The following is a 56,618-nucleotide window of genomic DNA, read 5'->3' on the forward strand; positions in this document are numbered from 1 at the left end:
TCATTCGCACCCGACACGTTCGACGAATACGCCCGCAGATCATCAGGACACGCCGACGACACCCCACCAGCGGCACCCGGAGCCGGCTCAGACCACGGAGTCGTCACCGGATCATGAGGCTCCGGCAACGGCACCTGGTCCGGACCCGCAGGCGGCTGATCTGTCCCCCAGAAACCATCCCACAGGCCCTTCAAGAATGACTCCCGGTCCTGCCTGTCCGCCCACTCCTTCGCCTCCTTGCGGCGCTGCCTCTCGGCCGTTGCGGCCTCCTTCAGCTTCTGCACCTCGGCAGCCAGGTCATCCAGGGCCGAGGCAATGTTCGTGCAATCCGTCGACGCCGCCTTCGCATTCGACTCGAACACATCCGCGTAATGACCCTTGAAATCAGTCAACGCGGTCGTCGCCCACGACGACCGCGAGGTCGCCTGAGTCTTCAGCGTGCTCGACAGTGTTGTCGCAGCAGACTTCAACGTGTCAGCCGCACCATCATCAAACGCAACCGGCTCGTCATACGCACCAAGCTTGTCCGAATACTCAGCCATCAGATGTCCTCATGTCGCTGGTGGGGGGGTGGTGGGATGCCATGAGGCGCAGTCGAGGCCATGGCCACCAGCTCAAGCCAGGCCGGACGCAGTCAAGAAATAGTGGAAATGGAAGAAGGAGGGGAAGAAAAGAGATGAGGGGTACCGCCCCGGATCCCCGGGACGGCACCCCTCATGCGTGTCAGGCAGCGCCGCCGGCGCTGAAGATGTCCTGCGAGATCTGCATCGTCTGCCGCTGAAGCTCGTTGAGCTTCTCGACCATCTGGTCCAGCGCGGTTCGGGTGGCAGGCCAGGTATCGCCGCTGAACTTGTCGGCCAGCGGGCCGTCCCAGTTGCTCTTGTCGCACAGGATCTCGCCCTGAGTCTTCAGGTTGTTCAGCTGATCCATCAGGCCACCGTTAGTGGTGCTCTCGATCTGCTTGATCGCGTTCTGAGCCGCTTCCGTCGAAAGTACACGACCGCTCATCATGCCTCCATCTCAATAGGGGTGAACAGGACACCCCGGTGTGGGGCATCACCTCAACCGAGGCTAGTCCCAGCTGCCGCACAGGGGCCACCCAGCTCCTCATCATGCGGACAGACTCTGACACCATGCGACCACGACCAACTGGCGCCATGATTTCTGCTTAGAGACGACGAATCACCTAGCCACACTGTGATTCACTCCACCGGGCGGCTGCCCCTGACACTCAGCCCACCCCCGTCGTGTCCCCTCCATCTCAGGGTTCAATCGGGGTGCCCTGTTCAGTCGTGCGAGGAGTAGTTCGGGGCCTCGACGGTCATCTGGATGTCGTGCGGGTGGCTCTCGCGCAGGCCGGCCGAGGTGATCCGCACGAAACGGCCCCGCTCCTGCAGCTCGGGGATCGTGCGGGCACCCGAGTAGAACATGGCCTGGTGCACACCACCGATGAGCTGGTAGACCACCGCGCCCAGCGGGCCACGGTAGGGCACCTGCCCCTCGATGCCCTCGGGCACGATCTTGTCGTTGCTCGTCACGTCGGCCTGGAAGTAGCGGTCCTTCGAGTAGCTCATCTTGCGGCCACGGGTGGCCATCGCCCCCAACGAACCCATGCCCCGGTACTCCTTGAACTGCTTGCCGTTGATGAAGACCAGCTCACCCGGGCTCTCGTCGCAGCCGGCCAGCAGCGAACCCAGCATCACCGTGTCTGCGCCCGCCACGAACGCCTTCGCGACGTCACCGGAGTACTGCAGGCCACCATCCCCGATGACCGGGACACCGTACTGGCGGCAGGCCCGGGCAGCCTCGGCGATGGCCGTGACCTGCGGGACACCGACGCCGGCGACCACCCGGGTGGTGCAGATCGAACCGGGCCCCACACCCACCTTGACCGCATCGGCACCCGCCTCGCACAGCGCCTTCGCCGCCTCGAACGTGGCGACGTTGCCGCCGATGACGTCGACGCCCTCAGCGGCCGGGTCGGCCTTGAGGCGCGCGATCATGTCCATCTCTGCCCTGGAGTGGCCGTGGGCGGTGTCGACGACGAGCACGTCGACGCCCTCCTCGATGAGCGCCATCGCCCGCTCGTAGGCATCACCGTAGAAACCGATCGACGCCCCCACCCGCAGACGCCCCTGCGCGTCCTTGCTCGCCAGCGGGAACTGGTCGGACTTCACGAAGTCCTTCAACGTGATGAGACCCTTGAGCCGGCCCGCGGCGTCGATGAGCGGCAGCTTCTCGATCTTGTTCTTGGCCAGCAGCGCCAGCGCATCATCGGGGGCGATGCCCTCGGGCGCCGTGACGAGCGGCATCGGGGTCATCACCTCACGCACCGGACGTGAGGCGTCGGACTGGAACCGCATGTCCCGGTTCGTGATGATGCCCAGCAGCCGCATGTCCTCGTCGACCACCGGCACCCCGCTGATGTGGAACTGGCCGCACAACTCGTCCACGTCCGCCAGCGTCGCATCCGGGCCGATCGTGATCGGCTCGATGACCATGCCGGCCTCCGAACGCTTCACCCGGTCGACCATGCCGGCCTGCTCCTCGACCGACAGATTGCGGTGGATGACACCCAGCCCGCCCTCGCGGGCCATGGCGATCGCCATCCGCTCCTCGGTGACGGTGTCCATCGCGGCCGACAACAACGGCACCTGCAAGGTGATGCGCCTGGTCAGACGCGAACTCGTGTCGACCTCGGAGGGGATCACGTCGGTCTGGCGAGGAATGAGCAGGACGTCGTCGAAGGTCAACGCCAAGGGCGCGACCTCGCCCGCCGCGCGCTCCGCCTCAAGCCTGCTCCCCCGCTCCGACACCATGTGATGACCTCTCTCCTCGACGGTGGGCCCAGTCTAGTGCCTGCCCGCAGGACGAAACCTTTCCACCGAACGGGCTCCTGGTCCTTCCTCACACCACGTGGATGCCATTCGGACCCCTGGCCGTTCAGGCCTCCTCCCCCGTCGGCTCGACGCGTGCCCCAGTCGCCCGGACTCGGCGCGGTGTGGCGGGACGGCGGCACCCAGGATCGCGGTCCGCCGGTGCGTTCCACGCCCCGGGCTCAGCCCGCCCGGGCCCCGGCCCGAGTCCTCGGAGTGGACACGTTCTCGCGGCTCGGGCCCGGCGCCCAGCAGCCTCGGCCGGTCCCAGACGCAGTGGGGGCGGGCAGGACCCTGAGGTCCTGCCCGCCCCCACTGAGCGTCGGAGTCGTCCGGCTTACTTGTCGTCCTCGTCGTCGGGTTTGTTCACCACGAGGGTCTCGGTGGTGAGCAGCAGACCCGCGATGGAGGCGGCGTTGGCCAGTGCCGAGCGCGTGACCTTCACCGGGTCGATGACGCCCTGGTCGATGAGATTGCCGTACTCGCCGGTCTTGGCGTTGTAGCCCTCGTTGACACCCATCTCGGCGATCCGCGAGACGATGACGTAGCCCTGCTCGCCGCCGTTCTCGGCGATCCAGCGGGTCGGCTCGATGACGGCCCGCTGCACGATCTTGGCGCCGGCCTTCTCGTCGCCGGACAGGTCCAGCGCGTCGACGGCCGAGGCCGCGTGGATGAGGGCGGCGCCGCCGCCGGCGACGATGCCCTCCTCGATCGCGGCGCGGGTGGCGGACACGGCGTCCTCGATGCGGTGCTTCTTCTCGTTGAGCTCCACCTCGGTGGCGGCACCGACCTGGATGACGCAGACGCCGCCGGCCAGCTTCGCGACCCGCTCGTTGAGCTTCTCGCGGTCCCAGTCGGAGTCGGTGCGCTCGATCTCGGCGTGCAGCTGCTTGACGCGCGCCTCGACGGCGTCGGCCTCGCCGGCGCCCTCGACGATGGTGGTGTTGTCCTTGGTGACGACCACGCGGCGGGCGCGGCCGAGCACGTCGAGGCCGACCTCGTTGAGCTTGAGGCCGACGGTCTCGGACACGACCTGGCCGCCGGTGAGGATGGCGATGTCCTCGAGGATCGCCTTGCGGCGGTCACCGAAGGCGGGCGCCTTGACGGCCACGGAGGTGAAGGTGCCGCGGATCTTGTTCACCACGAGGGTCGACAGCGCCTCGCCGTCGACGTCCTCGGCGATGACGACCAGCTGGCCCTTCGCGGCGATGACCTTCTCGAGCAGCGGCAACAGGTCGTTCATCGACGAGATCTTGCCGTCGTTGATAAGGATGTAGGGGTTGTCGAGGACAGCCTCCATCCGGTCCTGGTCGGTGACGAAGTACGGGGAGATGTAGCCCTTGTCGAACTGCATGCCCTCGGTGAACTCGAGCTCGGTGCCCAGGGTCTGGGACTCCTCGACGGTGATGACGCCGTCCTTGCCCACCTTGTCGAAGGCCTCGGCGATGATCTGGCCGATCTCCTCCTCGCGGGAGCTGATGGTGGCGACGTTGGCCATGTCCTCGGTGGTCTGCACCTCGCGTGCCGCCTCGTGGAGCGCGTCGGTGATGGCGGCAACGGCCTTGTCGATGCCGCGCTTGAGGCCGATCGGGTTGGTGCCGGCGGCCACGGCGCGCAGGCCCTCGTGGACGAGCGCCTGGGCGAGGACGGTGGCGGTGGTGGTGCCGTCACCGGCGATGTCGTTGGTCTTGGTGGCGACTTCCTTGGCGAGCTGGGCGCCGAGGTTCTCGTAGGGGTCCTCGAGTTCGACCTCCTTGGCGACGGTCACGCCGTCGTTGGTGATCGTCGGGGGGCCCCACGACTTGTCGAGGACGACGTAGCGGCCCTTGGGGCCGAGTGTCACCTTGACGGTGTTGGCGAGGATGTCGACACCGCGCTCGAGGGAGCGGCGGGCCTCCTCGTCGAACTGAAGCTGCTTTGCCATGAGTACGGGCCCGCCTTACTTCTCGACGACCGCGAGGATGTCGCGGGCATTGAGCAGGAGGTAGTCCTTGCCGTCGTACTTGACCTCGGTGCCGCCGTACTTGCTGAAGATGATGACGTCACCCTCGGCGACGTCCATGGGGACGCGAGCGCCCTTGTCGTCGATGCGGCCCGGGCCGGCGGCGATGACCTTGCCCTCCTGCGGCTTCTCCTTTGCGGTGTCGGGGATCACCAGGCCGGAGGCGGTGGTGGTCTCGGCTTCCAGCGGCAGAACGAGGACGCGGTCCTCGAGCGGCTTGATCGTGGTGGCCACGTCAAACCCCTTTCTCACTAGTCAGCGCCATGCGGCGCGAATTCCTGTCAGTGGTGGATTGACCAGGAGGACGTCGTCGCGGTGCCATCCCCTGGGCTGGCACTCCCCTGCCGGGAGCGCCAGAACCAAAGCTATACCTGCTTTAGCACTCGATCAAACCGAGTGCCAGAGCGGTCCGGGGTCACGACTCGGTGATGAGGCCCTTGGCCACGAGCCACTCGTAGGCCACGTCGGCGGGCTCGCGGCCATCGACGTCCACCTGGGCGTTCATGGCGATGAGCTCCTCGTCGGTGAGCAGTTCGGTGACGGCGCCGAACAACCGGTCGTAGGCCTCGGTGTGCTGTGCGTAGGTGTCCTGTCGGATGATCATCGACACGTTGTAGTTCGGCAGGAACTCCAGGTCGTCCTCGAGGACCACCAGGTCGAGCGACTTGATGCGTCCGTCGGTGGTGAAGATCTCACCGAAGGTGCACACCCCCTCGGCCGTCGCCGAGTAGATGGCGCCGACGTCCATGAGCATGCGCCGGGACGAGCCCAGGTCAATGCCGTAGGTCCGGGCCAGCGGCTCGAACCCGTCGTTGCGGTTGTTGAACTCGGTGTCCAGGCAGAAGCTCAGCTCCGAGGGGTCGAGCCCGGCCAGGTCGGAGAGCTTGGTGATGCCCAGGCGCTTCCGGGTGCTCTGGGTGATGGCGATGCCGTAGGTGTTGTTCGCCGGTGTCGGCGGCAGCCACACCAGGCCGTTGAGCAGGTCCTCGTCGCGCACGGCCTCGTACTGGGCCTGCTCGCCGGGGACGGGATCGGTGTGGCCGAGATAGCTGATCCAGCCGGTTCCGCTGTAGTCCCACAGCATCTCGATCTGGCCGCTCAGCAGCGCCTGACGCGAGGACGAGGAGCCGGGGATACCGGTGAGGTCCGACACGTCGGCCCCGGCCGACCGGAGCAGGATGACGGCGATCTTGCCGAGCACGAGCTGCTCGGTGAAGGCCTTGGAACCCGCCTTGACGCTCACGCCGCTCAGGTCGATGCCGGCGAGCTCGCCGGCGAGCTCGCCGGTGCGGGTGAAACCGCCGGAGGTGCCCAGCCCGCAGGCACTGAGCACGATGGCCAGGGCGAGGGCGGGCACGGCGAGCAGGGCCCGGAGCCGGCCGGCCAGGTTCTTCACGTGCTCCATCTCACAGCCCCTTCGGTGCGACGACCATCTCCATGACCTGCCCGAGCCATTCGACGAGCAGGGCGAGCAGCGCCACGATCACGGCACCGGAGATGAGGATGCGGAATCGGAACAGGGAGATGCCGGTCTGGATGAGGGCACCCAGGCCACCGGCGTTGATGAAGGTGGCAAAACTGGCGGTGCCGACGAGCAGCACCAGCGCGGTGCGGATGCCCGCGAGGATGACCTTCGAGGCCAGTGGCAGCTCGATGCGCAGCAGCACGCCCAGCGACGAGATGCCCATGCCCCGGCCGGCCTCCACCAGGGCCGGGTCGACCCCCTGCAGCCCGGTGATCGTATTGGCGAGCACCGGGAGGAAGGCGTAGATGCTCAGCGCGACGACGGCGGTCGGCGTGCCGAAGCCCATGGCCATGGCGAGCAGGACGACCAGTCCGATGACCGGCGCGGACTGGCCGGCGTTGGCGACGGCGAGCACGGCGGGTGTGACGCGGCGGATACCGGGCCTGGTCAGAGCGATGCCCAGCGGCACGCCCACGACGAGGACGACGGCGGCGCAGATGAGGGTGAGCACCACGTGCTCGCCGAGCAGGGTGCCGACGGTCCCCCACGCCAGCTGGCGGGACTCGATGTCGTCGAGGTCGGCGGTGGCGCGCCAGAGCACCCAGATCAGGGCCCCGGCGACGACGATGACGGGGATGCCCCAGAACAGCTGGCGTTCGTTCCTGTCCATGCTCATGGGCGCTCCTGCCCCTGGGACGGTCCGGCGGGTCTGTGTCCCGAGGCCCGGCCGGCCTCATGGTCCCTGACCGCCTCGGGCGCGGCATTGACGCGGCGCACGTGCGCGGTCACCTCGTTGAAGGTGGCGATGCCGAGGAAGTGCTCGTTCTCGTCGACGATGATGGCGCCCTCGTGCAGCGAGGTGACCAGGGCGTCGAGCACCGTGTCGAGGCTGGAGTCCTTGCTGAGCAGGATGGGCTGGCGGCCGGGCCGGGCGCGCACGACAGGGCCGCGCAGGTTGACCGTCCAGTACCAGTCAACGATGGCGTCGTCGGCGTCCAGGACGATGACCTGATCCGTGTCGTTCCGGCGCGCCCGCTCCAGCACCTCGGGGACCGGGTCACCGACGTGGACGAGGACGGCCGGTTCCAGCCGGATCGAGGAGACCTTCTCCAGGGCCAGCTGCTTGAGGGCCGAGCCGGCACCGGTGAAGTCCGCGACGAAGTCGCTGGCGGGGTTGGCGAGGATCTCCGAGGCGGTGTCGTACTGGGCGATGCGCCCGTTCTCGGCCATGACGCAGATCCGGTCGCCGAGTTTGATGGCCTCGTCGATGTCGTGGGTGACGCACACGATCGTCTTGTGCAGCTTGGACTGCACGTCCAGCAGTTCGTCCTGCAGACGCGAACGGGTGATCGGGTCGACCGCGCCGAAGGGCTCGTCCATGAGCAGGACGGGCGGGTCGGCGGCCAGTCCCCGGGCCACGCCGACGCGCTGCTGCTGGCCGCCGGACAGCTCCCTGGGGTAGCGGTCCCGATAGGCGGACGGGTCGAGACCGACCAGTTCGAGCAGTTCGTCGGTGCGCCGCCTGATGCGTTTCCTGTCCCACTTCAGCAGATGGGGGACGACCGCGATGTTGGCTGCGACGGTCATGTGCGGGAACAGTCCGCCGCCCTGGATGACGTAGCCGATGCGACGGCGCAGGGTGTCGGGGTCGAGTTCGCGGGTGTCCTGGCCGTCGATGGTGATCGTGCCGCTGGTGGGTTCGATGAGGCGGTTGATCATCTTGAGGCTCGTCGTCTTGCCGCAGCCGGACGGGCCGACGAAGGTGACGAACTCGCCCGCGTCGATGGTCAGGCTGAGGTGGTCGACGGCCGGCTCGGTCTGGCCCGGGTACCGCTTGACGACGTCGGTGAAGACGATCTCGCTGCCCCTGGTGTTGTCGGTACTGGCTGTGCTCATGCGCGGATTCCCTTCGAGATGGTGACCCGCCCGAGCAGGGCGAGCACGGCGTCGGCGATGAGTGCGACGACCACGACGCCGACGGTGCCGACCAGGGCGTAGTTGAGTGCGTTCCTGCCACCGATCTGGGTCAGCCCGGTGAAGATGTACGAGCCGAGCCCGGGGCCGAGCACGTAGGCCGCGATGGCCGCCACGCCCATCGACATCTGCGTCGAGACGCGCAGACCGGTGAGGATGACGGGCCAGGCCAGCGGCAGCTGCACCCGCAGGAAGACCGCGAGCGGCTTCATGCCCATGCCGCGGGCCGACTCGATGAGTGCCGAGTCGACGCCCAGAAGTCCCACCACGGCGTTGCGCAGGATGGGCAACGTCGCGTAGAAGGTGACGACGGCCACCGAGGTGACGGTGCCGATGCCGAACAGCGGGATGAACAGGCCCAGCAGCGCGAAGGACGGGATCGTCAGACCGATGGTCGAGATGGCGTTGGCGACCGGTTCGAGCCGCGGCACGCTCGTGACGACGACGGCCAGGACGATGGCGATGACGGCGGCGAGCAGCACGGACTGGACGACGAGGCTGGCGTGCTGGTACATGCGGAACGCGATGTCGGCCCAGCGCGAGGCGATGAAGGCTCCCATGGTTCTCCTGATCGGTCAGCGTCCAAGGGGGACGCACCGGACAAAGAACTGTTGAACCCACAATAGACGACGAAATTTTTCGACGGACACACGCAGTCAATTCACTTCACCACTAAAATTTGTGCCCGCCACCGGGCGGACCGTCCGGCACCGCAGCGGCGGACGGGGCCGGGCGGCCCGGAGATCCGGGCCGCGGCCCGTCGTGCTCAGGCCAGGACCGTCCAGCTGGCGCCGGTCGGGTGGCCGTTCTCGTAGGGGATGACGGCGTGGAACTGCGGCACCTGCGGGTCGAAGACGAGCGGCACGAAGTAGCGGTCGCCCTCCCACATCTCCAGCCGGCCGAGCTCGTCGATGCGTTCCCAGGTGAGCGGGCCCTCCTCGTTCGCCGCCGGCACCTCGCCGTGCCAGCGGTGGACGAGGAAGACGAAACCGAACTGGTCCGAGCCGTCCGGGTTGAAGCCGGGCCAGCTGACGGTGCCGGCCAGCCTCATGTCGTCGACCTCGATGCCGGCCTCCTCCCGCAGCTCGCGCTTCATGCCGGCTGCCACGTCCTCGTCGCGTTCCACCTTGCCGCCCAGGCCGTTGTACTTGCCGAGCTGGTCGTCGTCGGGACGGGCGACGCGGTGCACCATGAGCACCCGCTCGCCGTCGGGGTGCAGGACGAAGGCCAGGGTGGTCAGCTGCGGGCAGATCACGGGAGCCACCGCCTGTCAACGGGTGCGGCCGGCGCCACGGCGCACGGCCAGGCCGGTGAGCAGGCTCTGGGCGGCCAGGGACGCGCCGACTCCCTCGCCGGCGCGCAGCCGCAGGTCGAGCAGCGGCTCCAGGCCCAGTTCGGTGAGCACCGCCTGGTGGCAGGACTCGCGGCTGACCTGCCCGGCGACCAGGTAGGACTGGACGGCCGGGTTCACCTCGACGGCCGCCAGGGCGGCGACCGAGGTGGCCAGGCCGTCCAGCACGACCATCGCACCGGCCTCGGCGGCACCGACCGTCACCCCGGCGAGCACCGCGAACTCCGGGCCGCCGACCTCGGTGAGGGCGCGGGCCGGGTCGGTGCGCAGCGCCTGCGGATCAACGCGTCCGAACACGGCGCGCAGCACCTCGGCCTTGTGGTCGATCATCGCCGCGTCCGAGCCGGCCCCGATGCCGACGGCCTGCTCGGGGCCGATGCCGGTGAGCGCGCAGGCCAGGGCCGAGGCGATCGTCGTATTGGCCACGCCGATCTCGCCGAGCACGACGAGCCCCCGGGCGGCGGCACGCCGGCCCAGTTCTCGCCCGGCCGCGATGAGCCGAGCAGTGTCCTCGCCGGTCATGGCCGGGGCGGTCACCAGGTCGCCGCGGGGGCCGGCCGGGCGCAGCTGTTCGACGCCGGCCAGGGGTTCGCCCGCGACACCCGCGTCGACGAGGATCGTGTCCAGGCCGGCGCCGGCCGCGGTGACGACGCCGACAGCGCGGCCGGCGGCCGCGGCGTCCATGACCTCGCGGGTCACCGACTGGTCGAAGGCCGAGACCCGGTGCTCGATGATCGGGTGGTCGGCGGCGGCGAGGACGAGGGTGCCGCCGGTGACGTCCTCACCGGTGACGGCGACCATCCGGTCGAGCGCCTGGTCGAGCTTGCCCAGTGAGCCGGGCGGGGTGAGCAGGTCGTCGGCCCGGTCGCGGGCCGCCACGACGTGGCGCTGGTCGGGGGCGGCGATCTCGCTCCACAGCGGCGAGGACGGGTCGGGTTCGGGCACCGCGGCGGGCGGCGCGGCCTCGGGGGCCGGCGCGGCGCCGGGCAGCCCGCTCACCGGCGGCTGTGGGGCGTTCTCGGGCCAGCGGTCGGCCATGATCACCTCGTCCAGGGGCAGCTTGTGCGACCAGGCGCGCCGCTCCAGCCCGGGGAAGGGCGGGCGTTCGTCGGGCCAGCCCAGGCACAGCCAGCCGAGGGTCTCGACGCCGGCGGGCAGGTGCAGCAGACCGGCGAGCTCGGTGGGGCGCATGAGTGTCACCCAGCCCATGCCGAGGCCGGCGACGCGGGCGGTCAGCCACATGTTCTCGATGGCGGCGGCGCAGCTCCACAGGTCGGCGTCGTGGAAGGTGTTGCGGCCGAGCACGCCCGAGGCGGGGGTGCGCCGGTCGCAGGCCACGACGATGCCGAGCGGGGCCTCCCGGATGCCCTCCAGCTGCAGGTCGAGCAGCCGGGACTTCCGTTCGGGCGTCAGGCCGTCGGCCTGGCGCAGCCGTTCGCGGTCGGCCATGAGGGCGGCGCGCTCACGGGTGCGGCGGTCGCGCACGACGATGAACCGCCACGGCTGGGACTGGCCGACGCTGGGGCCGCCGTGGCCCGCCTCGATGACGGCGCGGACGAGTTCGTCGGCCACGTCGTCGGGCCGGTAGCGGCGGATGTCGCGGCGGGCGCCGATGACCCGGTCCAGGGCGGCGCGGGTGGCGTCGTCGAACGCCCAGCCGGTGACGTCGTCGTCGCGTTCGGCCGAGCTCGTCGCGTCGCCGATCAGCGGCACCGGGCGGCGCCAGATGTGACCGGAGGGCTCAGTGGTGTGTGCACTCATGGGGCCAACGGTATCGGTGAACCGCCAGGGGCATGACCCGGCGGCCCCGGTAGCCGGACGCACGCCCCGCGGGCCGTCGGGCCCGGCCTGCGGCGGCGGGTCAGTCGCGGACGACGACGTTTCCGACCGGCAGCCCCGAGTCGGCGCCGATGCCCAGGCCGGACGGTTCCAGGCCGGCCTTGACGACCTGGGCGCCGAGCACGGCGATCATGGCGCCGTTGTCGGTGCACAGCCCCGGTCGGGGGCGGCGCAGCTCGATGCCCGCCGCCGCGGTGCGCTCGCCGAGCAGCCCGCGCAGCCGCGAGTTCGCCGCCACTCCTCCGCCGATGATCATGTGCTCGATGCCGTGGTACCGGGCGGCGTCGACGGCCTTGGCGGAGATGACGTCGGCGACGGCCTCCTGGAACGAGGCGGCCACGTCGGCTACCGGGATCTGGCCTCCTTCGAGGCGGCGTGTCTCGACCCAGCGGGCGACGGCCGTCTTGAGGCCCGAGAAGGAGTAGTCGAAGCGGTGCCGCGCCATGTCGTGGGGCGCGGTGAGGCCGCGCGGGAAACGAATGGCCCGCGGGTCGCCGCCCCGGGCGGCCTCGTCGATGGCCGGCCCGCCGGGGTAGGGCAGGTCGAGCAGGCGCGCGACCTTGTCGTAGGCCTCGCCGGCGGCGTCGTCGATCGTCGTGCCGATCTCTGCGACGTCGCTGGTGATGTCCCCCACCCTGAGCAGCTGGGTGTGGCCGCCCGAGACGAGCAGCGCGAGGGTGGGCCGGGCCAGGGGGCGGGCCGGTTCGCCGTCGGGGTGGTCGAGCAGGTCGACGGCGACATGGCCGACGAGGTGGTTGAGCCCGTACAACGGTTTGCCGAGGACCGCGGCGAGGCTCTTCGCCGCGGCCAGCCCGACGACGAGGGAGCCCATGAGGCCGGGACCGGCGGTGACGGCGACGGCGTCGAGCTCGGACAGGTCGACGCCTGCCGTCCCGACCGCGCGGCGCAGCGTGGGGCCGATGGCCTCCAGGTGGGCGCGCGAGGCGACCTCGGGCACGACGCCGCCGAAGCGGGCGTGCAGTTCCATGGAGCTGGCGACCTCGTTGGCGAGCAGTTGCTCGCCGCGCACGATGCCCACCGAGGTCTCGTCGCAGCTGGACTCGATACCCAGCACGAGCGGTTCGCTCATGGCCGTCCTCCTTCCGCCGCGCCGGGGCGGTTCGTGTCCGGTGGGGTGACCACGGCCTGCATGAGGAGGGCGTCGGCACCCGGACCGTAGTAGTTCGCGCGCACGCCGGTGCGGGTGAAACCGGCCCGCTCGTAGAGGGCCAGCGCCGGTGTGTTGTCGTGGCGCACCTCGAGCAGCATCCGGCGGGCCCCTGCCACGGCCGCCGCGGCGAGCAGCCGGGCGAGCAGGCCGGTGGCCAGGCCCCGGCCGCGGTGGGCCGGGGCGACGACGATGCGCAGCAGTTCGGCGTCCTCGTGGAGCACGCCGATGAGGCCGGCGGCGACCAGCCGGCCGCCGGAGCGCAGCCCCAGGCACTGGTTGGCGGGGCGGCTCAACTCGCTCGTCCACGACTGTGCGCCCCAGCGCTCGCGCGGGGGGAAACCGGAGTCCTCCAGCACGAGCAGCTCGGGCAGCTGGCCGGCGTCGAGGGTCTCGGCGGGCGCCGCCCGGCCCACGGCGGTGCTCACCGTGCCGCCCCGGGGCGCAGGCGGTGGCGGCGGCCGGTGAGCGCCGACTTGCGGGCGCTGGGCGGTGCGGCGTCGGGTGTGCGCAGGTACAGCGGTTCCAGGCCGGCGTCGGGCAGCTCGTGCAGGTGGGCGGCGAGGAAGCCGGCGTCGAGCCCCAGCGGCGCGTCGGCCGGGTGGCGGGCGGTGAGCAGCTCCGGGTAGGCCAGGACGCCGGGTCCGGCGGTGGGCAGCTCGGGAAGGGCGGCCGGGGCGCTCACCTGCGGTTGGCCGACGCGCCGGCCGTCCCGGTAGGTGGCCCAGTAGAGCTCCTTGCGGCGGGCGTCCGAGGTGACGACGACGTCCCGCGGGGAGCCGGAGGCGGCCCACTGGGCGGCGATGACGTCGAGGCTGCACACGCCCTTGACGGGCAGGCCGGCCGCGATGCCGGCGGTGACGGCGGTGGCCACGCCCACCCGAAGCCCGGTGAACGGGCCGGGCCCCACCCCGACACCGATCGCGGCGAGGTCCGCCCAGCCGATGCCCGCGCCCGCCAGGATCACCTGGATGGTCGGCACGAGCAGTTCGGCGTGCGAGTGGTTGTCGCCGACCTGTTCGGAGGCGACGGCGCGGCCGTCGCGGGCCAGGCCGGCGGTGACGACGGTCGACGTGTCGACCCCCAGCGTCCAGCCGACCGGCTGGTTCGTCGGTTCGGTGCTCATCGGGCCTCCCTGGCCTCGGCCGACACGGCGAGTTCGTCGCGCAGGCGGTGCAGGTCCTCGCCGGCCCAGCGGTCGCCGTGGCCGGTGAGGTAGACGGTGCGGGTGTCGTCGGCCGGGTCGGCGCTGCGGACGATGTCGATGTCGAGCCGGTCGGGGGCCAGCTGCTCGGCCATCCCGGCACCCCACTCGACGAGGGTGACCGAGTCGGCCATGGAGGCATCGAGGTCGATGTCCTCGAGCTCGGCGGCCGAGCCCATCCGGTAGGCGTCGACGTGCACGAGGTCGGGGCCGGTGCCGCGGGCGCGGTGCACCCTCGACAGGACGAAGGTGGGTGAGATGACCGGTCCGTCGACGTCGAGGCCGGCGCCGATCCCCTGGGCGAGGGTGGTCTTGCCGGCGCCGAGTTCGCCGTTGGCGACGAGCAGGTCCCCGGCGCGCAGTCGCCGGGCGAGCAGTGCGCCGAGACGGCGCATGTCCTCGGCCGTGGGCACGGTGACGGCAGTGGGCAGGTCGATGCTCAGGATGAGGCCGCCGGGCACCTCGTGGTCGCTGGTGAAGCCGTGGGAGCGCCACCAGCCGATGACCTCGGGCAGGTCGGTGCGGGCCATGAGCTGGAGCCGGTGCAGGCCCTGCTCGGCGGCCCACTCCCCTGCGGCGCGGACGATGAGTGCGGCGAGCCCGGCGTGCTGAAAGCCGGGCAGGACACTGACCCGGTGCACCATGAGCGTGCCCGGGCCGGGGACGCTCATGAGCAGGCAGGCCGCGTCTCGGCCGCCGACGGAGGCGACGATGCCGCCGCAGTCGGCGATGCGGGCGCGCACGTCGTCGACGGTGTCGCTCAGCGCCTCGGGCGGCGTGGCGAGTTTGCGTCTGGCCCCGAACGCCGCGTGGATGATGCCGAGCATGGCGGGCGCGTCCTGCGTGCCCGCCAGTCTCAGCTGCACGTCGTCATCGGTCACGTCGGTCCAGTCTAGTGAGTGACCCGCCCGGGCCTGATCTGATGACCGGACGGCGACCGTGGCCCCTGTCGGGGAAAGCCCTCCGGGTCGGGGGCTCCGGCCCGCATGATTGGAACCACAGCCGCCTCGACGACGCGTCACCGACCGGGGGCGGCTCGTGCGATGTTCAGAATATGATGACCGCGCCATCGCCGGAATAAACCAGGTCATCGTCGTCGACGAAGGACGCCACGTCCACCCAGCTGCGTATCTCGTCGAAACCAGTGCCCTGATTCACGTTCTCCTCCGGGGCGTCGTCGAATTCGGCGAAATTCTTCACCACGGTCCCGTCCTCGATGACCACGAGCTCGGCGCACAGCAGGGCTTCGTCGTACCCGGCGACCACCAGTGAGTCGTCCCCGGCGAAGGCCTTCCAGGCCTCGGCGTCGACAAAGCAGTGGTGGCCGGACAGGTCCTCGAAGACGGTCCAGCCCGCGTTCTCGTGGACGTACAGGCAGGCCCCCTTCCACAGTCCGTTCTCGTCGACCGCGACCGAGACGGCCTTGGTGGACTCCACCTCGATCTCCTCCCTGACGGCTCCTCCGTGCCAGTCGCACAACCGCTCCATCGCCTCGTCCCTGGCCAGTTTGATCCTGAAATAACTCGGGTTCATGCCCAGTTCTCCTCTCCTCGATCGGGCGACGGGCTGGGGCGCGGGGGCTGCGACCCGGGTCGGCTCAGCGTTTGGGGTGCTTGCGCCGGTACGGCCGTCCGCCACGGCGGCCGCCCTTCCTGCGGGCCGGGCGCGGCGGGGCGATGAGGGCCTTGTACTGCTCGGCGGTGACCGGTTCGCCACCGGGCGCGGTTCCGCCGGTCAGCTCGGTGAGTCGTTCCCCGGGGCGCACGCCGCGCGGGCGCTCGTGCACGCCGGCCTCGCGCAGGATGCGGTCCATCCGGCGGCGCTGGCGGGGCAGCACGATGGAGGCGACCAGGCCGTCGGTGCCGGCCCGGGCAGTGCGCCCGGCGCGGTGCAGGTAGTCCTTGCCGTCGTGGGGCGGGTCGGCCTGCAGGACGAGCGAGACGTCGTCGACGTCGATGCCGCGGGCGGCCACGTCGGTGGCCACGAGCACCGGCACCGTGCCGGTACGGAAGGCGTGCAGGACGCGGGCGCGCATGCCTTGGGGCAGACCGCCGTGCAGGGCGCCGGCAGTGACGCCGGCCCCGCGCAGCCGCTCGGCGGTCTCGTCGGCGTCGCGCTGGGTGCGGACGAAGACGATGGTGCGGCCCGACCGGTTGACGGCCTGCGCGATGACGTCCCTCTTCTCGCGGGCGCTGACGGCCCAGACCTGGTGGCGCATCGTCGTGACCGAGGCCCGGGCGGCGTCGACGCCGTGCACGACCGGGTCGTCGAGGTAGCGGCGCACGAGTTCGTCGACCTGCTCGTCGAGGGTGGCGCTGAACAGCAGGTGCTGGGCGCCGGCCGGCACCTCGTCGAGGATACGGGTGACCTCCGGCATGAAACCCAGGTCGGCCATCTCGTCGGCCTCGTCGAGGACGACGGTCTCGACCCTGTCGAGCCCGGCGGCCTGCTGCTCCATGAGGTCGATGAGGCGGCCTGGCGTGGCCACGACGACGTCGACGCCAGTGCGCAGGGCCCGCAGCTGCGGGGTGTAGCTCATGCCGCCGGCGACGAGCACGGTGCGGATGCCGGCGGCCTCGGCCAGCGGGCGCAGCACGTCGTGCACCTGCATGGCCAGTTCGCGGGTCGGGGCGAGCAGGACGGCGCGGGGCCGCTCCGGTGCGGCGCCGCCGCGCCCCAGCCGGGTGAGGGTGGGCAGGCCGAAGGCGAGGGTCTTGCCCGAACCGGTCTGGCCGCGGCCGAGCAGATCGCGTCCGCTCATCGCGTCGGGGATGGCGGCCGCCTGGATCGGGAAGGCCGTGCTGATGCCCTGGGCGTCGAGGACGGCGACGAGGGCCTCGGGCACGCCGAGTTCGGTGAAGCGCGGACCCCGCTTCGGCCGGCGCGGGCCCTTGTCCCGTCCCGCTCGGCCGTGCGGGTGCTCGGCCTGCCCACCGTGCCCGGCGCCGGTGCGGGTTTCGCCGGCACCATCGGGACCGTCGGCCGGGCCGGTGTCCGCCGGCCGCCTCCGGGTCCCGGAGTGCGCGTCGAACCCCTGATGCCATCGGGAAACGCCGCCCTCGGCGGCCCGGTCCGCGCCATGGGGCGTCCGGGCGGCGCGGCGATCACGAGGGCTGCCGGATCTGCCTGCCCGGCGTCCGTCCTCCCGCTCTCCCCCGGCGCGGCGGTCGCCCCGGAAGTCATCACGTCGGCCGCCGTGGCGCTCGTCGGTCCATCTCGTGGCGTCGCCACGGCGCCCCGTGCCCTGGCCACGCTCGTCGCCGGGACGCCGCCGGTCCTCGGCGCGGCCACTGGAGGAGGCACTGGACGGGCGCTGCCTTCCGCACCCGCCGCCGTGATCCCATGTCCTGCGGCGGCGCAGGGGCCGGCCCGTGGCGGCCTCCCACTCGTCGCGGCCCCAGCCGCGGCTGCGTTTCCGGTTTCCGTCGCGGCCACGCGAGCGGTTTCCGCGGCCGGCACTGGCGTCCCGGCCGCGACGGCGGCGACCGGCATCTGATGAGTGAGACATAAGGACTTTCAGGAAGAGCAGAGCACAGAAGCCCTGTCTCGATGATTCCCGGCGGGCCCCTCATGCGCACCTCGCGCAACGTCTCACCACGGTACCTGCCCCGGCCAAGCCCGCGGGCCGTGGGAGAACCGGTCAGCGACCAGTGGCACGGGGCTCAGCGGCGAGCCGGGCCTCGTCGGCGAGCCGGGCGATGAGCGCGGGCAGGGTGCGGGCGAGCTCGTCGGGCGGGTAGGGCCCGGGATGGGCGGCCGCGGCGAGCGCCTGGACGCTCGCCCCCAGCACGCCGGCCCAGCGTGCGCCCATCCCGGCGGCGAGCAGCGTGCCGCAGATGCCGGCGAGCGTGTCCCCCGAACCGGCCTGCGCCGTCCATGCCGGGCCGGGCAGGGCGATGGTGACGCGGCCGCCGGGTTCGGCGACGTACTGGGTGGCGCCCTTGAGCAGCACCGTCACGCCGAACCTGTCGGCGGCGGCGCGGCACGAGACGACCGGGTCGGCGACCACGTCGGCGCGGTCACGGCCGAGCATGCGGGCCAGCTCGCCGGCGTGAGGGGTCGCCAGGCACCCGGCGGGCAGCGCGGTGGGCAGCTCGGCCAGGGCATCGGCGTCAAGGACGAGCGGTGCCCCGTCACCGAGCCTTGCCGCCAGGCGCCCCGCGTTGTGTCCGGGCTCGCCCCATCCGGAGCCGACCACCCAGGCCTGCACCCGCCCCGGGCCGACGGTGACCGAGGGCAGCGCCGCGGTGACCATGGCGGGCACCGGATCGGGCGCGCAGCAGCGGACGAAACCGGCCCCGGCGTACAGGGCTCCGGTGGCGGTGAGGACGCCGGCGCCCGGGTAACGGGCCGAGCCGGTGTCGATGCCGAGGACGCCGCGGGCGTACTTGTCGGACTCCGGTCCGGGAACGGGCCAGCGGGCGGCCACGTCGCAGCGCTCGGCGGCGAACACGGTGGGCTCGGTGACGGTGATGCCGATGTCGGCCACCTCGACCCGGCCGCAGTGCCCGGCGGCGGGCTGGGCGACGTGGCAGGGTTTGAGCGCACCGAAGGTGACGGTGCGGGTGGCGGTGAAGCAGGCGGGATGCTCGGCGCCGGGCAGGTCGGCGTCCAGGCCGGAAGGCACGTCGACGGCCAGGACCGGCACGGCCAGGTCGGTGCAGGCGCGGGCGAACTCGGCGACCGGCCGACGCAGGCCGGGCCGCCCGCCGATGCCGAGCACGGCGTCGACGACCAGGTCGGCCTCGGGCAGGGCCGCGATGGCCGCGGCGGCGTCGACCTCGCGGGCCCCGGCGCCCGCGGCGGCCGCGCTGCCGGACTCGTGGCGGTGCTCCGCGGTGAACCACAGCGCGACGTCGACGCCCCTGGCCGCGAGGTCGCGGGCCGCGTACAGGCCGTCCCCGCCGTTGTTGCCGGGCCCCACGACGACGAGGACGCGGGCACCGGCCGCCCCGCCGAGCATGTCGAGGGCGGCGGCGCTCACGTGTGACGCGGCCGTCTCCATGAGGTCCTGGCCCGGGTGGGCGTCGAACCAGGCCTGCTCGGCCGCCCTGATCTGGGCGGCGGTGGCGACCGGACGCATCTCAGCGCGCCTCGGCGATGACGAGGGCGGTGGCCACCGGGCCGTCGTGGCTGAGTGACAGGTGGAAGACGGTGGCGCCCAGTTCGTCGGCGCGGGCCTTCACCGTGCCGCGCACCTCGAGCACGGGCCGGCGGTCCTCGCCGACGACCACCTCGGCGTCGAGCCACGACAGGTTCCCGGGCGCGCCGAGCGCCTTCGCCAGCGCCTCCTTCGCCGCGAAGCGGGCGGCCAGCGACTCCGGCGAGCGCGGCAGCCCGTGGGCGAGGCGCTCGTCGGGGTTGAGCAGGCGCTCCAGCACCCCGGGACGGCGTTTCAGCATGGCGCTGAAGCGTTCGACCGAGCAGACGTCGATGCCCACGCCGATGATCATGGCCCGTCCCTCCTACTCGACGGTGACCGACTTGGCCAGGTTGCGGGGCTGGTCGACGTCGTTGCCGAGCGCCGTGGCCAGCTCGCAGGCGAACAGCTGGAGCGGCACGACGGCCAGGACCGGCTGCAGCAGGGTGCTCACCTTGGGCAGGCGGATGATCCGCTCGGCGTAGGCGTCGACCTCGGTGTCGTCCTCCTCGGCCAGCACGATGGTGCGGGCGCCGCGGGCGCGCACCTCCTGGATGTTGCTGACGACCTTGTCGTGCAGCTGGTCGCGGCCGGCCGGCGGGACGATGACGAAGACCGGCATGCCGGGGTTGATGATGGCGATGGGGCCGTGCTTGAGCTCGCCGGCGGCGAAGCCCTCGGCGTGCAGATAGGCGATCTCCTTGAGCTTGAGCGCGCCCTCCATGGCGGCCGGGTAGCCGACGTGACGGCCGAGGAAGACGTAGTCGCCCTGGTCGACCATCTGGTGGGCCAGCTCGTAGATGCCGTCGGCGCCGTCCAGCACCTGCTGCACCTTCTGCGGCATCCCGGCCAGCTCGTCCATGATGGCCCTGATCTCGTCGCCGTACTTCATGCCGCGCACCTGGGCGAGGAACAGGCCGAGCAGGTAGCAGGCGATGAGCTGGGTGAGGAAGCCCTTGGTGGAGGCGACGCCGATCTCGGGGCCCGCGTGCGTGTAGATCACGGCGTCGGACTCGCGCGGGATCGTCGAGCCGTTCGTGTTGCAGATGGCGATGACCTTCGCCCCCTGCTCGCGGGCGTGCCGGATGGCCTGCAGGGTGTCGGCGGTCTCGCCGGACTGGCTGATGGCCACGCACAGGGTGCCGGCGTCGACGATGGGGTCGCGGTAGCGGAACTCGCTGGCCAGCTCGACCTCGCAGCCGATCCGCACCCAGTGCTCGATGGCGTACTTGGCGACCATGCCCGCGTAGTAGGCGGTGCCGCAGCCGATGATGATGATCTTGTTGACCCGGCGCAGCATCTCGGGGCTGATGCGGATCTCGTCGAGGACGAGCTCGCCGTGGTCGGAGTAGCGCCCGAGCAGGGTGTCGGCCACGGCCCGGGGCTGCTCGAAGATCTCCTTGCGCATGAACCAGTCGTAGCCCGCCTTCTCGGCGGCCGTCGTGTCCCAGTCGATGTGGTACGGCTTGACCTCGACCGGGGCGCCGTCGAAGTCGGTGACCTCGATGGAGTCAGCGGTGATGACGACCACCTGGTCCTGGCCGAGTTCGATGGCGTCACGGGTGTGCTCGATGAAGGCGGCCACGTCGGAGGCGAGGAAATTCTCGCCCTCGCCGACGCCGACGACCAGCGGCGAGTTGCGGCGGGCCGCGACGACGCGGGTGGGGTCCTGCGCGTCGATGGCGACGAGCGTGAAGGCGCCCTCGAGCCGGGAGCAGACCCGGCGCATGGCGTCGGCCAGGTCACCTGCCGAGGCCAGGACGTGGCCGAGCAGTGCGGCGGCGACCTCGGTGTCGGTCTCCGAGGCGAAGGGGACGCCCTCGGCGGCCAGCTCGGCGCGCAGCTGGGCGAAGTTCTCGATGATGCCGTTGTGGACGAGCGCGACCCGGCCGTCCTGCGACAGGTGAGGGTGCGCGTTCGTGTCGGTGGGGCCGCCGTGGGTGGCCCAGCGGGTGTGGCCGATGCCGATGGTCGAGGCCGGCAGTGGCCTGGCGGCCAGTTCCTCGTCGAGGTTGGTGATCTTGCCGGCCTTCTTGCGCCACTCGATACGGCCGTCGGCACCGACGGCGACACCGGCGGAGTCATAACCGCGGTACTCGAGACGACGCAGACCCTCGACGATGACGTTCACGGCCTGCTGGGGGCCGACGTAACCAATGATTCCGCACATGCCCCCTACTCTAGGGGTATCGGGCCGCGGGCCGGGGCAGGCGGGTCGTGGCTGCAACCGGTGGCCTCGCGGCTGCCCGCGGGACCTTCTCACCGACCGCCGCCGTCGGGTCGAGTGGACATCCTCGGCTCGACGTGGTGGGCTTTCACGGGTGCAGGACTCACGAGAACCCGGCCCCGGCAGCGAGCAGCCCCCGGAGGAGACGACCCGCAGCACCAGCAGACGCGGCGGCCCCTGGCTCGAGATCCCGCGCGCGCAGTGGTCGCAGCTGGCCGGTGACTCCCCGCTCAGCCTCGATCGCGCGACGATCGAGTACCTGCGCGAGCTGGACGACCCCACCGACGAGTCCGACGTCGAGCAGGTCTACCTGCCGCTGAGCCAGCTCATCGAACTGCACCGGACCAACCGGGGGCGCCTGTGGGGCGCCCAGAACCGCTTCCTCGGGCTGAGCCCGGACACGACGCCGCGCACCCCGCTCATCGTCGGTGTCGCCGGCTCGGTGGCCGTCGGCAAGTCGACGACGGCCCGCCTGCTGCGTGAACTGCTGGCCCGCGGCGAGAACCACCCGCACGTCGTCCTGGTGCCGACCGATGGTTTCCTCATGCCGAATGCCGAGCTCGAGGCCCGGGGACTGATGCAGCGCAAGGGTTTCCCGGAGAGCTACGACCTGCGCGCCCTGCTGAGGTTCGTCATGGACGTGAAGTCGGGCCGCCCCGACGTGTCGACACCGGTCTACTCCCACACGCTCTACGACATCGTCCCCGGCGAGCGCGAGCAGATCCACAGCCCCGACATCCTCATTCTCGAGGGCCTCAACGTGCTGCAGCCCGCCCGGGCCGGGCACGGCGACCGCACGTCGGTGGCGATCAGCGACTTCATCGACTTCTCGGTCTACGTGGACGCCGACGAGGCCGACATCGAACGCTGGTACGTCGAACGCCAGTTCGCCTACCGGCGCGAGGCCGTCGCCGAGGAGAGCAGCTTCTTCAAGGCCTACGCCCATCTGAGCGATGAGGCGTTCGGGGACCTCGCCCACCAGGTGTGGGCGGGGATCAACCGGCCCAATCTGCGCGAGAACATCGCCCCGACCCGCCCGCGGGCCACGGTGATCCTGCGCAAGGGCCCGGACCACCGCATCTCGACGGTGCGGATCCGCAAGATCTGATCCGGCAGGGGCGGACCGCTGCCCGCTCGCGCGGGATCGGGCGCCGTGGCCCCCTGCCGGCCGGACGGTCTGGGCTACGTGAGGCCGACGCGTTCGGCGACGACACCGGCCAGCCGGTGGGCGATCTCGTCGGCCTGCTCCTGGGTGGCGGCCTCGACCATGACCCGTACGAGCGGTTCGGTGCCGCTGGGCCGCAGCACGACACGTCCGGTGTCGCCGAGCTCCTTGCTGGTCGTGGCGACCTGGCTGGTGATGACGGGGTCGAGGGCGGCGCGCAGCTTGTCCACGTCCGGGACGTTGACCAGGGCCTGCGGCAGCCGGGTCATGACGCCCGCCAGCTCGGCGAGCGTCGAGCCGCTCTTGGCTACCGCGGCAGCCACGTGCAGGCCGGTCAGCACGCCGTCGCCGGTGGTGGCGAACTCGCTCATGATGACGTGGCCGGACTGCTCGCCGCCGAGGGTGAAGCCGTTGGCCGCCATGTTCTCGAGCACGTAGCGGTCGCCGACCTTGGTCTGGTCGACGTGGATGCCGTGCTCGCGCATGGCGACGATGAGCCCGAGATTGCTCATGACCGTGGCGACCAGGGTGTTGTCGGCGAGCTTGTTCTCGGCCTGCAGTCCCAGGGCCAGGATGGCCATGATCTGGTCGCCGTCGACCCAGTTGCCCTGGGCATCGACGCCCTGGCAGCGGTCGGCGTCGCCGTCGAACGCGAACCCGAGGTCGGCGTGCCGGGCGAGGACCTCGGCCTGCAGGCTCTCGATGTGCGTCGAGCCGCAGCCGTCGTTGATGTTGAGCCCGTCCGGGCTGCAGTGGATGCCGATGACCTCGGCGCCGGCGGCCTCGAAGGCCGGGACCGCGGTGACCGAGGAGGCGCCGTTGGCGCAGTCGAGGACGACGCGCAGGCCCTTCAGGCTCACCTCGCCGAGGGAGGCGACGAGGTGGTCGATGTAGGTGCCCAGGAGTTCGTCGTCGACGCGGATGTGACCGACCGCCGCGCCGGTGGGGCGCTCCCAGTCCTCACCCAGGTGCTCCTGGATGGCGTCCTCGATGGCGTCGTCGAGCTTGACGCCACCGCGGGCGAAGAACTTGATGCCGTTGTCGGGCATCGGGTTGTGGCTGGCCGAGAGCATGACCCCCAGGTCGACCTCCTGCGCGGCTACCAGGTGGGCCAGGCCCGGGGTCGGGATGACGCCGACGTCGATGACGTCCACGCCGGCGCTGGCCAGGCCGGCCATGACGGCCGCCTGCAGGAACTCGCCGGAGATGCGGGTGTCACGGCCGACGATCGCCACCGGTCGGCGGTCGTCGAAGGCACCGGCCTCACCGAGCACGTGGGCTGCGGCGACGGACAGGTCGAGGGCGAGTTCTGCGGTGAGATCACCGTTGGCGACCCCACGGACGCCGTCGGTTCCGAACAATCGAGCCATGGGGGAACTCTACTCACAGCCGCAGCCGCAGTCGGCGCAGCACGCCACGAGTGGGACGGACGCCACGACGACCAGGCGCCCGGCGCCAGGGGAACCCGCCCGGGCTCACACGCCGCAGGCCCGGCCCCATGGTGCGGGGCCGGGCCTGCGGGAGACGTGCCGGATGTGATCAGCGCTTGGAGTACTGCGGGGCCTTGCGGGCCTTCTTGAGACCGGCCTTCTTGCGCTCCTTGACGCGGGCGTCGCGAGTGAGCAGGCCGGCCTTCTTCAGGGCCGGACGGTTGGCCTCGGCGTCGATGGCGTTGAGGGCCCGGGCGATACCAAGGCGCAGGGCACCGGCCTGACCGGTCGTCCCGCCACCATCGATCCGGGCGATGACGTCATAGGCACCGGCTGCGCCGGCGGCGACGAACGGCTCGTTGATGAGCTGCTGGTGCACCTTGTTGGGGAAGTACTCATCGAGGGTGCGGCCGTTGACCTGGAAGGCGCCGGTGCCCGGCACCAGGCGTACGCGCGCCACGGCCTCCTTGCGGCGGCCGGTGCCGGCACCGGGGGCGATGACGGCGGGGCGCTCGGCGACAGACGAGGCGGCGCCTGCGGAGTCGGAGCGGTAGGCGATCTCGCGGTTGCTCTCGTCGGTGAACGGCGTCGTGCCGGTCTCGATGTCCTCGTTCAGGGTCTCAGACACAGTCAACTCCTCACTCACTGCGCGATCTGGGTGATCTGGTAGGGCTGGGGCGCCTGGGCCTTGTGCGGGTGCTCCGGGCCGGCGTAGACCTTCAGCTTCCTCATCTGCTGACGGCTCAGCTTGTTCTTCGGCATCATGCCCCAGACGGCGCGCTCGATGGCCTGGCGGGGATCCTTCTCGAGGAGTTCACCGATCGAGGTGACGCGCAGTCCACCGGGGCGGCCGGAGTGGTTGTAGCGCAGCGAGTCGGTGCGCTTCTTGCCGGTCAGGGCGACCTTGGAGGCGTTGACGACGACGACGAAGTCACCGGTGTCGATGTGCGGTGCGTAGGTTGGCTTGTTCTTGCCGCGCAGCAAGGTGGCAGCGGTCACGGCGAGACGGCCGAGCACGACGTCCTCGGCATCGATGACATGCCAGGCCCTGGTGACGTCGCCAGGCTTCGGGCTGTAGGTAGACACGGTCGCAGACCATCTTCCACTAGTTACTACGGATTCTGAACGCGCCCCGCAGCTCCGGGACCTGGCCTCGGACGGCCTCGAGTGGCTCGTCGGACCGGCGCACCGTCACGGCGGGGACGCAACAGCGACTAAGAATAACCCTCTCCCCCTGCCCCGGTCAAAGCGAACCGGGCGCGTGCCGTGCCCGACGCCGCCGGACCGGGGTTCACCAGGCCCGGCCGCCCCCGCCGCCGATGCCGCCGCCGGAGTGCCCGCCGCCACGGGAGCCCCCCGAGAAGGACGAGCCGCCGCCACCGAAGAAACTGCCGCCGGTCCAGCGCGACCCTCCCCCGTCCCAGTCCCTGCTGTGGGCGCTCGACCAGCTGTCGAGGAGATCGCTGATGCCGGTGACGACGGGGCCGCGCCCGATGGGGCTGCGCGTGGCGAAGAAGGAATTGCTGTCGGCGTAGTAGGGCCGCTGGTAGCGCCGGTAGTGCTCGCTCATCCCCCGGCCGATCTCGACGGCGGGCAGCTCGATGTCGGGCAGGTGCACCTGCGGGACCGAGGCCCGCAGGTCACCGATGACCTTGCGCCAGCTGTCCTCGCACCCGAAGACGATCGCCCAGGGCAGAAGCCGTTCGGTGATCTCGACCTCGCGGGCACCACTCCGGCCGGGCTCGGCCCGCGATGACGCGTCGACGGTGGACAGCACCCCGATGCGGTCGGCCTCGGCCATCGTGATGAACTCGCGCAGGCCCGCGAGCCCGATGAGCGCCTCCTTGCCCCGGTCCGTCATGCGCCCATGGGTCGGCGCGTAGTAGGAGGCGGCGACGAGCCCCAGGCAGGCGAGGACACCGACGAGCAGGAATCTCATGAAGTCGCTCGCGTCGGCAACGCTCGTGAACAGCTTGGCGGCGAAGGCGAGCAGGCCCGCCGCGTAGAGCCCGACCATGCCGCCGAACAACAGGACCGACGGCAGGGAGCTGTCCTGACGCAGCCCCGCGACGGTGAACATCGAGGTACGCGCCTTCGCGGACCTCTCGAGCGCCTCCGGGGCGTGGGCCTTGTCGAGGCTCGCGCCGTACCGGCCGCCGCTGAACGGCGCGAGCACGTCCCTCTCGCGATTCGAGAACTCGTCCGCGGGGCTCAGGACGACGCGCAGCCGCGGGCCGCCGGCGCCGTCGCCGGCCGGCTCGTCCTGCAGGATCCGGGCCCGCCCCTCCAGCACGAGCTGGGTGAGCCAGGCAGCCATGCCGTTCTCCGGGTAGCCGAGGAAATCGGCTGCGACGAGCGGCGAGAGCTTCGCCGGCGGGACGACGCTGACGGGCACTGATTCCCTGCGCAGCAGACGCGGGTGGCGGTGGCTGTGCCGGACGCCCAGGGCGACGGCGAGGGCAAGGGCGGCGAGGGCCAGTGGCGACCAGAGCAGCACGAAGGACGACGAGCCGGGGGCCGTGATGGCCGTCGCAACGGCGCCGGGCCGGAAACCGACCGCGATCGTCACGTTCTGGCCCGCCTCGAAATCCGTCTCGCTCACCCGGAAGCCGTCGGCCGTGCTCACGATGTCGCACTGCTGGGTGGAGCCCGCCTCGCCGCGGTAGCAGGACCTGGCGCCGGTCAGCGATCCGGCGAGCGCCGGGTCGACGTGCACGGTGGCCGTGATGGAGGCGATACTCGCCGCCCAGCCGGTGCCGTTGACGTCGAAGTAGAGCTCCTGGCCGTCCCGTGTCGCCACCATGGCGTTCTCGTAGGCGTAGTGCAGCACGTAGGTCCTGGTGCCATGAACATACCGCGACGAGCTGCCGATCCGGACGCTGACCGTACCGGCCTTCACGTCCGAGGTGTCCTTTCGGCCAGGGCGGCGGGTGGTGCTGCTGACCGGCTCGCCGTTCTCGTCGGTGACCTCCACGTCGGTCAGGCCCAGGTCCGAGCTGCCGTAGGCGGTGGGCAGGGTGCGTTCGATGCCGTGCAGGCCCTGCGCCAGGAAGTTCACCGTGATCGTCTCCACGACATCGAGCCTCAGCTTCCCGCCCTGCTCGCTGGCGGAGTAGTCGCCGTCGAAGGACGTGACGGTGAAACCCGCATCGGACTGTGTGGGGGGCGCGTTCTTGACCGAGACGAAGGCGAAGATGGCCAGCATGACGATGGCCCACAGGAGGGGGTGAATGATCCAGCGGTTCAGCTGTCGCCACATGGCCGGCAGCCTAACCAGGGCCGGCGTCGGCCGCCACGGTGCGCCGCCGTGGCGCCACCTGGTAGCATCACCCGCCGGTGCGCCGCCACTCAGCAGCAGCCCCACCGGCCGCCGACCCGTCCCCGAGGCGGGGCGAGGCGCTGCCTGGGCAGCACCCCGGCCCTCGGGCGCCGGACACCCTGAGGGGTCAGCCCCGGGAGCGTCCTCCTACCTGGGAACGGTCTGAGAAAACTGCAACCAAATGCCCTCAAGTTGACCCGCTTCCTGAAGAGTCTTAGTCTTTTTTCAGAAACAGGTTCAGGGAGCATGGCAACACCCCCTTAGCTCTCCCCCACAAATGTGAGGATTTGTTGAATGAGCGCACGCAGGGCACTGGTTGAGCAGCCGGCCGACACGATCTCGGCGACCCTCACCACCACTGCAGCCACCACGGCCCGCCGGGCGATGCCCGCCACCTCCGCCCGCCGGGCACTCGGGAGCGACGAGTTCATCACTGTACCCACCGCCCGTCGGGCACTGTCCGAGTCCCTCGCAGTCGCCGAGCCGGTGCGCGCCCGCCGCGCCGCCGAGCAGGTCGTGCCTGTCTCACTGACCATTGACGAGCCGGCCGCCGAGCGCGCCTTCATCAAGGCCGCGCCGCGCCGCCGCAAGGGCCGCGACTCTCGTTTCATGGCCGCCGGCCTCGGCCTGGCGGCGGTGATCGGCACCGTCTCCGGCGGCCTGGCCATCACCAACAGCGCCATGGCCTCGGGCACCGCCACCCCGCAGAGCAGCGTCGAGGCCGAAGCCGTCGACACCAACGAGGTCGGTGCCGAGGCCGACACGATCGCGGACGAGAGCGCGGAGCCGGTCGAGGAGACCCCGGCCGTCGTCGAGGTCGAGCCGATCACGGTGCAGGTCTCCACCACGGTCGATCCGTCCAGTGTCACAGCCCCCGGCCAGCTGGCGCCGCTGTCGACCGCCGAGGCCATCGAGAAGGCCAAGTCGATGGTGGGCGACCAGAACTACGACAACATGTGCCTGGCCCTGTCGGCCGCCTTCTACGGCTACAGCAGCGCCGGCGTGAACTCCGCCACCGATGCCGCGGCTGCCATCGAGGCCGCCGGCCAGATGCACAAGGACATGACGAACATCCCGGTCGGCGCCCTCATCTGGTACGACGGCGGCCCGGCCGGAAATCCCTTCGGTCATGTCGCCATGTATGCCGGGGACGGCATGGTCTACTCCAATGGCGCCGCGAACGGCGGTGTCGGCCTCATCTCGATCGACGAGCCGGCCGACGGCTGGGGCGAGCCGATCATCGGCTGGTCCACCGTCTGGCTGCCCAGCGCGACCCGCTGACCACGAGCACCAAGCGGCCCCGGCGAACAGCCGGGGCCGCTCTTTTTCCGCCCGTCCTGCCCACATCGGGTCGACGCTCCTTGCCAGAGAGGCCAAGTCGGGGCAATGTGTGCACATGAGTCCAAAGGCGAACATCGCATCAAAGATCCAAGGACCGGAAGATCTGCGCAACGTGGTCCTCGTCGGCTCGTCCGGCAGCGGCAAGACCACGTTGTTCCAGAACCTCTTGAGAGCCCGTATCCCCGACTACCGCCCCGACAAGGAGGATCCAGAACGCGCCGGCGCCCTCGCACTGGCCAGTGTCGTCAACCACCACGACACGGCCGACGGGGACGTCGTCATCAACCTGCTCGACGCACCAGGCCACCCCGACTTCGCAGGCGAACTGAGAGCCGGCCTGCGCGCCGCGGACGGCGCGATCTTCGTCATCAGCGCCGCCGACGGCATCGACCCGATCACCACCTCGCTGTGGGCCGAGTGCGCCTCGACCGGCATGCCGAGAGCGATCGTCATCACCAAGCTCGACACCGACAAGGCCGATTTCACCACCACGCTCGACGCCATCACCACGGCCTTCGGCTCCGGCACGCACCCGGCCTATCTGCCGTTGGAGGACGCGGACGGCCAGGTCATCGGCAACATGAGCCTGCTGACCGGCCACGTGCACGACTACTCGAGCGGCAACCGCGTCACCACCGACGCCGACGACGAGCAGCGCGAGCTCATCGAGAACTTCCGCACCGACTACGTCGAGTCGATCATCACCGAGTCCGAGGACGACGCCCTGCTCGAGCACTACTTCAACGGCGACGAGCTGAACAACGACCAGGTCGTCGAGGCGCTGCTGTCGGCCATGTACCACGGCAACTTCTTCCCGGTCATCCCCGTGCGCCTGGACGGCATCGGCACCGAGGAGGTGCTCGGCTTCATCCACCGCGGTTTCCCCCGCCCGACCCGCCGCACGCTGCCGCTCATCGCCGACCTCGGCGACGAGCCCATCGACCCGCCGCTCGGGTCCCCGGAGGGTCCGCTGCTCGCCGAGACGATCCGAACGGTCGCCGACCCCTACGCCGGTCACCTGTCGATGGTGCGCGTCTACTCCGGTGTACTGACCCCCGAGACCGTCGTCCACGTGGCCGGTCACCGCGAGGCGCTGACCGGTGTGCGGCACGGGCGCGAGGACCACGACGACACCGAGCGCGTCGGCCTGCTCACCGTCCCGGACGGCACCGGCACGTCACCGACGACCAGGGCCGTGGCGGGCCAGATCGTCTACGTCGCCAAGCTCACCAAGGCCGACACCTCGGACACCCTCTCGGACGCCGAGCACCCGGCCGTCATCGAGCCCTGGGCCCTGCCCGAACCGCTGCTGCCGACAGCCATCGAGGCGGCCGGACGCAACGACGAGGACAAGCTCGCCTCGGCCCTGGGCCGTCTGGCCATCGAGGACCCGACGGTGCGTGTCGAACGTGATCCCGACACCGACCAGATGATCCTGTGGACGATGGGGCAGGCCCACCGCGAGCTCGTGCTGACGAAGCTGCGGGAACGCTACGGGGTCTCGGTCAACACCCCGCCGGTACGGGTCGGTCTGCGCGAGACCTTCATCGCCAAGGCGGAGGGCCACGGCCGCCACGTCAAGCAGTCCGGCGGCCACGGCCAGTACGCGGTCTGCGACATCCGCGTCGAGCCCGGCGAGCGGGGCAGCGGCTTCGTGTTCGTCGACGAGGTCGTCGGCGGCGCCGTCCCCCGCCAGTTCATCGGCTCGGTCGAGAAGGGCATCACGGCCCAGCTGGCCAAGGGCACGATCAGTGGTCATCCGATGGTCGACATCAAGGTCACGCTGCACGACGGCAAGGCCCACTCGGTCGACTCCTCCGACATGGCCTTCCAGTCGGCAGGCGCCCTGGCGCTGCGCGAGGCCGCAGGGCCCGAGACGGTGGCCCTGCTGGAACCGGTCGACGCGGTCGCGGTGCGCTGCCCGAACGAGTACCTGGGAACCGTGATGACCGATCTGAGCAACCGGCGCGGGCAGGTCAACGGCACGGAGCCGGGCGATGACGGGTTCACCACGGTGACCGCCCGCGTCCCCGCGCTGGAACTGCTCGACTACGCCATCGACCTGCGCAGCATCGCCCGCGGTGCGGCCAGTTTCACCCGTTCCAGGGACGGTTTCGAACTCATGCCGGCCCACAAGGCGGCCCCCTATCTCGAGGGGAACTGAGCCGAGCCCGACCTGTTCGGGGCCGATCCTGTCCGGGGTCGGCCCCGAACCGCGTCCGGCCACGGTCGGGCGTCGCCGGCCGGCACCAAGTAGGCTGGGTGATCGTGCCAGCCCATGTTGATCCGCCCGAACCCCGCGAACGCGCCGTCCCGGGCGTCCCCGCCGGGCCAGGAGCCGCGGCGGACCACCCTGGCCGCGGTGTCGTCTCGTTCGTACGCCGCAGCCCGCGCATGAACCTCTCCCAGCACCGGGCCATGGACGACCTGGCGCCCCGTTATCTCATCGACGTGCCGCGCGGCGACATGTCGACCTCGGTCGCCCCCGGCACGCGAATCGACCTGGCCGAGCGTTTCGGGCGCCGGGCCCCGCTGGCCGTCGAGATCGGTTCGGGGGTCGGCGATTCGCTGGTCGCCATGGCCGGCGCCCGCCCGGGCATGAACGTGCTGGCCTTCGAGGTCTACGCGCCGGCCATCGCCTCGACGATGGGCAAGCTCGACCGCGCCGGGGTGCGCAATGTGCGCATCGTCGCAGCCGACGGCACCGAGGGGCTGCGCGAGCTGGTCGGCACCGCGGGGCTGGCCGAGCTGTGGACCCTCTTCCCCGACCCCTGGCCGAAGAAGCGGCACCGCAAACGCCGCCTGGTCAACCCGGCCTTCGCCGAACTCGTCGCCGACCGCCTCGTCGACGGCGGCCTGTGGCGCCTCGCCACCGACTGGGCCGACTACGCCGAGCAGATGTGCGAGGTGCTCGGGGCCAGCGCCCTGTTCACCAACCAGTACCCGGACCGGCCCGGCGGGTGGGCGCCGCGCGGCGACCGTCCGCTCACCCGGTTCGAGCGGCGGGGACTGAACGCCGACCGCACGATCCGCGACCTCGTCTGGGCCAGGGTGCCCCGATGACGTCCGGGACGGACCGGCCCGGCACGCACCGGCTGCGCCTGGACATCGGCTACGACGGCACGGCCTTCCACGGCTGGGCGGTCCAGCCGGGCCTGCGCACCGTCGAGGGTGAACTGGCGAGCTGGATCGGTCGCATCGCCGGACTGGGGGCCGCCGCCGATCTGACGGTGGCGGGCCGCACCGACGCGGGCGTGCACGCCCGCGGCCAGGTCGCCCACGTGGACGCGCCGGCCGGCCTGGACCCCGCCGTGCTGGAGCACCGGCTGCGCAGGGTCCTGCCGCCCGACCTCGTCGTGCACCGCGTCAGCCGGGCGCCGGACGGCTTCGACGCCCGCTTCGCCGCCACGTGGCGCCGCTACGTCTACCGCCTGTGGGACGAGCGGTCCCGCCCCGATCCCCTGCTGCGCGGCCACGTCACCGCCGTCCGCGGAACCATCGACACCGCCCTGCTGAGCGAGGCCGGTTCTCATCTGCTGGGTCTGCGCGACTTCGCCGCCTTCTGCAGGCGCCGGGAGGGCGCCACGACGATCCGTACCCTGCTCGACTGCACCGCGGCCAGGGCCGGTGATCCGTGCGGGACGGTCGAACTGCTGGTGCGCGCCGATGCCTTCTGCCACTCCATGGTGCGTTCCCTGACCGGCGCCCTCGTCGCCATCGGCACCGGCCGCAGGCCCCTGGAGTGGATCGACGAACTGGCCGCCAGCACCAGCCGGTGCGGCGAGGTCCACGTCATGCATCCCGGCGGCCTGTGCCTGGAGGAGGTCGGCTACCCGGACGACGGTGCGCTCGCCGCGCGCGTCGAGCAGGCGCGCGCCGTCCGCACCCTGCCCCGGGCCGACTGCGGCTGCATCACGGAGGGATGAGGATGAGCCACTACTTCGTCACGCCCGCGGGGCAGGGACGACCACGGACCGTCCGCGCCCGCGTCTGGGGCCACGACCTGACCCTGGCCAGCGCGGACGGTGTCTTCAGCGCGGGCCGGCTGGACCTGGGCACGGCCGTGCTGCTGCGCGAACTCGACCCGCCCCGGAACCGCCCGGCCCGATTCCTCGACCTGGGCTGTGGTTTCGGGCCCATCGCGATGGGGCTCGCGCTGGAGTGCCCGGACGCGCACGTCGACGCCATCGACGTGAACGAGCGCGCCGTCGCCCTCACCGCGGCCAATGCGAGGGCCCTCGGCGTCGCCGACCGCGTCACCGCGTACGCTCCCGAGGACATCGACCCCCAGGTCCGTTACGACGAGATCTGGTCCAATCCCCCGATCCGCATCGGCAAGGCCGCCCTGCACGAGCTGCTGAACACCTGGCTCGGGCGGCTGACCCCCGATGGCGTCGCGCACCTGGTGGTCGGCAAGAACCTCGGGGCCGACTCGCTGGCCGCCTGGCTGGCGCAGCAGGGCTGGCAGGTCGTGCGGGTGGGCTCCGCCAAGGGTTTCCGGGTCCTCGACGTGACCCGCGGCACCGGCCGGTCCTGACCGGGTTCCTGCCGGCCCGCGTCGGGGCCGGACCGTACAATCGGGACTGACGTCGCCGCTGGTCGTCGCGCCTGGGCCGGGGGCCACGCCGATTCTTCACACCAGCTGTCCGGGGGGCGCCGATGACGGCCGCCGGGCGTCTCGGGAAAGGACCCACACATGTCCATGGGCAGGAAGACAGCAGTCGCCGCGCTGAGCCTCGCCGCCGCGGTCTCGTTCGCCGGCTGCTCCGGCTCCTCGTCGTCCGGCGAGAGCTCTGCGGCGTCGGCCCCGGCCAGCGCCTACTCGAGTGTCGAGGAATGCACCGGGGCGGGCCAGGTCTGGCTGGTCGTCTCGACCGACGAGGGCGAGGTGCTGGCCAATCAGTGCGTCGGCGAGCCCGAGAACGGCGCCGCCGCGCTCGAGGCTGCCGGCCTGGCGATCGCCCGCGACAGCGGCAGCCAGTTCATCTGCCAGATCGACGGCTACCCGGCCGAGTGCTCGATCAGCTCCGATGCGTACTGGAACTACTACCACGCCGAGCCCGCGGGCACCTGGTTCTACTCCCAGGAGTCCGCCGACACCTATGCACCCGAGGGCGGCTGGATCGAGGGCTGGTGCTACGGAACCACCTGCACGCCTGAGGGCATCGAGGGCGACGCCGCCCCGCAGATCGACACGTCCGTGCCGGCGACGGGCGACGCGGACGAGACGCCTGCCGCGGAGGATGCGGATCAGTCCCCCTCCTCGGCGCAGTCCTCCGCCTCCTGAGCGACACCGTGTGCCCTGAGTGAGGCGCCCGCATCCGCGGGGGCCCCGCTCGGGGCCGGTCCGCCGGCCTCCTCGAAGAAGACCCGGCGGTCCGCCCGGCGCAGCACCCTCAGCACGCCCGGGCCGACCAGGACGATCGCGACCGTGGTGGTGATGGCGCGTCCGACGTTCCACCCCATGCCGGTGGCCAGCTCGAACAGGGCGAAGGTGTGCAGGTTGTGACCGAGGCCGGCCCCGGCGTCCCAGCCCAGCCCGCTCGTGCCGGCGTGATAGGGCCAGAAGGCGAAGTCCATGAGGATCCCGTAGCCCATGGCGCCGACGATGCCCCAGCCGCACAGCATGGCGATCTCGCCCGCCCCGCGCACCCGGCGGGGCAGGAGGCCGGCGAAGAGCCCCACGTAGCCGCAGCACAGCGCCTGGTACGGCAGCCACGGCCCGACGCCGCCGATGAGCAGGGACGAGACGAGCATGACCAGGGCGCCCATGATGAAACCGAAGCCGGCCCCGAAGACGCGGGCTCCCAGGATGATGAGGAAGAAGACGAGGTCGATCCCCGCGGTGCCGGCACTGAGCGGACGCAGGACCGCGTCGATGGCGGTGAGCACCCCCAGCATGGCCAGCGCCTTCACGTCGATCGCGCCGCTCGACAGCTCGACGAGCACCAGGGCCAGGATCACCGGGAGCACCAGGGCGAAGACGAACGGCGCCCGGCCCGAGTAGGCGGCGACGTCACCGGAGGGCGCGACGAGCGGCCAGCAGAAGACGGCCAGTCCAATGAGCGCGGCCACGGCGAGGGCGACGCCCGAGCGCCAGTTCACCGCGACGGCACCGCGGCGGCGGTCACTGCGACTCATCACCGCGACCCCCTGCCGCCCTCCAGTCGATGTCATCGAGGGTGAGGACCGGACGTGGCGCGAAGACCCGGGCCAGTTGCGGGGCGAAGCTCGGTGAGGCGGCGCAGACCTCCCGGCTCGGGCCGTCGGCGACGATCTGGGCGTCGGCCATCATGATCGTCCGGTCGCTGACGGCGGCCGCGAACTCGACGTCGTGGGTGCTGACGAGCACCGTGGCCCCGTGGGCCGCCAGGGCGCGCAGCACGGCGCGCAGCCGGTGCTTGGCCTCGTAGTCGAGACCGCGGGTGGGTTCGTCGAGCAGGAGCACCTCGGCGCCGGCGGACAACTGGATGGCCAGGACGAGGCCGAGCCGCTGCCCCTCGGACAGGTCACGCGGGTCGGTCCGCTCCGGCAGGTCCATGCCCAGTCGTTCGAGCAGCGCCCGGGTGGCGCCGGGGGCCGCGCCGGCGTCCTTGTCGGCCTGGGCGCACTCGGCGGCGACGGTGGGCAGGTAGAGCAGGTCGGCGGCGGTCTGCGGCACGAGCGTGACGAGTCGGCGGGCGGCCCGGGCGCCGAGCCGGCGCGGGTCGGCGCCGGCCACGGTGAGTTCACCGGTGCTGCGCCGGCCGCCCTGCAGCGCCCACAGCAGCGTCGACTTGCCGGCCCCGTTGCGGCCCATGAGGGCGGTGACCTGGCCGGCGGCGAGCTCGAGATCGACGCCGTCGATCGCGACGATGGGCCCGTAGGCGACACTCAGTCCTCTCGCGCGCACGGTGGTCCGCCCCACCGGCACCGGATCGTGCTCGATGACGCATGGTTCCACGTGCTCGCGCCCGACCCACCGCCGGGCATCCCGCACCGACAGCGGTACCCGGGCCCAGCCGATGGCTCGGGCGAGCTGGGCGAGTGGCGGGACGACGTCCGCATGGGCGAGCACATCGGCCGGCGGGCCGAGCTCGGCGCGGCCGTCGCCGGGCAGCCACAGCACCTGGTCGACCTGCTTCATGACGCGTTCGAGCCGGTGCTCGGCCAGTACGACGGTCAGTCCGGCGTCCCAGACGAGAGCGCCGATGGCGGCCAGCACGTCGCTGGCGGCGGTCGGGTCGAGTGCCGACGTGGGCTCGTCCAGGACGAGCACCTGCGGCTGAGCGGCTAGTACCGCGGCGATGGCTACGCGCTGCTGCTGACCGCCCGAGAGGCTGCGCAGGCTGCGGCGGCGCAGGTCGGCGATGCCCATCGTGTCGAGGGTCTCCTCGACGCGCTTGCGCATCGCGTCGGGTGCGATGCCCAGCTGCTCCATGCCGTAGGCGATCTCCTCCTCGACGACGTCGGTGACGAATCCGGCGAGCGGGTCCTGGCCGACGAAACCGACGAGGTCCGCCATGTCACGGGCCGCGTGACCGGTGGTGGAGCGTCCGGCGACGGTGACGGCGCCCCTCATCCGCCCGCCGGTGAAGCGCGGCACGAGACCGTTGACGGCGCCCAGCAGGGTCGACTTGCCGGTCCCGGTCCGGCCGGCGACGAGCACCAGGTCGCCCTCGTCGATGCTCAGGCTCACGTCCGACAGCACGGGGGCCGGGCGGCCCGGGTAGCTCACCGACAATCTGGTCAGGTCGATCATGACACCTCACCTCGGGGACGGAGCCGTTCGGCGTCGGGGCCACCCGGCTCGCCGCTCTGACCCTGGTCCGACCGCGAGCGCTCGGCGGCCCAGGCGAGCCAGTCCGAGACGCGGGGCGGGGGCGGGGTCAGGACGGCAGGTGCGGCCAGGGCGGCCGCTATGGGCACGAAGAGCAGGTGAAGGGCCGGCAGGACCAGCGGCGGCATCGAGACGCTCAGCGCCGCAGGCGCCAGCCGCCCGACCCCGACCGTCGCCGCGACGGCCACGACGCCGCTGGCCAGGACCACCCACTCGGGCCGTGACCAGTCATCGGGGCGGTAGTGGGTGACCTGGAGACGCCGGCCGGCCAGGCGCAGGGCCGCGCCGAAGGCCAGCGCTCCGGCGGCGAGCAGCCCGATCCACACCGGGCTCGGCCAGCTGCTGCCCAGCATGAGGAACGCCCCCAGGCCCAGGCAGACCGCCCCGAGCAGTCCGAGCAGGGTCCCCCACGAGGAGCCGCGACCCGGCCGTGTCCGGCCGAAACCCCGCGACTCCATGCTCCGGGCCAGTCCCATGGCGCGTTCGACCGAGTCCTCGAGAACCGGGATGACCAGACGGGCCAGACCGCCGGAGCCGGTGACGGCCCCGGCACGAAGGCGCTGGGCCCGGCGCACCCTGGCCAGCGACTCGACCATCTGCGGGGCGACGGTGAGTGCGATGACGACGGCCACCGAGACCTCGTAGAGGGCGGCCGGTACGCTGCGCAGCGCCCTGCGCGGGTTGGCGAGGGTGTTCGCGGCCCCGACACACAGCAGCATCGCCCCCAGGCGCATCGCGTCGAAGCAGGCCATGAGCCAGGGCTCGAGATAGACCCGCCCGCCGACACGTATCCCCGCCGCCCAGGCGGGCAGCGACAGCTGGGGCAGGTCCCACAGCAGCGTGCCGGACCGGGTGGCGCTGAAGAAGGTGGCGAAGAAGATGCGCATGACGAGCACGAAGCCGGCCATCGACAGGTAGACGCCCAGTGAGTGGGCCCATGGTTCGTCGCTGCGGCGGCGCAGCACCGTGGCGAGCACGGCGGCACACACGAGCCCGATGAGCCAGGGATTGGTCGTGAGGCTGACGGTCGCCGCCGCGCAGAGGGCCCAGGCCCACCAGGCCCAGGGATGCACGGTCCGACCCGCGAGCCGGACACCGCCTGGTGGCAGCCGGCCGGGACCGGCCCCGCTCCTGGTCCTGCTCGACACCACTCCCCCATCCGCGCCTGCCATGCGCGGGCATGATCGCGCACCGGCATGCAGGGTCGAGGTTACAACCTCCCGGCGGTCCCGGCCCCCACTCGGTTCAGGTGAGACGCTCCTTGACCTTGCCGAGGACCTCCGGCCAGCGTCTGTCCAGACGACGGCCGGCCAGCACGACACCGCCCCAGCAGGCGAGAACCCCGACGAGCAGCCCGACCGCCAGCCCGGCCCAGCCCAGCACCGGCCGTCCCGTGACGGTGGCCAGGATGAACAGGAGGACCGAGGGCGCCCCGCCGAGGACCGGCATGATCATCGTCAGCATCGACCCGACGAAGGTCTCCGAGGTACTGCCCGGGTTGCGGCTGAAGACGCTCGCCGTGGGCGGCGGCATGGGCTGCTGCCACATCGCGTCCACCCAGGTGCCGGTGCCCAGCGAGACGAGCCACGTCCCGACGGCCATGCCGACCAGGCCCGGCACGTCGTAGCCGGGCGCCAGGACCAGCGCGAGGACGAGGCCGGCGAGCAGGACCGGTCCGCTCATGAGCGCGACGACGGCGACGCGGGCCGCTCGATCCTGGACGGCGGAGACCTGCGACAGCGCGATGATCCACAAGGCCGAGCCGTCGTAACTCAGTCCCCAGGCCGAGACCGCCGAGGTCACCACCGCGCACATGTACGGCACCAGCGCGATCATCTCCCGCTGGTCGCCCAGCACGGCCGGGAAAACCATCACGAGGGGCACGAGGACGATGCTGATGAGCTGCACGAACCGCCGCTGGTCCCGGCGCCAGTAGCGCAGCTCACGGCCCATGAGCGCGCCCATGAGCCCAGAGGGCAGCAGCTCGTCGAGCCGTGAGCCCTTGACCCGCGCGGCCTCGTCGCGGATGACCGGGTTCACCAGGGCCCGGTCGATGAGACGCACCCAGCAGCTCGCGAGCACCACGATGAGTACGAGCGAGGCGACGACGTGCACCAGCAGGACCGGCCAGGCGCCCTGCTGGGCGTCCCAGGACAGCGACCAGCACCACCCGAAGGGCGTCCAGCGGGCGATCCTGGCGGCCGCGGTGACCATGACGAGCAGTTCCGGCCCCAGCAGGACGCCCGCCCGGTCGTAGGAGAGGAACTGTGAGCCGACACCGGCGCCGATGACGCCGAGCAGCAGCACGACCCCCAGCCGCTCGCGCACGCGCCGTCTGCCGAGAAGGGGGCCGAGCGCTGCCAGCAGCACGCGCACGAGCAGGACACTGGTGAGGATGCCCAGCACCAGCTGTGCCGCGGCGAACAGGGCCGGCAGCGGCTCGGAGCGCCATGCGGTGACCACGAGGAGTGCGATGATGCCGACGACGAGCGCGCCCGGGCTGAGCACGGCCGCGGCGAACAGGGCCGGGGCGAGTTCACGGCCGCTGCGGGGCATGAGGGCGAAACGGGCCGGGTCGAGCAGATTCGAGTCGCCGCCGCTGACGACGGCCATCAGGGGCCAGCCGAGGGTGACGGCGGCCATGGCCACCGTCAGGACCGGGCCGCGGACGGAGGCGGCCTCGTCGATGCCGAGCGCGACGATGCCGGCGCCGAGCAGGGCGAGCATGCCGAGGCCGTAGAGCAGCACGATGGCCGAGGCGACGATGCGTCCGGTGGTGGCGGTGACGCCGCGCCAGACCAGCTTCAGTTGGAGCCGGGCGAGGTATCCAGCCACGACAACTCACCCCCACTCGTCTGGTGGACGCCGACGAGCTGCAGGAAACGCTGCTGGAGCGGCATGCCGGCGCGGACCTCATCGGTCGGGCCGGCGGCGAGGATGCGGCCGGCGGCCATGACGGCCACGGCATCGCACAGCGTCTCGACGAGCTCCATGACGTGGCTCGACATGACGACGGTGCCGCCACCGGCGGTGTAGCGGTGCAGGATCTGGCGAATCGTCTCGCCCGAGACCGGGTCGACGGACTCGAAGGGCTCGTCGAGCACGAGAAGACGGGGATTGTGGATGAGGGCGCAGGCCAGACCGATCTTCTTGGTCATACCCGCCGAGTAGTCGCAGACCATCTTGTCGCCGTCGCCTGCCAGCCCCAGCGTGACGAGCAGCTGCTCGGCCCGCTGGCCGGCGGTGGCGCGGTCGAGCCGGTTCATGCGGGCCACGAACTCGAGCAGCTCTCGGCCGCTGAGCCGGTCGAAGGTGCGCAGCCCGTCGGGCAGGACGCCCATGAGTGCCTTGGCGGCCGCCGGGTCGGCCCAGACGTCGTGCCCGGCGACGAGCACCTGCCCCTGGTCGGGTCTCAGCAGGCCGGTCGCCATCGACAGGGCGGTCGTCTTGCCGGCACCGTTGGGGCCGACCAGTCCGAACAGGGAGCCGGCCGGAACGTCCAAGTCGATGCCGGCGACGGCGCACTTTGCTCCGAAGAACTTCACCAGCCCGCGGATCGACAGGGCGGCCCGCGGGTTCACCGCAGCGGGTGCGGGTGCCCAGCCCGGAGCAGGCCGGGGCCAGCCGGCAGGGGCCGCCTGCGGCGGGATCAGCGGGGCTGATGCGCCCGCCTGCTGCGACTGCTGGGTGGCCCCGGGGGCGGGCCGGCCCGTCGAGCCGGAGCCCTGCGGGACCGGATGGCCCTGCGGCGTCGGTGATGTGCTCATGACTCCATCATGGCGGCCCTTCAAGTGGGTACGGATCCCTCCCCGGAGGGAAAGTACGCATCCCTCCCCAGAGGGAATAGGGTGTTCATCCAATCCGCCGCCGGATCGGCCGGATGAACGATCCGTGGTCCGGCTGCCGCAGCGCGGCCCGGGAATAGACGGGCACCGCCCCGATGTTGTCGCAGATGACAGCGACGAGCCCTTCGCGCAGCAGGCGCCGAGGGCGGAATGAGGAGACATGGCCATCTACACGCTTCCGGAACTGCCCTACGACTACTCCGCTCTGGAGCCCTACATCAGTGGCGAGATCATGGAACTCCACCACGACAAGCACCACCAGGCCTATGTCGACGGGGCCAACACGGCCCTCGACAAGCTGGCGGAGGCCCGCGGGTCCGGCGACTTCGGCACCATCAACAAGCTCGAGAAGGACCTGGCCTTCAACCTCGGCGGTCACGTCAACCACTCCGTCTTCTGGCAGAACATGGCTCCCAAGGGTTCCGGCCCCGAGTCGCCCGAGGGCGAGCTCGCCGAGGCCATCACCGAGTTCTTCGGCTCCTTCGACGCGATGAAGGCCCAGTTCAACGCCGCCGCCACCGGCATCCAGGGCTCGGGCTGGGCCTCGCTGGTCTGGGATCCGCTGGGCCGCCGCATCCAGACCCTGCAGTTCTTCGACCACCAGAACAACCTGCCGGCCGGCGCCGTCCCGATCCTCCAGCTCGACATGTGGGAGCACGCCTTCTACCTGCAGTACAAGAACGTCAAGGGCGACTACGTCAAGAACTGGTGGAACGTCGTCAACTGGAATGACGTCGCCGAACGCTTCCTGGCCGCCAAGAACGCCTGAATCGAGTCGATGAGAGCGATCTCTCAGGAAACTTAGGGCAACAGTTTTCCCGATCGAGGGTCTCCCCGCACCGTGCGGGGAGACCCTCCCCCGTATTTGGTCAGGGGTTTTATCAGCAAGCCGGTTATCAGACCGGGTGACCGGCGAGTTCAGGGCTCAATGGGGGTCTTTTTCCATTTTTCTCAGCCTTGTCTTAGACTGATGCTCATCCATCGGTGCGACTTCCCCACGCCCCATGTGACGAGAGAACGTTCTTCCAACTCCAGGAGTCTGAACGCGTGAAGAAGACATGGACCGCCCCGGTCGCCACCTGCGTCGGCGCAGCGACCCTGTTCACGAGCGGCTTCAGCATCGCGCTGGCCAACAACGAGGTCGAACTGATCGTCGACGGCGAGAGCACTGAGACCCATCAGCTCGGCGGCACGGTCGCCGACCTGCTCAACGCCCACGACATCACCCTCGACGAGGCCCACGACGTCGTCAGCCATCCGCTCGACGCGAAGATCACCAACGGTCAGCAGGTCTCGGTCAACTACGGCCGCCCCGTCAACGCCACCATCGACGGCACCAGGAATTCGCTGTGGACCACCTCCACCAGCCTCGATGACGTGCTCGACTCGCTCGGCGTCGCCGAGGACGCCCGCATCTCGATCGACCGGGACACCCGGATCGAGCGTGAGGGCATCACGGTCACCGCGGTGACCCCGAAGAACGTCACGATCGTGGCCGATGGCAATGAGCGCAAGCTGGTCTCCACCGACGAGACCGTCGCCGATCTGCTCGCCACAAATGGGATCAGCCTCGGCGAGAAGGACCGGGTGAACGCCGATCTGGCGACCCCGGTGACCAAGGACATGCGCGTCCAAGTGCAGCGCGTCACCGTTGAGAAGGTCACCGAGACCGAGAAGGTCCCCTACGAGACCGAGGAGACCGAGGACGACACGCTCGATGCCGGCACCGAGAAGGTGACGCAGGAGGGCCGGGACGGCTCCAAGGACGTCGAGTACGAGGTCGTCATCGTCGACGGGGTCGAGGAGAGCCGCACGAGCAAATCCGAGAAGGTCACCTCCGAGCCCGTGACGAAGAAGGTCAGAGTCGGCACCAAGTCCGCCGGCAACACCGGCTCCACCGACGGCCTCGACCTGTCGAGAGCCGACATGTGGGACCGGATCGCCGCCTGCGAGTCCTCCGGCAACTGGTCGATCAACACCGGCAACGGCTACTACGGCGGTCTGCAGTTCGACAGCCAGACCTGGCTTGGGGCCGGCGGCGGCGACTACGCGCCCCGCGCCGACCTGGCCACCCGCGAGCAGCAGATCACCGTCGCCAACCGGCTCTACGCTCAGCGTGGCCTGTCCCCCTGGGGCTGCGCAGGCGCGGCCTGACCGACACCACCAGCAGAGCAGACGAGGCCCCACCCGGTTCCTCCCCCTCGGGGATCGGGTGGGGCCTCGCCCTGTTCACGTCGTCGCCAGGCCTGTTCCCGCCAACGCCGACCACGAGGCGGGGAACGCGTGATGCCCGGCCCCTGAGGGGGCCGGGCATCACGGCTGGACGGCGCGTCGCGGGTCAGCGGCTCACTTCTCCTCGTCCGCCTCGGTCTCGGCTTCGGCGGCCTCGTCCTGATGCTCCTCCTCGGCAGCCTCGACCTCCTCGGCGTCAATGCCGGCTTCCTCAACCTGGTCCTCGGCAGCGGCCTCGGCCTGGTCGGCAGCGGCATCCTCGATCGCCTCGACCGTCTCGGCAGCGGTCTGGGGGGCCTTGGCAGCGGCCTTCTTCTTCGGGCTGACCGGCTCGGTGATGATCTCGATGACGGCCATCGGGGCGTTGTCCCCCCGACGGTTGCCGATCTTCGTGATCCGGGTGCAACCACCATCGCGGCCTTCGAGGGCCGGGGCGATGTCGTCGAAGAGGTGACGCAGCACCTCCTTGTCGCGGATGGTCCTGGCGACGAGACGGCGGTTGTGCAGGTCACCGCGCTTGGCCTTGGTGATGAGGGTCTCGGCCAGGGGCTGCACGCGGCGGGCGCGGGTCACCGTGGTGGTGATCCGGCCGTGCTCGAACAGCTGGCTGGCGAGGTTGGCCAGGATGATCCGCTGGTGGGATGCGCTGCCGCCGAGGCGGGGACCCTTCGTGGGCTTGGGCATGTTCAAATCTCCAAATCATGTGGCGCGCACGGGGCGCACAGATCAGTACTGTTCCGTCTCGGCGTAGTCGGCGCCGTCTTCTTCTTCGTCCTCGTAGCGGTCCGCGGCCGCCAGCGGGTCGAAACCGGGGGCGCTGTCCTTGAGGGACAGTCCCAGCTCGGCCAGCTTCTCCTTCACCTCGTCGATCGACTTCGAACCGAAGTTGCGGATGTCGAGCAGGTCCTGCTCGGAGCGGCTGACGAGTTCGCCCACCGTGTGGATGCCCTCGCGTTTGAGGCAGTTGTACGAGCGCACCGACAGGTGCAGGTCGTCGACGGGCAGGGCGAGGTCGGCGGCCAGCTGCTCGTCGACCGGGCTCGGGCCCATCTCGACACCCTCGGCCTCGACGTTGAGTTCGCGGAACAGGCCGAAGAGCTCGACGAGGGTCTTGCCCGCGGAGGCCACGGCATCGCGCGGAAGGATGCTGGGCTTGGTCTCGACGTCGACGATGAGCCGGTCGAAGTCGGTCCGCGTCTCGACGCGCGTGGCCTCGACCTTGTAGCTCACCTTCAGCACGGGCGAGTAGAGGGAGTCGACGGGGATCCGCCCGATCTCGGCGTCCGGATCGTTGTTCAGGGCACTGGACACGTAGCCGCGCCCCCGCTCCACGACGAGTTCCACCTCGAGGGAGCCGTTGTCCGCCAGGGTGGCGATGTGCAGCTCGGGGTTGTGCACCTCCACACCGGCCGGAACCGCGATGTCGGCGGCGGTGACCTCACCGGATCCCGACTTGCGCAGATACATGGCGACGGGCTCGTCCTCCTCGCTCGAGAGCACCAGACCCTTGAGGTTGAGGATGATCTCGGTGACGTCCTCGACGACCCCGGGCAGGGTGGAGAACTCGTGCTGGCAGCCCTCGATCTTGATCGACGTGATCGAGGCGCCGGGGATCGAGCTGAGCAGCGTGCGGCGCAGCGAGTTGCCGAGCGTGTACCCGAAGCCGGGCTCGAGGGGCTCGATGACGAACCGTGAGCGGAAGTCGCTGACGACCTCTTCCGACAGGGTCGGGCGCTGTGCGATGAGCATTCTTTTCCCTTTCCGCCTCGACCGCTATATGACGAGGCGATGAGCTGGCCACGAGGACTCCCCTCGCGGCCTTGGTGAGGACGCGGGGCCGGCCCGCGACCTGCGAGAAGACGGCTCCCTGCGCCGACGGCCGGCGCAGGGGCGCCGATCACTTCGAGTAGAGCTCGACGATTGCCTGCTCGTTGACGTCCACGACGATCTGATCGCGCGTGGGCAGCTGATGCACGAGGATGCGCATCCTGTTGGGCTTGACCGTGAGCCAGGCGGGCACGTCGCGCTCGCCGAATGTCTCACGGGCCACGATGAAGGGAACCATCTGCTGGCTCTTGGGTCGCACGTCGATGATGTCGAGGGCGCTCACCCGGAAGCTGGGGATGTTCACCTTCCTGCCGTTGACGAGGAAGTGGCCGTGGCTCACCATCTGGCGGGCCTGACGGCGGGTCTGGGCGAAGCCGGCGCGGTACACGACGTTGTCGAGACGGGACTCGAGGATCTGCAGCAGCAGATCACCGGTCTTGCCCTGGCGGCGCGAGGCCTCCTCGTAGTAGTGACGGAACTGCTTCTCGAGCACGCCGTAGGCGAAACGCGCCTTCTGCTTCTCGCGCAGCTGGAGGGAGTACTCCGAGTCCTTCGTACGGCCGCGGCCGTGGACGCCGGGGGCGTACGGGCGGCGTTCGAACGCCTTGTCGTTGCCGACCAGGTCCACCCCGAGGCGACGGGACTTCTTGGTCATGGGGCCGGTGTAACGGGCCATTGTTGTTCAGTCCTTTTCTGCTTGGTCGGGTTCAGACGCGGCGGCGCTTCGGGGGGCGGCAGCCGTTGTGCGGCACCGGGGTGACGTCGGAGATCGTGCCGACCTCCAGGCCGATGGCGCCGAGCGAACGGATGGCGGTCTCACGGCCGGAGCCGGGACCCTTGACGAAGACGTCGACGCGCTTCATGCCATGGTCCATGGCACGACGACCAACAGCCTCGGCTGCCATCTGCGCGGCGAACGGGGTCGACTTGCGGGAGCCCTTGAAGCCGACGGTGCCGGCGGAGGCCCATGCGATCACGGCGCCATTGGTGTCGGTGATGGCGATGATCGTGTTGTTGAACGTGCTCTTGATGTGGGCCTGGCCGGCGACCACATTCTTCTTCTCCTTGCGCCGCACCTTGGTCTTCGCGGCGCCCTTGCGGGCTGCAGTAGCCATAAAGTTCTCAGTCTCCTGGGATCAATCCTTGTTCCGCGTCACCCTGGGGCTCAGCGGGCCTTCTTCTTGCCGGCGACGGCCTTCTTGCGGCCCTTGCGGGTGCGGGCGTTGGTGCGGGTGCGCTGACCGCGGACGGGCAGCCCTGCGCGGTGCCGGCGGCCCTGGTAGGTGCCGATCTCGACCTTGCGGCGGATGTCGGCGGCCACGGCGCGGCGAAGATCACCTTCGACCTCGTAGTTGGCGTCGATGAAATCGCGGAGGGCGACGAGCTGCTCGTCGGTCAGGTCCCTCACGCGGATGTCCGGGCTGACGCCGGTTGCTTCCAGGATCTTGTCGGCACGGGTCTTCCCGATGCCGTAGATGTATGTGAGTGCGACCTCCAGGCGCTTCTCGCGCGGCAGGTCGACACCTTCGAGGCGTGCCATCAGGCGGTACCTTTCCAGTTCTCGGCCGGTTCCATCCGACCGCGAAGGTTGTGGCGTGAGGCGTTCCCGTGCCCCGGTGATCGAGTCACCGGCGGGCCCTGGCCTTCGTCCAGGGGTTTGACTGGGATGGCCCAGCCCTGCTCTCACGTTGGTTGCCGCTGCGGGGTCCGCAGCGGTTGTTCAGTTGTCGTGAAGACCGGGTTCTCAGCCCTGGCGCTGCTTGTGGCGCGGGTTGGTGCAGATCACCCGGACGACACCGCGGCGACGGATCACCTTGCAGTTGTCGCAGATCTTCTTGACGCTCGGCTGAACCTTCATCGAGCCTCTCCTTGGATTGGCCGCAGGACGCAGTGCCCGGCGGTCATGGGTGTGACGTGATTACTTGTGGCGGTAGACGATGCGTCCGCGCGTCAGGTCATAGGGGGAGAGCTCCACGACGACACGGTCCTGGGGCAGGATGCGGATGTAGTGCTGACGCATCTTCCCGCTGATCGTCGACAGCACCTTGTGCCCGTTGTCCAGCTCAACACGGAACATCGCATTGGGCAGGGCCTCAACGACTGTGCCCTCAAGCTCCAGGGCTCCCTCTTTTTTGGCCATAGACTCTCAATCTCTTGATCGAACGCTTGGACGTGCCCGACGGCCGGAACCACACGGACACCCGCATGCGCGCATGCGGGCATCACCGGACACAATGAACCGACGATCAATGCTATGCCACCGGAGCCCGGCGCCCAAATCCACCGCCGGCCAGTGGCAACCGTCCCCGCCCGGCCCCGGGTCTCGGCCCCGGCGCGCTCGGGGCGGCAGCCGGCCCGGACGGCGGGGGCGGGGCGCGCCGGGCGGTGGAATCTGCTTTGCTTGGACGTGCCAGTCGACGCATCCCGAGGAGCAATGATGTCCTTCTTCACCATCAACTACACCTACGATCCCGCCAAGGACGCCGACGCGGTGCGCCCGGTGCACCGGGCCTATCTGCGTGAACTGTACGCTGCCGGTTCACTCAAGGCCGCCGGTCCGCTGCTGGGCACCGACCCGGTCCGGGCACTGCTCATCGTCGAGGCCGACGACGAGGCCGCGGCCACCGCGCTGAGCGACGCCGACCCGATGGTCACCGAGGGCATCGTCACCGAACGCAGCGTCACCGAGTGGAACCCGGTCACCGGCATCTTCGCCCAGGCCTGATCCCCGCCGGCCGGCAGCGGCGCGGTCCGCTGCCGGCTGATCGGACGGCTCACACGCTCGTCGTATTGTGCTCGTGCTCCTGATGGCTGGCCGGTTCGAGCTGGATGGTGGAGTGGACGATGTCGAAGTGAGTTGCCAGGCACTCGTCCAGTTCGTCGAGGATCTGGTTGGCGTGGGCATCGGTGAAGCACTCGTCCGCGATGATGACGTGGGCGCTCACGGACGTGACACCCGAGGTGACGGTCCAGGCGTGCAGGTCATGGGCGGCCAGCACGTGGTCGACCTCGAGCAGGTGCCGGCGCACCTCCTCCAGATCCAGATCGGACGGGGCCGCCTCCATGAGGACACGCACGGCCTTCGCGGTGACCGGCACGCCGGCCCGCACCATGAGCAGGACGACGACGAGTGAGGCGATCGCATCGGCCCGCATCCAGCCCGTGACGTGGATGACGGCGGCCGCGGCGAAGGTGCCGATGAACCCGAACAGGTCGGTGAGGATGTGCTGGTAGGCGCCCTCGACGTTCAGGCTGGTGCGGTTGGCCGCCGCGACGAGGCGCACGTCGACGACGTTCACGACCATGCCGACCAGTGCGACGACCATGACCGGGACGGCGTCGACCTCGGGCGGGTCGACGAGGCGTTCGATGGCCTCGACGAGGACGATGACGGCCACCACGAGCAGGCTCACGCCGTTGACCATGGCCGAGATGATCTCGGCGCGGCGCCAGCCGAAGGTCATGGCGCCCCTCGGCGGGCGTGCCGCCAGCCTGGCGGCCCACAGGGCGATGGCGATCGAGGCGGCATCGGTGAGCATGTGTCCGGCGTCGGACAGCAGGGCGAGAGAGCCGGTCAGCACCGCGACGACGACCTCGACCAGCATGAAGGCCAGCAGGAGCAGAAGCGCCCCCCACAGCGGGCCACGACGAGTGGTGGCGGTGACGGTCACGCCGTGGTCGTGGTCATGGTGCTCGTGCACCTCGTCCGGACCGCCCGGCCGGCGCCGGGTTCCGTCGGCGCCATGGGCGTGGTCGTGCTGCATCGGTCCTCCTGTTCGATCCACTCGGGATCAACCTTAGGGCTGCCTCAGTTCTCGGATCCAGCATTGCGGCGTCTCATCTGAGGAACGTGCAACATGGCACCAAGAAACCTTGTCAGAAGGGCCAACCAGCTGCGAATGATCCTCACTCCGCGGCCGGCTCAGAGCAGGACCAGCAAGAGCAGCACGACGATCACGATGAGCGCCACCCCGGCGCCGATACCCAACCACAGCGAGGCCCTGACGGCGGGAGTGCCGTCCGGCCTGATCGAGGGGTCGTTGACCTGCCCGGGGGCGAGAGAGACGTCATTGCTGGCTCCTGCGGGCTCGCCGTAGCGGTACTGCGCGGGCAGCCGCTCACCGATCCTGGCGAGCTCTGCCCTGCTGCCGGCGCTGAACAGCTCGTCCTGCAGCTCACGGTAGTCGGCCAGGTCGAGCTGGCCCTGCGTGTAGGCCGTGCCGAGAAGATCGTTGAGACGCGCCCGGTCGCGCTCGAACTGCTCCTGCGGCACCGGCATGTTCGTCATGTCCACAGCCTATGCGACGGCGGCGGGGGCCGTGCGGGCCCGGCCCGGTGCACCGGATGCTCAGTCGAGCGGCGCGAAGCCGACTCCCCTGGCCCCGAGCTCGGCCTCGCCGCCATCGGGCTCGGTGAGCACCCACAGGCCGTCGGGCAGGACCGCGACCGTGTTCTCCCAGTGTGCGGCGCGCGAGGAGTCCCGTGTCACGACGGTCCACTCGTCGTCGAGCTCGGTGACCTCCGCGCCGCCGAGGGTCACCATGGGCTCGACGCACAGGCACATGCCGGCGACGATGCGCGGGCCCTTGCGGGGACGCCCGACATTGGGTACGTCCGGCGGCTGGTGCATGGCCGTGCCGATGCCGTGCCCGGTGTACTCGCGCAGGATGCCGAACGAGCGGCCGTGCGAGGCGACCGAGGACTCGACCCCGTGCGAGACGTCCCCGACGCGGGCTCCGGCTCGGATCCGGGCGATGCCGTCCCACATGGACTGGCGGGTCACCTCGGACAGCATGCGGGACTGCTCGTCGACCGCACCGACTGCGACGGTGCGGGCGGCATCGGCGTGCCAGCCCTCGACGATGGCGCCGAAGTCGATGGAGACGATGTCACCCTCGGCGAGGACGCGCTGCCCGGGGATGCCGTGGACGACGACCTCGTTGACACTGATGCAGGCCACCCCCGGGAAGGGCGGGTAGCCCCAGTCCGCGCCGTAGTTGAGGAAGTTGCTGCGGGCACCGTGCCTGGCAAGCACCTCACGGCCGATCCGGTCCAGTTCCCCGGTCGTGACCCCCGGCCTGGCCGCGGCGGCCATCGCCTCGAGGCCTTCGGCGGTCACCAGCCCGGCCCTGCGCATGAGCCGGATCTGGTCGGGGGTCTTGACCTCGATGCGGGCACGCATGAGCCGGTCAGGCCACGAAGGCGTCGACGGCAGTGATGATGCGCTGACCGACCTCGTCGATGGTGCCGTTGCCGTCGACCCGTACGAGCAGGCCCTGCTGCTCGTAGCTGTCGAGCAGGGGCTGGGTGGACTCGAGGTAGACGTCCATGCGGTGCCGGATGGTCTCCTCGTTGTCGTCCGCACGCCCCTCGATGCCGGCGCGCTTGAGCAGGCGGGCGATGAGATCCTCGGGGTCCACGTCGAGGCAGATCACTGCGTCGAGGCCGGCGGAGTGCTCGGTCAGATAGGCGCCGAGCGCCTCGACCTGGTGCAGGGTGCGGGGGAAGCCGTCGAGCAGCCAGCCGTCGGCCGCGTCGGCCTGGTCGAGCCGGTCGGTGACGATCTGCTCGGTGAGCTCGTCCGGGACGTAGTTGCCGGCGGCCATGATGGCACTGACCTGCTTGCCCAGCTCGGTGCCCTGCTTGACGTTGGCGCGGAAGATGTCGCCGGTGGAGATGGCCGGCACCCCGTAGTGCTCGGCGATGCCGACGGCCTGTGTGCCCTTGCCCGCCCCGGGGGCACCCATGATCAGCAGTCTCATCTGAGGAACCCTTCGTAGTTGTGCTGGTGGAGCTGGGACTCCACCTGTTTCATGGTGTCCAGGCCGACACCGACCATGATGAGCAGGCTCGTGCCGCCGAACGGGAAGTTCTGGTCGGCGTTGATCCAGATGATGGCCAGCGTCGGGATGAGCGAGATGACCGCCAGGTACAGCGACCCGGGGGCCGTCAGCCGGCTCAGGACGTACGACAGGTACTCCTCGGTGGGTTTGCCCGCCCGGACACCGGGAATGAAACCACCATACTTGCGCATGTTGTCGCTGATCTCGACGGGGTCGAAGGTGATCGCCACGTAGAAGTACGCGAAGAAGATGATGAGCAGCAGGTAGACGGCGTTGTAGATGAGGCCGTCACCGGTACCGGCAAGGTTCGTGGCGACCCACTCCGAGACCTTCCCGGTCGGCCGGAAGATCAGGTAGAGCGAGGGCAGGTACAGGATCGAGGAGGCGAAGATGACCGGGATGACGCCCGCCTGGTTGACCTTCAGCGGGATGTAGGTACTGGAGCCGCCCATGAGACGGTTGCCGACCATGCGTTTGGCGTACTGCACGGGGATGCGCCGCTGCGCCTGCTCGACGAAGACCACCCCGGCCATGACGAGCAGGCCGACGGCGACGACGATGATCATGAGCAGCCAGCCCTGGTTCCCGGGGTGGGCGGTGCGGATGGCCCACATCGAACTCGGGAAGCGCGCCGCGATCTGGGTGAAGATGAGGATCGACATGCCGTTGCCGATGCCGCGGTCGGTGATGAGCTCACCGAGCCACATGATGAGCGAGGTGCCGGCGGTCATGGTGAGGATCATGACGACGATCGAGAAGATGCCGGTGTCGTAGACGACCGACTGGCTGCAGGAGCTGTACAGCTGACCGGACACGGCCAGCATCGTGAAGCTGGTGGCCTGCAGGACGGCGAGGACGACCGTGACCCAGCGCGTGTACTTGGTGATCGTCTCCTGCCCGGTCGAGCCCTCCTTCTTGAGGTTCTCCAGGTGCGGGATGACGACGGTCAGCAGCTGCAGGATGATCGATGCCGTGATGTACGGCATGATGCCGAGCGCGAAGACCGACAGGTGCAGCAGCGCACCGCCGCTGAACAGGTTGATCATCGCGTAGGCGCCCGCCGCGTCGCCCGTGGTGGCGTCGGCGGCGCACTGCTGGATCGCGGAGATGTTCACATTGGGGGTGGGGATGGAGGCCCCCAGCCTGAAGATCACGAGGATCATCAGGGTGAACAGGATCTTCTTGCGCAGGTCCGGGGACCGGAACGCGTTGAGGAAAGCCGAAATCACAACTGCACTCTCTGTTGGCTGCTGGTGGACTGCCCACCCAGCGGGGGCACCGGGAGGCCATGGCACAACTCGAACAGCGTACCCCGTTTGGCCGAACCGAGTGAATCCCGGAGGCTCTGACCCTCCCGAGGCCCCCGCCGGACGGTCCCGGCCATGGTCGCCGGCGAGACTGCCGCCGGCCGGCTCACCGGACGGCGGGCACCGTCCAGGGCCATCCGCTGCCGAGCGGCACGAACTCACTGCCGCCCATGGCGGTGACCCGGTCGGCGATGAGCGCGAAGCCGCGGTCGTTGAGCAGGCCGTCGTGGATCGGAATGGCGAAGCGGGCACCGACGGCACGAACGAACTCGACCGTCTCACTGACCTTGCTCCACGGCGCCATCATCGGCACCGCCAGCACGTCGATGCCCTCCGGCGAGGTGTCGATCTCGTCACCGGGGTGGAAGAGCACGGGCTCGTCGGGGGCTGCGATGACCAGGCCGACGTTGCCGATGCGCGGGATCTCGGGGTGGATCACCGCATGATGACCTCCGACCGCCGTGACCTGGACGTCCTTGACGGTGACCTGCTGACCGGCGGTCAGGGCCGTACCCCCTGCTGCCGGGAAATCGGCGAGGACACCGGCCTCGGCGTACACGTCGAGACCGGGATGCCCGGCGACGAACCCCGGGAAACGCGCCGGGTCGACGTGGTCGGGGTGACGGTGCGTGACGAACACGGCGTCCAGCCCGCCGAGGTCGGTCCACCCGTCGGAGTAGTTGCCCGGGTCGATGAGGACACGGGCCTGGCCGGTCTCGACCAGGAGGCAGGAATGACCGAAACGCGTGATCTGCATGATCCCACTATGCCGCCATCGTCACCATGAGGGGGAAACCGCCCGCCGTTCGGCGCGGTGGACGATCCGCGCCGCGGGCGTCGCCGCTCACTCGTACCAGTCCGCGATCGGCTCGGCGGGAGCGTACTTGGCGCGGTAGTCGTTGAGGCGTTCGGCGATCATGAACGCCATCTCGAGGCTCTGGTTGCGGTTCAGACGGGGATCGCAGGTCGTCTCGTAGCGCTCGGCCAGGTCGGCCTCCGACAGCTGGAAGGCGCCGCCGAGGCATTCGGTGACGTCGTCGCCGGTGAGCTCCATGTGGACGCCGCCCGGCCAGGTACCCAGCTGCTCGTGGACGTCGAAGAAGCCGTTGAGTTCCTCGACGACGGCCGCGTACTCGCGGGTCTTGTAGCCCTTGGGCGTCTCGAAGGTGTTGCCGTGCATGGGATCGCACACCCAGGCGACCTCGCGGCCCGATGCCACGACCCCCTCGACGAGCGCCGGCAACCGGTCCCGCACCTTGTCGGCGCCCATCCTGGTGATGAACGTGATGCGGCCGGGCACCCGGCCGGGGTCGAGCCGGTCGGCGATGGTCAGGGCCTCGGCGGCTGTCGCCGTCGGCCCGAGCTTGATGCCCAGCGGGTTGTGCACATGGCTGAGCAGCTCCACCTGGGCGCCATCGGGCTGGCGGGTGCGTTCGCCGATCCACACCATGTGCCCCGAGGTGTCGTAGGGACGGGAGCTGCGCGAGTCGATGCGGGTCATCGCGTACTCGTAGTCGAGCAGCAGGGCCTCGTGGCTGGCGTAGAAGTCGACGGTGCGCATGGTGTCGGCGTCGACGCCGCAGGCCGTCATGAACCCGAGGGCGCGCTGGATCTCGTCGGCGATCCGTTCGTAGTTGTCCTCGACGTGCGAGTCCTTGACGAAGCTGGCGTTCCAGGCGTGCAGCTGACGCAGGTCGGCGAAGCCGCCCTTGACGAAGGCGCGCACCAGGTTGAGCGTGGCGGCCGAGGCGTTGTACATGTTGAGCAGGCGCTGCGGGTCGTGGCGGCGGGACTCGGCGTTGAAGGCGAAACCGTTCACGGCGTCACCGCGGTAGGCGGGCAGGGTGAGCTCGCCGCGGGTCTCGGTGTCCTTGCTGCGCGGCTTGGCGTACTGTCCCGCGAGACGACCGATCTTCACGACCGGTACCTGCGCTGCGTAGGTGAGGACGACACTCATCGCCAGCAGGACACGCAGCTTGGCCTTGATCGGATTGGCCTGAACACCGTCGAAGGTCTCGGCGCAGTCACCGCCCTGCAGGATGAAGGCCTTGCCGGCGGCCGCCTGGGCGATCCGTTCGCGCAGCTCGTCGCACTCGCCGGCGAACACGAGCGGGGGCAGGCTGCTCAGCTCGGTGACCACCCGTGCGATCTCAGCCGTGTCGTCGTAGTGCGGCTGCTGCACCTGGGGCAGGGCATGCAGGTCATTCAGCGAGGGAATCAGCTCGGACACCTTCACAAGGATAGGGCACCTCGCTGCGAATCACGGCTCAGTGGCCGGCGCGGGTCCTGGTCCGGGCCGCCGCGCGAGCCAGGTCCAGTTCGTCGCGCTCACGGAACATCTCGCGGCGCTCGGCCTCGGCGCGGCGCTGCTGCGAGACGGTCGGGTACTCGCTGGCCCGTACCCATGCGCGGTGCCGGCGGGCAGCGGCTGCGAGCTCCTTGGCCTCAGCTGGCGTGGTGTCGGCGTAGCTACGACCGGCCAGTGCCACGATCGCGCTCATGATCTCGTCGGTGACGCCGCGCAGCAGGACCCCGTCGAGGGCGTAGCTGAGTGCGGGGATCTCCCAGAACCGGGAGAAGTCCAGGGGCTCACCGACGACCACCGTCGGCCCGAGGGCCCGGTCGGTGACGGGCCGGAGCAGACGGTGGCCGGCCCTGGCCGGGATGATGCCGACCGGGACGACCGGAACCTTGGCGGTCAGGGCGAGCCAGGCCACGTCGGTGCCGCCCCGGTGGATGTCGCCGTCCGGGCTGGGAGTGCCCTCGGGGAAGATGACGACCAGGCCGCCGTCGGCGAGCACCGTGACGGCGTCGTCACCCTGCTGCGGGTCATCGACGAGGACCCGCCTGCGAAGCAGACGACTGGTCGATCCGGCGGCCAGGTGCAGCGGGCGGTCGAGCGCGGCACGGAGACGGCTGAAGTCACCGGCCCAGATGTGGTTGGCGGCGAGGATCGCACCGCCGTCTGGCAGCCTCTCCGCGCCCTCGACGTGCACCGACAGGGCCTGCTGGGTGCTCCTGGCCGCACGACGGGTCCAGTTCCACGCGGCACGAGCCCGGCCCGGTCTCGCCAGCTGCTCCACCCGGGTCATCTCGTCCGGGGTGGGCGGGGATCCGGGAGCGTCCGGGGACTGCGGGGAGGCTGCGGCGCTGGCCCTGGCCGGTCCTGGGGCATCGGGGCTGACCGGCCCGGCCCCGGCATCGGGAGCGGCCCCGGAGCCGTCGGCCGCACTGCCCTCCATCGCCCCGGCGGGGGTCTCCCGGGCACGCGCCGGCCTCCGCCCGGCGGTCTCGTCCGGCAACCGCGGATCGTCGTAGGCGCTCTCGTCACTCATCGTTCTCGCCAGGCCCGGTGGCCGCCCGGGCGGCCAGTTCGGCATCGGTGGGGGGAACCTCGAGGCCGTCATTGGCCCTGATCCGTGTGTAGCCGCTCAGGTCCTTGTCCTTGAGGTTGCCGTACTTCACGCGGTTCGCGTAGACGTTCACGTACTCCTGGCCGGTCAGGTCCTGGATGTGGGCCATGATGTCATCGGTCACCCAGCGCAGTACCCGCACCGAGTCGGCCTGCCCCCGCCAGGGCGTGTAGTCGAGCGGTTCGCCGATGATGATACGGGCGTCCTTCATGGTGGGCAGGCCGAGGGGGCCCTTGCGCAGATGGGTGTTGACCATGCCGACCGGAACGACCGGCACCCCGTTCTCCAGGGCGAGACGGGCGGCACCGGTGTGCCCCCGGTAGAGCCTGTCGTCCGGGGTGCGCGTGCCCTCGGGGAAGATGCCGATGAGATTGCCGGCAGCCAGTTCGGCCTCGACCGGCCCCAGCGCGTCGACGCTGGCGCGGCCACCTGAACGGTCGAGCGGCACCATGCCGACAGCACGCAGGAACCAGGCGACGATCCGCATCCTGAGCCCCTTGCCCTCGAAGAGTTCCTTCTTGGCCGGCCAGATGAGGCGGCGCCTCATGATGGCCGGGAGGGTGAAGGTGTCACCGGCGTCGAGATGATTGCTCGCGAGCACTGCGCCGCCCTCGGCCGGGATGTTCTGCTCGTCCACCAGCTCGGGATGCATGAGCAGTCTCACGCCCGGACGGAACAACACGTACTTGAAGAAGCGGTACCACACGTCTCTCACTCTATCGGGACGCACCGCCGCGGCCCGGGAGGCCGGCACGGCCTCGGCGGGGCGCGCCACGCACCCCCTGATCCCTGCTCAGGGAACGTTCGCCGCACACCAGCGGGCCAGTACGCCGGTGACCTCGCCCACCTGGTCTCCCGGTGTCGTCCACAGCTGCTCGACCAGATCGCCTGCCGTATCCGCACCGAGCTCGTCGACGAGTTCACTGACGGCGGCCCAGCTGAGCGCGTAGGCGCGCCGCAGGGCGTCGGCGTCGTCGGTGGCGGCGAACTCGTCGTCCGTGGGCAGGGCCGGGGCGCCGCCGGAGTCCTGGCAGCCCTGGACGGCTCTCGCCGCGCTGGACGCGCGTTCGGTGGCGTCCTGGGGCAGCGCGAGCCACTCGGCCAGGCCCTCGCTGACCCACGCATTGCCGGCGACCGGTGCGCCGAGCCGGGTCAGGCGCCAGTGCACCGCCTCGTGGGTGAGCAGCATGGTCTGCTGGGCAGGGCTCCACTGCCCCGCCCGGGCCGGGTTGACGACGACGCGGACCGCCTCGCCCGCCCGGCGGGTGAGGGCGCCCAGCCCCTGCGTCTGGGTGCTCGGGGTGCCGGTGACCAGCGCGTACGCACTGCCCGTGGCGGGCACCTCGATGGGCAGCGGCGCCTCGGAGCCGGTATCCAGCAGGGCCATTCCGGAGTCGCCGATGGCTCGCGCCGCCGCGCCGGCCGCGGCGGACGGATCACTCGCGCCCCGTCCGACGATGAGAACCGCGCCATCGGCGGTGATGACGTCGACCGGTTCGACGAGCCATTCGGGCGCCGGCCGGGAGGCCACGGGCTCGATCCGGGTGATCCGGCAGAGTCCGCCGACACACCCGATGGCCATGTCCACCGCATGGCTGGCGGCGGCCTGCTCGCCCGGGAGCGACCAGTCCACCTGCCAGCCGTCGCCTGTCTCGGTGACACCGACGTCGCCCAGCTGGGTGAGGTTGGACCACCACATGTCGCGGGTGGACTGCGGAATCGAACCATCGAGTACCGCGTCGAACCGCTCCCGGTCCGTTTCGGCCATCGATGCGTTGAGCATCTCGAGCGCCTCGGCGGCGCTGGACGGGCCGGAGGCGCAGGCGGCCAG

General features: G+C 70.6%; 56 protein-coding genes (1 of these 56 running past the window's edge). 10 read left to right on the plus strand and 46 right to left on the minus strand.

Features of this window, described 5'->3' with window-relative positions; translation table 11 throughout:
* The 20 genes from D9T14_RS07905 to glmS form a co-directional block, all read right to left on the minus strand.
* Positions 1-542: hypothetical protein (locus D9T14_RS07905; RefSeq protein ID WP_220668343.1), on the minus strand; the 542-nt coding region annotated here is incomplete at its 3' end.
* Positions 543-723: 181 nt separating this feature from the next.
* Positions 724-1,008, minus strand: a complete 285-nt coding sequence (locus D9T14_RS07910; protein WP_119161749.1) for a WXG100 family type VII secretion target — start codon at positions 1,006-1,008, stop codon at positions 724-726.
* A 278-nt stretch (positions 1,009-1,286) separates the two neighbouring features.
* Positions 1,287-2,819 carry an IMP dehydrogenase gene (gene guaB / locus D9T14_RS07915; protein ID WP_119161668.1) on the minus strand — a complete coding sequence of 511 codons (1,533 nt, stop codon included), beginning with the start codon at positions 2,817-2,819 and terminating at the stop codon, positions 1,287-1,289.
* A 394-nt stretch (positions 2,820-3,213) separates the two neighbouring features.
* Positions 3,214-4,800: a chaperonin GroEL gene (groL, locus tag D9T14_RS07920; RefSeq protein ID WP_119161669.1), complete on the minus strand. Its 1,587-nt coding sequence runs from the start codon at positions 4,798-4,800 to the stop codon at positions 3,214-3,216.
* A 15-nt stretch (positions 4,801-4,815) separates the two neighbouring features.
* Entirely contained in the window at positions 4,816-5,112 is a 297-nt protein-coding gene (gene groES / locus D9T14_RS07925; RefSeq protein WP_119161670.1) for a co-chaperone GroES, read from the minus strand.
* A gap of 181 nt (positions 5,113-5,293) precedes the next feature.
* On the minus strand, positions 5,294-6,283 hold the full coding sequence (locus tag D9T14_RS07930) for a glycine betaine ABC transporter substrate-binding protein (RefSeq protein WP_182482062.1): 990 nt from the start codon (positions 6,281-6,283) through the stop codon (positions 5,294-5,296).
* A 1-nt stretch (position 6,284) separates the two neighbouring features.
* Positions 6,285-7,019 (minus strand): ABC transporter permease, encoded by a 735-nt coding sequence (locus tag D9T14_RS07935; RefSeq protein ID WP_119161671.1) that lies wholly within the window; start codon positions 7,017-7,019, stop codon positions 6,285-6,287.
* The gene (locus tag D9T14_RS07940) at positions 7,016-8,239 is read right to left on the minus strand and encodes an ABC transporter ATP-binding protein (RefSeq protein ID WP_119161672.1); all 1,224 of its coding nucleotides are present in this window, start codon (positions 8,237-8,239) and stop codon (positions 7,016-7,018) included. Before D9T14_RS07940 ends, D9T14_RS07935 begins: the two co-directional genes overlap by 4 nt.
* Entirely contained in the window at positions 8,236-8,877 is a 642-nt protein-coding gene (locus D9T14_RS07945) for an ABC transporter permease (protein ID WP_119161673.1), read from the minus strand. The genes D9T14_RS07940 and D9T14_RS07945 overlap by 4 nt, the downstream gene beginning before the upstream one ends.
* Before the next feature lie 206 nt (positions 8,878-9,083).
* Positions 9,084-9,572 (minus strand): NUDIX hydrolase, encoded by a 489-nt coding sequence (locus tag D9T14_RS07950; RefSeq protein WP_119161751.1) that lies wholly within the window; start codon positions 9,570-9,572, stop codon positions 9,084-9,086.
* 15 nt (positions 9,573-9,587) lie between these two features.
* Positions 9,588-11,429 carry a 5,6-dimethylbenzimidazole synthase gene (gene bluB, locus D9T14_RS07955; protein ID WP_119161674.1) on the minus strand — a complete coding sequence of 614 codons (1,842 nt, stop codon included), beginning with the start codon at positions 11,427-11,429 and terminating at the stop codon, positions 9,588-9,590.
* Positions 11,430-11,529: 100 nt separating this feature from the next.
* The gene (gene tsaD / locus D9T14_RS07960) at positions 11,530-12,597 is read right to left on the minus strand and encodes a tRNA (adenosine(37)-N6)-threonylcarbamoyltransferase complex transferase subunit TsaD (protein WP_119161675.1); all 1,068 of its coding nucleotides are present in this window, start codon (positions 12,595-12,597) and stop codon (positions 11,530-11,532) included.
* Positions 12,594-13,103 (minus strand): GNAT family N-acetyltransferase, encoded by a 510-nt coding sequence (locus D9T14_RS07965; RefSeq protein WP_119161676.1) that lies wholly within the window; start codon positions 13,101-13,103, stop codon positions 12,594-12,596. The genes tsaD and D9T14_RS07965 overlap by 4 nt, the downstream gene beginning before the upstream one ends.
* A complete protein-coding gene (gene tsaB / locus D9T14_RS07970) occupies positions 13,100-13,801 on the minus strand; it encodes a tRNA (adenosine(37)-N6)-threonylcarbamoyltransferase complex dimerization subunit type 1 TsaB (protein ID WP_119161677.1) in 702 nt (233 codons plus the stop codon). The genes D9T14_RS07965 and tsaB overlap by 4 nt, the downstream gene beginning before the upstream one ends.
* Positions 13,798-14,760, minus strand: a complete 963-nt coding sequence (gene tsaE / locus D9T14_RS14370; RefSeq protein WP_310648476.1) for a tRNA (adenosine(37)-N6)-threonylcarbamoyltransferase complex ATPase subunit type 1 TsaE — start codon at positions 14,758-14,760, stop codon at positions 13,798-13,800. Before tsaE ends, tsaB begins: the two co-directional genes overlap by 4 nt.
* Before the next feature lie 166 nt (positions 14,761-14,926).
* A complete protein-coding gene (locus tag D9T14_RS07980; protein WP_119161678.1) occupies positions 14,927-15,412 on the minus strand; it encodes a hypothetical protein in 486 nt (161 codons plus the stop codon).
* 64 nt (positions 15,413-15,476) lie between these two features.
* Entirely contained in the window at positions 15,477-17,387 is a 1,911-nt protein-coding gene (locus D9T14_RS07985) for a DEAD/DEAH box helicase (RefSeq protein ID WP_119161679.1), read from the minus strand.
* Between the two features lie 132 nt (positions 17,388-17,519).
* Entirely contained in the window at positions 17,520-18,962 is a 1,443-nt protein-coding gene (locus D9T14_RS07990; protein WP_119161680.1) for an NAD(P)H-hydrate epimerase, read from the minus strand.
* A 1-nt stretch (position 18,963) separates the two neighbouring features.
* Positions 18,964-19,332, minus strand: a complete 369-nt coding sequence (locus D9T14_RS07995) for a holo-ACP synthase (protein ID WP_119161681.1) — start codon at positions 19,330-19,332, stop codon at positions 18,964-18,966.
* A 12-nt stretch (positions 19,333-19,344) separates the two neighbouring features.
* Positions 19,345-21,189 carry a glutamine--fructose-6-phosphate transaminase (isomerizing) gene (gene glmS, locus D9T14_RS08000; RefSeq protein ID WP_119161682.1) on the minus strand — a complete coding sequence of 615 codons (1,845 nt, stop codon included), beginning with the start codon at positions 21,187-21,189 and terminating at the stop codon, positions 19,345-19,347.
* 244 nt (positions 21,190-21,433) lie between these two features.
* On the opposite strand from glmS, the gene coaA reads away from it, so the two are divergent.
* Positions 21,434-22,354: a type I pantothenate kinase gene (gene coaA / locus D9T14_RS08005; RefSeq protein WP_232012527.1), complete on the plus strand. Its 921-nt coding sequence runs from the start codon at positions 21,434-21,436 to the stop codon at positions 22,352-22,354.
* Between the two features lie 74 nt (positions 22,355-22,428).
* Here the strand turns inward: coaA and glmM are convergent, their stop codons facing one another.
* The 4 genes from glmM to D9T14_RS08025 all read right to left on the minus strand — a co-directional run bounded on the left by glmM (position 22,429) and on the right by D9T14_RS08025 (position 27,100).
* Positions 22,429-23,781 (minus strand): phosphoglucosamine mutase, encoded by a 1,353-nt coding sequence (gene glmM, locus D9T14_RS08010; RefSeq protein ID WP_119161684.1) that lies wholly within the window; start codon positions 23,779-23,781, stop codon positions 22,429-22,431.
* Positions 23,782-23,950: 169 nt separating this feature from the next.
* The gene (gene rpsI, locus D9T14_RS08015; RefSeq protein WP_119161685.1) at positions 23,951-24,469 is read right to left on the minus strand and encodes a 30S ribosomal protein S9; all 519 of its coding nucleotides are present in this window, start codon (positions 24,467-24,469) and stop codon (positions 23,951-23,953) included.
* A 14-nt stretch (positions 24,470-24,483) separates the two neighbouring features.
* Entirely contained in the window at positions 24,484-24,927 is a 444-nt protein-coding gene (gene rplM, locus D9T14_RS08020) for a 50S ribosomal protein L13 (protein WP_119161686.1), read from the minus strand.
* 205 nt (positions 24,928-25,132) lie between these two features.
* On the minus strand, positions 25,133-27,100 hold the full coding sequence (locus D9T14_RS08025) for a DUF2207 domain-containing protein (RefSeq protein ID WP_119161687.1): 1,968 nt from the start codon (positions 27,098-27,100) through the stop codon (positions 25,133-25,135).
* A 354-nt stretch (positions 27,101-27,454) separates the two neighbouring features.
* Here D9T14_RS08025 and D9T14_RS08030 point away from each other — a divergent pair, with 354 nt between their 5' ends.
* From D9T14_RS08030 to D9T14_RS08055, 6 genes are all read left to right on the plus strand, one after another.
* Positions 27,455-28,441, plus strand: a complete 987-nt coding sequence (locus D9T14_RS08030; RefSeq protein WP_119161688.1) for a hypothetical protein — start codon at positions 27,455-27,457, stop codon at positions 28,439-28,441.
* Positions 28,442-28,556: 115 nt separating this feature from the next.
* Positions 28,557-30,665, plus strand: a complete 2,109-nt coding sequence (locus tag D9T14_RS08035) for an elongation factor G-like protein EF-G2 (protein ID WP_119161689.1) — start codon at positions 28,557-28,559, stop codon at positions 30,663-30,665.
* A 104-nt stretch (positions 30,666-30,769) separates the two neighbouring features.
* On the plus strand, positions 30,770-31,564 hold the full coding sequence (gene trmB / locus D9T14_RS08040) for a tRNA (guanosine(46)-N7)-methyltransferase TrmB (protein ID WP_232012481.1): 795 nt from the start codon (positions 30,770-30,772) through the stop codon (positions 31,562-31,564).
* Positions 31,561-32,427 (plus strand): tRNA pseudouridine(38-40) synthase TruA, encoded by an 867-nt coding sequence (gene truA, locus D9T14_RS08045; protein WP_119161691.1) that lies wholly within the window; start codon positions 31,561-31,563, stop codon positions 32,425-32,427. The genes trmB and truA overlap by 4 nt, the downstream gene beginning before the upstream one ends.
* 2 nt (positions 32,428-32,429) lie before the next feature.
* Positions 32,430-33,038, plus strand: a complete 609-nt coding sequence (locus D9T14_RS08050) for a class I SAM-dependent methyltransferase (RefSeq protein WP_119161692.1) — start codon at positions 32,430-32,432, stop codon at positions 33,036-33,038.
* Positions 33,039-33,197: 159 nt separating this feature from the next.
* The gene (locus tag D9T14_RS08055) at positions 33,198-33,788 is read left to right on the plus strand and encodes a hypothetical protein (RefSeq protein ID WP_119161693.1); all 591 of its coding nucleotides are present in this window, start codon (positions 33,198-33,200) and stop codon (positions 33,786-33,788) included.
* Here the strand turns inward: D9T14_RS08055 and D9T14_RS08060 are convergent.
* The 5 genes from D9T14_RS08060 to D9T14_RS08080 all read right to left on the minus strand — a co-directional run bounded on the left by D9T14_RS08060 (position 33,752) and on the right by D9T14_RS08080 (position 39,901).
* Positions 33,752-34,642, minus strand: a complete 891-nt coding sequence (locus D9T14_RS08060; RefSeq protein ID WP_119161694.1) for an ECF transporter S component — start codon at positions 34,640-34,642, stop codon at positions 33,752-33,754. The two genes, D9T14_RS08055 and D9T14_RS08060, sit on opposite strands and share 37 nt — an antisense overlap.
* Complete coding sequence (locus tag D9T14_RS08065; RefSeq protein ID WP_119161695.1) at positions 34,629-36,242, minus strand: ABC transporter ATP-binding protein; 1,614 nt, start codon at positions 36,240-36,242, stop codon at positions 34,629-34,631. The genes D9T14_RS08060 and D9T14_RS08065 overlap by 14 nt, the downstream gene beginning before the upstream one ends.
* On the minus strand, positions 36,239-37,492 hold the full coding sequence (locus tag D9T14_RS08070) for an energy-coupling factor transporter transmembrane component T (protein WP_119161696.1): 1,254 nt from the start codon (positions 37,490-37,492) through the stop codon (positions 36,239-36,241). Before D9T14_RS08070 ends, D9T14_RS08065 begins: the two co-directional genes overlap by 4 nt.
* A 73-nt stretch (positions 37,493-37,565) precedes the next feature.
* A complete protein-coding gene (locus tag D9T14_RS08075; protein ID WP_119161697.1) occupies positions 37,566-39,155 on the minus strand; it encodes a hypothetical protein in 1,590 nt (529 codons plus the stop codon).
* Positions 39,125-39,901, minus strand: a complete 777-nt coding sequence (locus D9T14_RS08080; RefSeq protein ID WP_374955787.1) for an ABC transporter ATP-binding protein — start codon at positions 39,899-39,901, stop codon at positions 39,125-39,127. Before D9T14_RS08080 ends, D9T14_RS08075 begins: the two co-directional genes overlap by 31 nt.
* Before the next feature lie 424 nt (positions 39,902-40,325).
* Between D9T14_RS08080 and D9T14_RS08085 the strand changes: the two genes are divergently transcribed.
* A complete protein-coding gene (locus D9T14_RS08085) occupies positions 40,326-40,934 on the plus strand; it encodes a superoxide dismutase (RefSeq protein ID WP_119161699.1) in 609 nt (202 codons plus the stop codon).
* A gap of 278 nt (positions 40,935-41,212) precedes the next feature.
* Positions 41,213-42,319, plus strand: a complete 1,107-nt coding sequence (locus tag D9T14_RS08090; protein ID WP_170175666.1) for a resuscitation-promoting factor — start codon at positions 41,213-41,215, stop codon at positions 42,317-42,319.
* A 192-nt stretch (positions 42,320-42,511) separates the two neighbouring features.
* Here the strand turns inward: D9T14_RS08090 and rplQ are convergent, their stop codons facing one another.
* The 7 genes from rplQ to infA all read right to left on the minus strand — a co-directional run bounded on the left by rplQ (position 42,512) and on the right by infA (position 46,364).
* Positions 42,512-43,081, minus strand: a complete 570-nt coding sequence (gene rplQ / locus D9T14_RS08095) for a 50S ribosomal protein L17 (protein ID WP_119161701.1) — start codon at positions 43,079-43,081, stop codon at positions 42,512-42,514.
* Positions 43,082-43,123: 42 nt separating this feature from the next.
* A complete protein-coding gene (locus D9T14_RS08100) occupies positions 43,124-44,146 on the minus strand; it encodes a DNA-directed RNA polymerase subunit alpha (protein ID WP_119161702.1) in 1,023 nt (340 codons plus the stop codon).
* Positions 44,147-44,294: 148 nt separating this feature from the next.
* Positions 44,295-44,900, minus strand: coding sequence for a 30S ribosomal protein S4 (rpsD, locus tag D9T14_RS08105; RefSeq protein ID WP_119161703.1), 606 nt, complete (start codon positions 44,898-44,900; stop codon positions 44,295-44,297).
* Positions 44,901-44,931: 31 nt separating this feature from the next.
* A complete protein-coding gene (gene rpsK, locus D9T14_RS08110) occupies positions 44,932-45,339 on the minus strand; it encodes a 30S ribosomal protein S11 (protein WP_119161704.1) in 408 nt (135 codons plus the stop codon).
* Positions 45,340-45,389: 50 nt separating this feature from the next.
* Positions 45,390-45,764, minus strand: coding sequence for a 30S ribosomal protein S13 (gene rpsM / locus D9T14_RS08115; RefSeq protein WP_119161705.1), 375 nt, complete (start codon positions 45,762-45,764; stop codon positions 45,390-45,392).
* 204 nt (positions 45,765-45,968) lie between these two features.
* Positions 45,969-46,082, minus strand: a complete 114-nt coding sequence (rpmJ, locus tag D9T14_RS08120) for a 50S ribosomal protein L36 (RefSeq protein ID WP_016667967.1) — start codon at positions 46,080-46,082, stop codon at positions 45,969-45,971.
* 60 nt (positions 46,083-46,142) lie between these two features.
* The gene (gene infA / locus D9T14_RS08125) at positions 46,143-46,364 is read right to left on the minus strand and encodes a translation initiation factor IF-1 (protein WP_013160521.1); all 222 of its coding nucleotides are present in this window, start codon (positions 46,362-46,364) and stop codon (positions 46,143-46,145) included.
* Between the two features lie 297 nt (positions 46,365-46,661).
* Here infA and D9T14_RS08130 point away from each other — a divergent pair, with 297 nt between their 5' ends.
* On the plus strand, positions 46,662-46,949 hold the full coding sequence (locus D9T14_RS08130; protein ID WP_119161753.1) for a YciI family protein: 288 nt from the start codon (positions 46,662-46,664) through the stop codon (positions 46,947-46,949).
* Positions 46,950-46,998: 49 nt separating this feature from the next.
* Here the strand turns inward: D9T14_RS08130 and D9T14_RS08135 are convergent, their stop codons facing one another.
* The 10 genes from D9T14_RS08135 to D9T14_RS08180 all read right to left on the minus strand — a co-directional run.
* Entirely contained in the window at positions 46,999-47,988 is a 990-nt protein-coding gene (locus D9T14_RS08135) for a cation diffusion facilitator family transporter (RefSeq protein ID WP_119161706.1), read from the minus strand.
* Positions 47,989-48,146: 158 nt separating this feature from the next.
* Positions 48,147-48,512: a DUF1707 domain-containing protein gene (locus D9T14_RS08140; RefSeq protein WP_119161707.1), complete on the minus strand. Its 366-nt coding sequence runs from the start codon at positions 48,510-48,512 to the stop codon at positions 48,147-48,149.
* A 60-nt stretch (positions 48,513-48,572) separates the two neighbouring features.
* A complete protein-coding gene (gene map, locus D9T14_RS08145) occupies positions 48,573-49,406 on the minus strand; it encodes a type I methionyl aminopeptidase (protein ID WP_119161708.1) in 834 nt (277 codons plus the stop codon).
* Between the two features lie 7 nt (positions 49,407-49,413).
* On the minus strand, positions 49,414-49,986 hold the full coding sequence (locus tag D9T14_RS08150) for an adenylate kinase (protein WP_119161709.1): 573 nt from the start codon (positions 49,984-49,986) through the stop codon (positions 49,414-49,416).
* Positions 49,983-51,296, minus strand: coding sequence for a preprotein translocase subunit SecY (gene secY, locus D9T14_RS08155; protein ID WP_119161710.1), 1,314 nt, complete (start codon positions 51,294-51,296; stop codon positions 49,983-49,985). Before secY ends, D9T14_RS08150 begins: the two co-directional genes overlap by 4 nt.
* A 184-nt stretch (positions 51,297-51,480) precedes the next feature.
* Positions 51,481-52,131 (minus strand): MBL fold metallo-hydrolase, encoded by a 651-nt coding sequence (locus D9T14_RS08160; protein WP_119161711.1) that lies wholly within the window; start codon positions 52,129-52,131, stop codon positions 51,481-51,483.
* 87 nt (positions 52,132-52,218) lie between these two features.
* Entirely contained in the window at positions 52,219-53,604 is a 1,386-nt protein-coding gene (locus tag D9T14_RS08165) for a class II 3-deoxy-7-phosphoheptulonate synthase (protein WP_119161754.1), read from the minus strand.
* Between the two features lie 37 nt (positions 53,605-53,641).
* Entirely contained in the window at positions 53,642-54,709 is a 1,068-nt protein-coding gene (locus D9T14_RS08170; RefSeq protein WP_126464188.1) for a lysophospholipid acyltransferase family protein, read from the minus strand.
* Positions 54,702-55,493 carry a lysophospholipid acyltransferase family protein gene (locus tag D9T14_RS08175; protein ID WP_121588286.1) on the minus strand — a complete coding sequence of 264 codons (792 nt, stop codon included), beginning with the start codon at positions 55,491-55,493 and terminating at the stop codon, positions 54,702-54,704. Before D9T14_RS08175 ends, D9T14_RS08170 begins: the two co-directional genes overlap by 8 nt.
* 87 nt (positions 55,494-55,580) lie before the next feature.
* Positions 55,581-56,618, minus strand: partial view of a hypothetical protein gene (locus D9T14_RS08180; protein ID WP_121588287.1) — the 3' portion only. 63 nt of this gene lie beyond the right edge of the window; only the last 1,038 of its 1,101 coding nucleotides appear in the window; its start codon lies off the right edge, out of view; it ends in the stop codon at positions 55,581-55,583.

Origin of the sequence: Propionibacterium australiense (genome assembly GCF_003666605.1) — a bacterium.
Classification (GTDB): domain Bacteria; phylum Actinomycetota; class Actinomycetes; order Propionibacteriales; family Propionibacteriaceae; genus Propionibacterium; species Propionibacterium australiense.

Bases quoted from the DNA above. Each gene is read 5' to 3' on its own strand.
- D9T14_RS08100 (WP_119161702.1), bottom strand. From the start codon at position 44,146: ATGCTCATCGCACAGCGCCCGACCCTGTCGGAAGAGGTCGTCAGCGAC.
- D9T14_RS08070 (WP_119161696.1), bottom strand. From the start codon at position 37,492: ATGGCAGGCGCGGATGGGGGAGTGGTGTCGAGCAGGACCAGGAGCGGG.
- D9T14_RS08050 (WP_119161692.1), top strand. From the start codon at position 32,430: ATGAGCCACTACTTCGTCACGCCCGCGGGGCAGGGACGACCACGGACC.
- D9T14_RS07980 (WP_119161678.1), bottom strand. From the start codon at position 15,412: ATGAACCCGAGTTATTTCAGGATCAAACTGGCCAGGGACGAGGCGATG.
- truA (WP_119161691.1), top strand. From the start codon at position 31,561: ATGACGTCCGGGACGGACCGGCCCGGCACGCACCGGCTGCGCCTGGAC.
- D9T14_RS07995 (WP_119161681.1), bottom strand. From the start codon at position 19,332: ATGATCATCGGCGTGGGCATCGACGTCTGCTCGGTCGAACGCTTCAGC.
- D9T14_RS07990 (WP_119161680.1), bottom strand. From the start codon at position 18,962: ATGCGTCCGGTCGCCACCGCCGCCCAGATCAGGGCGGCCGAGCAGGCC.
- tsaD (WP_119161675.1), bottom strand. From the start codon at position 12,597: ATGAGCGAACCGCTCGTGCTGGGTATCGAGTCCAGCTGCGACGAGACC.
- rpsD (WP_119161703.1), bottom strand. From the start codon at position 44,900: ATGGCCCGTTACACCGGCCCCATGACCAAGAAGTCCCGTCGCCTCGGG.
- rpmJ (WP_016667967.1), bottom strand. From the start codon at position 46,082: ATGAAGGTTCAGCCGAGCGTCAAGAAGATCTGCGACAACTGCAAGGTG.
- D9T14_RS08085 (WP_119161699.1), top strand. From the start codon at position 40,326: ATGGCCATCTACACGCTTCCGGAACTGCCCTACGACTACTCCGCTCTG.
- infA (WP_013160521.1), bottom strand. From the start codon at position 46,364: ATGGCCAAAAAAGAGGGAGCCCTGGAGCTTGAGGGCACAGTCGTTGAG.
- D9T14_RS07945 (WP_119161673.1), bottom strand. From the start codon at position 8,877: ATGGGAGCCTTCATCGCCTCGCGCTGGGCCGACATCGCGTTCCGCATG.
- rplQ (WP_119161701.1), bottom strand. From the start codon at position 43,081: ATGCCCAAGCCCACGAAGGGTCCCCGCCTCGGCGGCAGCGCATCCCAC.
- D9T14_RS08160 (WP_119161711.1), bottom strand. From the start codon at position 52,131: ATGCAGATCACGCGTTTCGGTCATTCCTGCCTCCTGGTCGAGACCGGC.
- map (WP_119161708.1), bottom strand. From the start codon at position 49,406: ATGCGTGCCCGCATCGAGGTCAAGACCCCCGACCAGATCCGGCTCATG.
- D9T14_RS07985 (WP_119161679.1), bottom strand. From the start codon at position 17,387: ATGTCTCACTCATCAGATGCCGGTCGCCGCCGTCGCGGCCGGGACGCC.
- D9T14_RS08065 (WP_119161695.1), bottom strand. From the start codon at position 36,242: ATGATCGACCTGACCAGATTGTCGGTGAGCTACCCGGGCCGCCCGGCC.
- D9T14_RS08150 (WP_119161709.1), bottom strand. From the start codon at position 49,986: ATGAGACTGCTGATCATGGGTGCCCCCGGGGCGGGCAAGGGCACACAG.
- D9T14_RS08130 (WP_119161753.1), top strand. From the start codon at position 46,662: ATGTCCTTCTTCACCATCAACTACACCTACGATCCCGCCAAGGACGCC.
- bluB (WP_119161674.1), bottom strand. From the start codon at position 11,429: ATGAGTGCACACACCACTGAGCCCTCCGGTCACATCTGGCGCCGCCCG.
- D9T14_RS07910 (WP_119161749.1), bottom strand. From the start codon at position 1,008: ATGAGCGGTCGTGTACTTTCGACGGAAGCGGCTCAGAACGCGATCAAG.
- glmM (WP_119161684.1), bottom strand. From the start codon at position 23,781: ATGGCTCGATTGTTCGGAACCGACGGCGTCCGTGGGGTCGCCAACGGT.
- groL (WP_119161669.1), bottom strand. From the start codon at position 4,800: ATGGCAAAGCAGCTTCAGTTCGACGAGGAGGCCCGCCGCTCCCTCGAG.
- D9T14_RS08055 (WP_119161693.1), top strand. From the start codon at position 33,198: ATGTCCATGGGCAGGAAGACAGCAGTCGCCGCGCTGAGCCTCGCCGCC.
- D9T14_RS07940 (WP_119161672.1), bottom strand. From the start codon at position 8,239: ATGAGCACAGCCAGTACCGACAACACCAGGGGCAGCGAGATCGTCTTC.
- tsaB (WP_119161677.1), bottom strand. From the start codon at position 13,801: ATGAGCACCGAACCGACGAACCAGCCGGTCGGCTGGACGCTGGGGGTC.
- D9T14_RS08170 (WP_126464188.1), bottom strand. From the start codon at position 54,709: ATGAGTGACGAGAGCGCCTACGACGATCCGCGGTTGCCGGACGAGACC.
- D9T14_RS07930 (WP_182482062.1), bottom strand. From the start codon at position 6,283: ATGGAGCACGTGAAGAACCTGGCCGGCCGGCTCCGGGCCCTGCTCGCC.
- D9T14_RS08025 (WP_119161687.1), bottom strand. From the start codon at position 27,100: ATGTGGCGACAGCTGAACCGCTGGATCATTCACCCCCTCCTGTGGGCC.
- D9T14_RS07935 (WP_119161671.1), bottom strand. From the start codon at position 7,019: ATGAGCATGGACAGGAACGAACGCCAGCTGTTCTGGGGCATCCCCGTC.
- rpsK (WP_119161704.1), bottom strand. From the start codon at position 45,339: ATGGCTACTGCAGCCCGCAAGGGCGCCGCGAAGACCAAGGTGCGGCGC.
- D9T14_RS08060 (WP_119161694.1), bottom strand. From the start codon at position 34,642: ATGAGTCGCAGTGACCGCCGCCGCGGTGCCGTCGCGGTGAACTGGCGC.
- guaB (WP_119161668.1), bottom strand. From the start codon at position 2,819: ATGGTGTCGGAGCGGGGGAGCAGGCTTGAGGCGGAGCGCGCGGCGGGC.
- D9T14_RS08035 (WP_119161689.1), top strand. From the start codon at position 28,557: ATGAGTCCAAAGGCGAACATCGCATCAAAGATCCAAGGACCGGAAGAT.
- D9T14_RS08135 (WP_119161706.1), bottom strand. From the start codon at position 47,988: ATGCAGCACGACCACGCCCATGGCGCCGACGGAACCCGGCGCCGGCCG.
- D9T14_RS08140 (WP_119161707.1), bottom strand. From the start codon at position 48,512: ATGACGAACATGCCGGTGCCGCAGGAGCAGTTCGAGCGCGACCGGGCG.
- glmS (WP_119161682.1), bottom strand. From the start codon at position 21,189: ATGTGCGGAATCATTGGTTACGTCGGCCCCCAGCAGGCCGTGAACGTC.
- rpsM (WP_119161705.1), bottom strand. From the start codon at position 45,764: ATGGCACGCCTCGAAGGTGTCGACCTGCCGCGCGAGAAGCGCCTGGAG.
- D9T14_RS08030 (WP_119161688.1), top strand. From the start codon at position 27,455: ATGAGCGCACGCAGGGCACTGGTTGAGCAGCCGGCCGACACGATCTCG.